The following is a 57,258-nucleotide window of genomic DNA, read 5'->3' on the forward strand; positions in this document are numbered from 1 at the left end:
TCGCTCAAACGCCCGTTTACATGCGCCTGCAGACAAACCGCGCACATTTTAACCAAAGCAAAAAATGCAGTTTTTTCAGCGAGTTAGCGAGAAGAAGCGGGATCAGAAAAACAGCGGAAAGTAAACAGCGGACGTTACCGAAGAATGTGCATAAAGGTAACACGGGAACACCCGGAGGCCTTGCACCGGGCATTCCAACGTGTTACCGCGCGCTTACTCGCCGCGCGGCTTGATCGACATCAGTTCCATGTCGAACACCAGAATGGAGTTCGGCGGGATGACCGGACTCGGGCTACGCGGACCATAGGCCAGCTCGGCAGGCACGGTAACAGTCCACTTGTCACCAACGTGCATCATCTGCAGCACTTCAACCCAACCCGGAATCACACCAGCCACCGGCAGCTCGGCCGGTTCACCACGCTGAACGGAGCTGTCGAACACGGTGCCATCCAGCAGGCGACCTTCGTAGTGAACGACAACCACGTCATCAGCCTGCGGCTGCGGACCGTCCGCATCACCGGATGTCACCACCTCGTACTGCAGGCCGGAGTCGGTTTCGGTCACGCCGTCTTTGGCGGCATTCTCTTCAAGATACTTCTTGTTGGCATCCAGCGCTTCCTGAGCCAGCGCCTCGGCGCGCTCCTGGGAGCGCTGCTGCAACTCGTTGAAAGCGTTAGTCAGCTCTTCATCACCAACACGCTGCTCCTGACTGCCCAGGGCATCCTGCAGGCCCAGCGCCAGCGCTTGCGGGTCGATATCACCCAAACCGTCCTGCAGCAGACTCTGACCCATGTTCAGGCCGATGCCGTAAGACGCTTGTTGAATGGGAGTAGTGAGTTCCGGTTCATCCTTGTTACAACCGGCCAGAGCCAGAGCCCCGACTGCAATGCTGACTGCCAGCAGATTACGCTTCATGCTTACCTCAGTAGACAAGCCCTTTACGGGCGAAAAGAAGCGCCAGCTTAGCAGGGCTTTAAACGTCCGGCTACCGGAAGAAACGGGAATGTGAACAGGTACGGAACGTACCGGATAAAACCTGAGGGAAGATACTGCAGGAGGGGGGAAATGGCGCAGCGGACGGGACTCGAACCCGCGACCCCCGGCGTGACAGGCCGGTATTCTAACCAACTGAACTACCGCTGCGCTATTCTTCTCGAGTGGTGGGTGATGACGGGATCGAACCGCCGACCCTCTGCTTGTAAGGCAGATGCTCTCCCAGCTGAGCTAATCACCCGTTTGCTCTCGAAGTGGTGCGCATTCTAGGGAGCTTTTTCGGTTCTGGCAACACCTTTTTTAAAAAAAATTCAGGTTATTTCAATATCTTATTTGGAGGCCGCGGAAACACTGGCTGCCGGCGGTCTGCTGGGGCAATATTGGCCGTTTTCTCGGGCAGCCCTGCCCACGGCAACAGAAGGACAGCACCCATGTGGTTTCGCAATCTGCTTATCTACCGTTTCAGCCAACCCGTCCCCTTCAGCGAATCCCAGCTGATTGAGGCCCTTGAGCAGAAGCCCTCGCGCCCCTGCGCCAGTCAGGAAACCCACACCCTCGGCTGGACCACGCCCTGGGGACGTCACTCGGAAAACCGTGTAGAAGTCAGCAACGGCTACTGGCTGATCGCAATGCGCAAGGAAGAACGCATTCTCCCGGGCAGCGTCGTCAAGGAGGCGCTGGCAGAGAAGGTCGAGGAAATCGAAAATCGTGATGCGCGCAAGGTGTACAAGAAAGAGCGCGACACACTGAAGGACGAGATCGTGATGTCCCTGCTGCCTCGGGCCTTCACCCGCACCCAGACCACCTTCGCCTGCATCTGTCCGGCTGAAGGCTGGATCGCGGTAGACAGCTCCAGTCACAAGCGCGCCGAAGACCTGCTCAGCCTGCTGCGCGAATGCACCGGTTCACTGCCGGTGCGGCCGCTAAACGTCAAGATCGCACCTGCCAGCTGCATGACCCAGTGGGTGAAAGACAACCAGGCGCCGGAACAACTGCAGATCGGCGACGAGTGTGAACTGCGCGACACCTCTGAGGACGGCGGCGTAGTTCGCTGCAAGCGTCAGGATCTGGCCAGCGACGAAATCCAGCTGCACCTGAGTACTGGCAAGCAGGTCAGCCAGCTGGCGCTGCAGTGGCAGGAAAAGCTCAGCTTTGTGCTTGATGACAAACTGACGCTCAAGCGCGTCAAGTTCGAAGACCTGCTGCGCGAGGAAGCGGACGACAACGCCGGCGATGACATGGCCAGTCAACTGGATGCCAGCTTCACCATCATGGCCAGCACCCTCAGCGAGCTGCTGCCGGCAATCACCAATGCGCTGGGTGGCGAGGACATCCCGCAGGGTATCTGAACCCTCTCCCTCCCTTTGTCGCCCCCCCCCTGTGCGGGGCGACACCCCCAGCCCTTGGGGCATACATCAATCTATCCACAAAACCTGTGGATAACAGTGTGGACAGCCTGCCGAAAAGTCGCCTCAGGGTATATGGAACGGGGCTACCACTTAAAATGGTTATTTTTTAACCTATTTTTTTACCTTTAAAATCAATAGGTTACGATATGACATGAGATTTCAGTGACTTACAGCGGCTTTTGACAAAGAGATGACAGGAGTCTCGCCGGCTGTGCACAATCAAAGGGCAGGAGGCCTCTTCCAGATCAGCTCCGATGCGCCATTTCAACGCATCGGCCCTGCCCCGAACCGCTGCAAATGATCGTCTGCCGACAGAGATGTCAGCCTTGATTGTCAAGCAGCCAGGCGGTTGCGTCGGCCGCTGCTGCGCTGCGCGGATAACCTCTCTGCACATAGCGCATCCGAGCCTTGGCGCGAGCCAGATCCCCCCGCTCCTGATCCAGTACGGCAAGATCGTATTCAGCCCGGGCCATACCCTCAAGGACAGCCTGTACCCGAGGCACCATCTCGGCCCGGTATCCCGACTGGGGATGGGCCCTGACAAACCCGGTCAGTGCGGCATGGGCCTCCCGACCAAGTTGCAGCTGCAGCTGGCTGTCACCGCGCGCGAGTTCGAAGCGGGCATAGGGAATCAACGCTGCCAGGTACGCGGCATAATCAGCCCCGCTAACGGCCTCGCCTTGCTGCCGGTAGCTGTCCACGAGAACCTGCGCCACATCGAGCCGGGCAAGGGTCAGGCACTGGTAGGCCGCCTCAAGCAGGACCGCCGGTTCCCCAAGAGACTGCACCTGCTGCGTGAGTGCGGTATCACATTGCCCCATCGCCAGTCGCGCCCGGACATCGGCCAGCGCCGCCTCCTGGCCCTGTGAGCGCACCTGATTGCCGGCGCAGCCCGTCAGGCTCAGTGCCAGAACAATCCAGCAGCCCATTCGAGTTGTCTTCATCGTTTTCATCTCTGTCATTGCAGTTGCACGCGCCAGCGCACCCAGCCGTCGGGATCAGCCCGGCCCAGCAGCTGCAGACCCGCAGCCAGATCCCGATCAGCATCGGCCCGGGCAAGCAGCCGGGTATCGAGTTTCAGTGGCTTGGCCGGTTGCCAGCGGGCGGTACCGGCCAGCCCCAGCGGGCCACCATTGTCTGCGAGATTCATCACCAGCCAGCCGTTTTCCGCCGCCAGATCGGCACCCAGATTCCCTAGCGCGAGGGGGCTTGGCAGCCCGCCACCGGCATCCTGCCAGGCAATCCGTCCACTGGCCTCGGTTACCTTGCGCAGATCCGCCAGGGTCAGCCTGGGAATATCCAGCAGCCAGTCTCCCTGCAACACAAACGGCGCCTTGTTCACCTGCGCCATACTGGCAGCGCTGAGGCGACCACGCACGCCTTCCAGCGACAGCCGGTCGACGGCCATACGCAATACCGCCTGTACCCTGCCGTCACGCGGCCGCCAATCCAGATCCAGTTCAAGCTCACCCGCCAACAGCCCCGCAGGCTGCCAACGCCACTCCAGGGCACCCTGATCAATGCCATCAACCTGCAGGCGCGCCAGGCTGCCGCGCCAGAGCGTACCGGACAGCCCGTCCAGCTCAACCTTAACCGGCAGGTGGGGTTGTACCTGCCGCCAGACCAGCTGCGCCGGGAGATTGCTGATCAGCGTCGCAAGCAGGACCAGGCTTGCCAACAACCAGAGCCGTCGTCCTTTCAGCCAGCCCATCAGCGACGCTCCAGCAACAGACGTGCAGACACCTGACCGGCAGCCTGCTGGCCCTCGATCATCAGTTCACTGACCCGCAGCCCCTGCCGCAGCTCCAGCTCCGCGAGCCACCCCATGAGCGCATCAAAACCGACCGCGTCCATGATCAGCCGGGCACCCTCGCCTTCGGGTTGTACCCGGGTGAGCGCGGAGCGCAGGCCCGCCGCATTGGCCGAGACCTCGATCAGTGTCAGCACCGAGCCACCTGCTCCGGGCAGCGCCGGGGCACGCTGCTCCAGACGTGCCCGTCGACGCACGTCATCCGCCACCTGCTCCATCCAGACCGCCTCTGCCGACAGTCTGGCGACGTCACTGCGCAGTGCACTGCGACCTTGCAGCAGCGGCTCCCAGACCGCGACCCAGGCTAGGATCAGGCCCAATGCCACTGCGCCCAACACGAGAATACGACGCTCCCTCGGCGCCAGCCCTGCCCACCATGCCTTCATGATCCGCTCCTGGTAATACGCAGCCGCGCGGTCACCGCGCCGCTGTCCGAATCGGCTCCGAGCAGGCTTTCGCTCATGCCTTCGGTGGCAGCCAGAGCCGCACGCAACTGTTCGAGATCGGCAAAGGTCGCGACCTGCAGGTCGACCTCCAGTTCATCGCTGCCCGCGCGCACCTGTTTCACCTCAACACCCTGCTGCTGCGCCACCGCATGGTAGAGCGCATACAGCAACTGCCCGGCGCCGGACTGATCGTCGCCGCCCGCAACATTCCCCAGCCGCTGACGGAACTGCATCACCGGGTCCAGCATGGGCTCGCCCGGCAAGGCGTCGGAAAAACTGCGATCGATACGTGCCTGCAGCAGAGTGCGCTGCTGCTCCAGCGCGATACGCTCAGCTGCCAGCACACCGATACCAAGCACCAGCACTGCCGCCAGCGCCAGCAGGGCCGGGCGCATGGCCCGCCACGGGGGCGGAGCCATGCTGACCGCATAGGGCCCGCACAGCAGATTGAAGTCGGCGGTCATCAGCACCGACGGCAGCGGCAAGGTAGTCTCGCTCCGGGTAACAATCACGCCCGTTGGCAACACCGATGCCAGCTCCGCCGCCTGAGCACCCGCGAGCTCGACACTGCGATCGGCCTCGGGCAGTTCAAGCAGGCGCTTGCGCAGCCACAGGGCAAGCATGCCCGTCTCCAGCAACACAGCCTCTGCGGCACTGTCGCTGACCAGCCAGCGCGTGTCCTGCGGCAATGGGGAGGCCTGCACCCGCAACCCGGAGGCTGGCACCGCAGCAGGCGGCACAGCGGTTACCGGCGAAATGGCCTCCAGACGCAGGCCGGTGTCGGCAAAGCGCACCAGCCAGTCATCGAGCAGTTGCCGTTCAACCACCGCCGCACTGATACGCCCGTCGCTGCGGCGGGGCCCCATGACAATGTGCAGTTCATCCAGATCCTGGCTTAGCTGGTCTTCCAGGGCATAGGGCAACGCCGCCCTGAGTGCGGCCGCCCGTTGCGCAGGCAGGCTGGCGCGCACCAGATTGACGCCGTCAGCCAGCAGCGCCCTGACCCGCTCTCCCGGGTAGCGTCCCTGCAGCACGGCGAGCGTATCGCAGCCCTGATCCCGAATCTGCCCATCCCGTTCCAGACGCCACCAGTGCAGCGGCTGGTCGGGGTTGCTCAACAGCACTATCAGCATGCCTCGCTTCCTGTGGTCATTACGGCTCGCAAGCCGACTGTTCGCGCAACACGACTTTGCCATTGGGCGCGTCGAGCAGCGTACATTGATAGAAATTGCGCTCACCGAAGTGCGCAACAATCTGCAACCGCATGAACCACGGTGCATCATCGCCGGGCTGCGCACGGTCGCTGAACACCGCCTTGATCAGGTCACTGCTGCGCTCCACGTCAATCGGGCTCTGATCGGACGGGTAAGCGGTAACGTAGGGTGCCAGCGCCTGCCAGGCCTCGGCGCTCATACCATTGACCGAGGCCAGCTCGGAGGCGACCAGCATGGTGCGGTTGGCCGACAGGCGCGGCGGGTCCTGCAATTGATAAATCGGATCATCGGTTTCGGGATTCATCCAGTCCGTGACGGCCAGCGCCAGCTGGCTGCCGGCGGGCATGGCAACGCCTGAATCCTGAGCAACCCGGTCAACCAGCCGGGCAAACTCGGCCTGCATATCCTCATTACCAGACGCCAGCGCGTTGAGATTGAAACGGCAGCGCATGTTGTCCAGCGTTGCCTGCAGGCGTACCTGATCGACCTCAAACGGCAACACGGGTGACAGGCAGGTATCCCACATCAGCTCATCCGCATCTTCCACCTGCTCCAGCACCTGCAACACCATTTTCTCGGCACCCAGCGCAATCTCCCGCGACAGGTCACGCTCGAACACCGCGCTGCTGCGCCGAATATCCGCCTGACCGCGCATTGCCATGCCGACGGCCGCGGTGACCGCCAGGGCGACAATCAGCAACGCGGTAATCAACGCCACACCCTGCTCTCTGCGTTTCATTGGCCCACCGCAATCAGGCGACGAATCACTCCCAGGCGCGGGATGTCCAGCTGGACCTCGACCGCCAGCGGCAACTGGGTGGACTCGGGGTCGAGATCCGCTGGCGGCCAGCTGTCGAGCCGCTCCAATCCGCTGGCTCCCCGCACGATGAAACGGAAGCCGGTTTCCACCCCGAGACGCTCGTCTTCAGCCACCAGATCGGCAAAGGGCTGCAGACGCACACTGTCGGCATCGGCTACGTCCACACCGGGCCACAACTCCCGCTCCAGCCCGCGTTCGGTCAACCGCCAGGCGGTGCGACGCAGGCGTTGCTCGCCGCCGGCGCCCGCCCGCACGAGCTCCAGCAGCGGCTGCTCATTACCGGCCAGCAGGCGCAGCGGCGGCAGGCGATCGCCGAACTCGTCACGCACACGCACGTCTACCAGCTGGGCCAGATCCCGCTCCAGCACACTCAGACTGACCTGCAGATCCGCCAGCTGACCGGCATGCCCGCGACTGACCTCATTGGCCTCCAGCACGGCACGCAGGCCCTGATAGGCCACCACGCTCATGACCGCAAACAGCAGCATCGCCACCAGCAGCTCAAGCAGGGTAAAACCGCGCTGTGCGCTGACCGGCTTCATGGCAGTACAAACCCGCTGACCAGCGCACGCTGATCGCTTTCATCGCCGGGCAACAGCCATAGACGAATATCAATTCGCTTGACCGCCGGCAGCGGAAACGGCGAGATCGCGGTGTAATCGCTGATCCTGGCACGGTAGCCAAAACGGTAAGGCCCCATCCCGGTTTCCCCGTTCAACTCACCGTCGGTCGCCGGACGCATGCCTGATTCGTACTCGGCCAGCAGGTTGCTGCCGGCCCAATGGGCCAGGGTACGTTCCTGAAGATACGCCGTATTGCGGGCATGATCGCTGCCCGCCTTGACCAGCGCCCCGAGCGCGACCGCCAGCACGGTCAACGCGACCAGAACTTCCAGCAGGGTAAAACCGCGACTGCTATGGACGTTCACTGAGCACCTCGATATGGCCGGTCAACTCAACCTGAATAAAGCGCTCCAGGCTATGCTCGCGTGCCCGCAGGACAATCAGGCCCGGCGTCATCTCGCCGGTGTTGCTCAGCCGCAGCTGAGGGGTCCAGACCCGGCTGGACGACAGGCTGCGGGGCTGATCGGCGGCTTCAAAATCCAGCTCGATCAGGCCCTCGGTCACTCGATGCGGGCCCAGCTGCGCGTCATTTACCGGCTGCCACTCGCGGGTGGCGTCATCAAGCAGGACCAGATCAAGCATGCTGTAGCTGTCGCGCCGAATCCCCAGCGCCCGCTCGCTGCCGCCACTGATCAGCAACTCGTCACGGGCCAGCTGCAGCACGGTTGCCAGGCGATCAGCCTCGCGGCGCAGTTCGCGCTCCGCCCCGTCACCCAGCGACAGCGTCGCCAGCCCCGCCATCACCCCGATCAGCACCAGAACAATCAGTACCTCAAACAGGGTGAAGCCGGTCTGGCGCGAAGGCGCAGATGGGTGACCAACTCGCATGACTGTCAGCGCTCGTCTTCTTGATCCAGATTCCAGTTGCCGATATCGGCAGCGCTGTCAGTGCCACCGCTGCGGCCGTCGGAGCCGAAGCTGTAGAGATCAAACAGGCGACCGTCGCGACCCGGGTTATGGTACTGGTAGGCGTTGCCCCACGGATCCTGCTGCAGGCGATCCAGGTAGCCGCCCTTGCGCCAGTTGCGCGGCGCATTCTGGCCGGTGGGCTCCTGCACCAGGGCGCGCAGACCCTGTTCGGTGGTCGGATAGCTGAAGTTATCCAGTCGATACAGATTCAGCGCACTTTCGATGGCACGAATGTCACTCTGCACCTTGGTGATACGTGCCTGGTCCGGCCGGTCCATGACCCGCGGCACCACCACCGCCGCCAAAATCCCGAGGATGACTACCACAACCATCACTTCAATCAGGGTAAAACCGCGCTGCGCAGCACGGCGTACGTGGTTATTGCTCATCATCAATTCACCAGTTGGTTGAGTTCAAAGATTGGCAGCAGAATCGCCAGTACGATCACCAGCACTACCGCGCCCATGGTCAGAATAAGTAGCGGCTCGAAAACACCCATCACCATCGCGATACGCGCCTCGAGCTCGCGCTCCTGGGTTTCCGCCGCCCGCTCCAGCATGTCGTCGAGGGTGCCGCTGCTTTCACCGCTCTTGATCAGGCTCAGTGTCATCGCCGGGAAATAGCCACTGCGCTCCAGCGCCAGCCCGACTCCGGCCCCCTCGCGCACACGCTGGGCCGCCTCGCTGACCGCCTCGCGCATCGGCAAGTTGGTGATCACACTGGCACTCATGTTCAACGCATCAAGCAGCGGCACACCGCTGGCGGCCAAAATGTTCAGGGTGCGGGCAAAGCGCGCGGTGTTGAGACCGCGGGTCAGGCGGCCAATCAGCGGCAGCCGCAGCAGCAGATCATGCCAGCGCCGCTGATAGGCAGGCCGCTGCAACAGGGTGCGCAGGCCATAGCCCAACCCTCCAAGTATCAGCAGCATCAGCAGGCCCCAGTCGCGCAGGGTATCGCTGACCGCGATCAGCATGCGGGTCAGCAGCGGTAACTGCTGATTCATGCCGTCAAACACCTTGACCACCTCCGGCACTACATAGGTCAGCAACGCCACCGTTACCAGCAGCGCGACGCAGGTCAGGATGGCCGGATAGAACATCGCCAGCTGGATTTTCTGGCGCATGGCGTTCTGCGCTTCAACGTTATCAGCCAGTCGCTCCAGCACCAGATCCAGCCGCCCCGCCTGTTCACCGGCGGCGATCGTGGTGCGATAGATGACCGGGAACACCGAGGGAAATTCGCCGAGCGCGTGGGCCAGTGGCAAACCTTCCATCACCCGCGTACGCACCGCTGTCAGCGCCGAGCGCACCTTGGGTGATTCACTCTGGCGCGCCACCGTTGCCAGCACTTCCTCAATCGGCAGACCGGCGCGCGCCAGGGTTGCCATCTGCCGGGTTGCCAGGGCGAGCTCCAGCGGCTTGATGCGCTGCTGCAGCACCGGCATGCGCAGGACCGCTGCACGCTCGGCCACCTGGCTGACACTCATCGGCGTCAGCCCCTGCTCACGCAGCCGCCCACGGACCTGGCGGGGCGAATCCCCCTCCTCTACGCCCTTGCGAGTGCGGCCGCTGGCGTCCAGCGCGGTATATTCGAAGGCCGGCACGGTCAGTCCTCCCGGGTAACGCGCAGAACTTCTTCCAGCGTGGTATCACCCGCCAGTATTCGCCGCATTCCGTCCTGTCGGATACCCGGTTGCGACAGCCGCGCATGGCGTACCATCGCCTGCTCACTGGCACCGTCGTGGATCATGCCACGCAGGGTGTCGTCGACCTCGATCAATTCGTATATCCCGGTGCGGCCGCGATAACCGCTGCCGTTACAGGCAGGGCAACCGGTGGCGCGATACAAAGTCGGAGGCTGCTGCTCATCCACGCCCATCAGACGGCACTCGCTGCTGCTCGCCAGATGCGGCTCGCGGCAGTCCGGGCACAGGGTGCGCACCAGCCGCTGGGCGAGCACACCATTGAGCGTGGACGACAGCAGAAACGGCTCGATTCCCATGTCACGCAAACGGGTAATGGCACCAATCGCCGTATTGGTGTGCAGGGTGGAAAACACCAGGTGACCGGTCAGACTGGCCTGAATGGCGATCTGAACGGTATCCACATCGCGAATCTCACCGACCATCACCACGTCAGGGTCCTGACGCAGGATTGCGCGCAAACCACGGGCAAAGGTCATGTCGACCTTGTTGTTGATCTGGGTCTGGCCGATACCGTCGAGGTAATACTCGATGGGATCTTCGACGGTAAGAATGTTGCGGCTGCGATCATTGAGCCGCATCAGCGCCGAATACAGCGTGGTGGTCTTGCCCGAGCCGGTCGGCCCGGTCACCAGCACAATGCCATGCGGGCGGCTGATCACCCGCTCCATGGCCGCATAATGCTCCGGGCACATGCCCAGCTGACGCAGCTCAAGGCGCCCGGCCTGCTTGTCGAGCAGACGCAGCACCACCCGCTCGCCGTGGCCGGACGGCAAGGTCGAAACCCGCACGTCCACCGCCCGCCCGACCAGCCGCAGGCCGATCCGACCGTCCTGGGGCAGGCGTTTTTCAGCGATATCCAGCTTGGCCATGACCTTGATTCGCGAGACGATCACTGGCGCCAGTGCGCGCGGCGGCTCCAGCACCTCGCGCAATACACCGTCCACCCGCAGACGGATGGACAGGCGATTTTCAAAGGGTTCGATGTGAATATCCGACGCGTTTTCCTTGACCGCCTCGGACAGCAGCGCGTTGATCAACCGGATGATCGGCGCTTCATCCTGTGATTCGAGCAGATCCTCAGGCTCGGCCAGCGACTGAGCCACCGACAGCAGGTCGGCATCCTCACCCAGCCCTTCGACAAACTGCATGGCATCATTGGCCGAGCGTTCGTACCGGTCACGCAACCGGGCTGCAAAAGCGTCGTCGTCCAGCTCGATGGGCAACAACGGGCAACCGTGGCGGCGGCGCAACTCAAGCAGACCCTGCGGATCGCAATCGGCGCGTACAAAGACTTCCAGCTGGCCGTCCTCCCGCATGGCCCCTGTCAGTATCCCTACCCGCCGGGCGTAGCGATAACCGGTCTCGGCGGTTGGCGCGGCGACACTGCTTTGCTGCTCACTCATCGCCTACTCCCGGCCAGCGCTGGGCGGTGCACTGATGGCCGCCGGCGCCGGGGTACCCTGCATGGCGTTCTCGAACGGTGGCGGCAACGTCAGCAGGTAGTTCCAGTCCGGCAACACCGGAACACCCTCGCCGACATCCATCCGCCCATGGCGGTTCTGCTCGGCCACCTGGCGGTCACGAATATAGCTGTACTTGGCATGGGTCAGGCTTTCGGCAACCGCCGAGTCACGCACGATCACCGGGCGCAGGAAGACCATCAGATTGCGCTTCTGCAGCGAGGCGGTGTCGTAACGGAACAGCCGACCAAGCCCCGGAATATCGCCCAGCCCCGGCACCTTGTCGGCGGTCTCGACCATTTGATCGTCGATCAGGCCGCCGAGCACGATCATCTGGTTATCATCGACCATGACATGGGTAGTCAGGCTGCGCTTGTTGGTAATGATGTCTGCCGCACCGCTGGTGCCCGGTGCAATCTGCGAGACCTCCTGGGCAATTTCCAGACGCACCGCGTTGCCTTCGTTGATCTGCGGGCGGATCTTCAGTTTGATACCCACATCTTCACGCTGGATGGTATCGAACGCCTGCCCCGAATCCTCAACCGAGCGACCGACGATAAAAGGCACGTTCTGACCGACCACGATTTCGGCTTCCTCGTTGTCGAGGGTCAGCAGGCTTGGCGTCGAGAGAATATTGCTGGCCGTATCGCCCTGCAGTGCATTGACCAGCAGCGCAATCTGGGTGCTGCCGATGCTGCCGATGCCGCCCAGACTGAGGCCGCTACCCAGCGACGGCGGGCTGCTGACGTCCCCTTCGAGGAAGGCATTCACACCGGCCGCCAGATCCACAATGCTGTTGCCATTGCGATTGAAATTGATGATGCCGACTCCGGAGTCTTCACTGCCGAAGCCCCACTGCACGCCCAGCTCCTTGGCGCGGTCATAGGACACCTCGGCGATCACTGCCTCCACCAGAACCTGGGCCCGACGGATGTCGAGCTGACGAATGATGGACGACAACTCGCGGGACAGCTCCGCCGGCCCGTAGATGACGACCGCATTGGTACTCTCATGGGCCTCGATGCGAACACGGTTCTGCTCGGCCGTGTTGCTCGCAGTGGTATTGCCCGAGCTGGTTGAGGTGGTGCCGCTCTGGTTGCGCTCGCGCCCCTCGGCGATGCCGCGCAGCACCTCGGCCACTTCTTCGGCCTTGGCGTAACGCAGGTAATGCACCTGGGTGTTGCCCTGATCTCCTTCCACGTCAAGCCTGCGCACGACCGATCGCAGCGTCGCCCGTGCTTCGGGATCACCACGCAGAATCACCGAGTTGGTACGCTCATCCGCAATCAGCTTGGGACCGCGGGTAAACTCTTCCGCCGGTGCGTTGCTGTCGAGCCCCTGAACGATGCGCACCACGTCCAGTGCCGAGGCGTACTCCAGCGGCAGCACTTCGAAGTCTTCGGTCGACTCACGGTCCATGCGCGCAATCAACGCCTGAATACGGCGGACATTGGCTGCCGTATCGGCAATCACCAGACTGTTGGAGGCAGCCGCGGCAGCCAGATGCCCGCCCTTGGGCACCAGCGGCCGGAGGATACGCACCAGTTGGCCGGCATCCATATTGTTCACCGTAATCACTTCGGTGATGTATTCGTCGCCGGGCGTGTCCCCGGTCAGGCCTGCGACCTCATTCTCCTTGGCCTGCACCTCCGGCACGATGCGCACCATGCCGTCACTGCCGCGCACCGCCGCAAAGCCCTGCGACTTGAGCACCCCCAGAAACAGGTCGTACAGCTCCTCGCGCCGGATCGGCTGGCCGGAAACGACATTGACCTGCCCACGGACCCGCGGATCGACAATAAAGTTGATGCCGGTTTCCTGGCTGACAATCTCGATCAGGCCATTGATGTCCGCGTCGCGCAGATTCAGCACCAGGTCCTGGTCCCGTTCCGCCGTCTCCGTCGCTGACTGTGCCAACACCGGACTACCCACTACTCCCAGACTCAACGCCAGCGCCAGCGCCAGCCGTTGTTTGCGAAACTGCATCGGCATCAGTATCAATCCATCGTTATCGTAATGTTCATGGGCTGCCCATCGCGCTCAAGCGAGACCGACACCGAGCTGGCGCCGGACATCTGGCTGAGAATCTCGCGGTAGTCCTCGATCTGCGAAACCGGTGTGCCATCGACGTCGGTAATCACATCACCCGCCTGCAGACCCGCCGCCTCAAACTCGCGGGCGTTGCGTGCAGGGGACACTTCTATTCCGTACAGGGAACCATCCACCATCACCGGATTGGCGCTGATGACATCGGCAAACCGCTGGGGATCATTGAGCCACGCCTCGCGGTCGATACGGGCCAGACCGCCATCGGGGGCCAGGGTCTGGCTGGAATCAACCTCGGGCAGCGCCGCGGCACGACCGGCACTGCGGGAAGGACGCCCGTTACCAGCCAGCTCATTGCGCTTGAGTCGCAGGGTCTCCAGCTGACCATCTCGCATCAGCATCACCCGGTCGCCCAGCACCTGCTCCAGACGGACCTGCCCGGGCAGCGTCGCTCCGACGCGATAGAGTTTCTCGGGTTGGCCCTGCGTGACCAGAATGGCGGCACTGCGCGCCGGATCGGGGTCGGCCAGCACGCCCTTGAGCGTCCAGCTGAGCTTGGTGTCGGGCGCGTCTACCACAACAGGCGCACGGTCGGCCTGACCGTAGGGGGACAGCATGGCCAGCTCGCGGAAGCCGGGCCGGGTGGCAGCGAGTTCGGAAGCAGAGACGGAGTAAGGGACAAGGTCGACGGTCGGCAACACGCTTTGCGGCTCGATCAGAACCCAGACAAGACGCCCGAGAAGCCACGCCGCAACCAGTACGAACACGCCGCAAACCAGCGTAACAAGGTTTTCCAGCGATAAACGGGCAACCTGGGGCATGCTCTCTCCATGGCAAAGAAACCCGATTCTGATCGGGCACGGGGCAGTTGGGGATAAGGTACTGACCTTTCTTTGCAAAATTATTGTTATACGCCTGCAATGTGTCTGCGAGGCCGTTTCGATTGTCACGATAATGCAATCTCCCGGCAACCCCCCTGAACAGGTTAATCCAGACGGATCGCACCGGAGCGACGACGCTAGCGAGTCCCCCGACCCAGCCAAATCACCCATTTGGGTTAATCCACGAAAAAGCATGGGATAAAGATCACCCCAATGGGTGATCTCCCTGTTACAGCAATCCAATCCGCTGATAGCTGCGTATCCACACGCGCGAGAACGTCTCAAAAAGAGACACCCGATACTTGCCCTTTGCCAGCAGTCACCCTTTACTCAAAACCGCAAGAACCAATAAACAACAATCAACTTGCGCGTGGAGAACAACAAGAATGACAAGGCTGAAAAAGACGGCGTTGCTGACCATGATGATCAGCAGCCTGACGCTGACAGGTTGTCTGAGTGGCGGTGGCGGTGGCGACGAGCAGGTACGTGAGCAGCAGAAACGTATCAATAATGACTTCTTCGTGGTCGACGAAGCGCAGCTGCCCTTTACCGCACTTGCTGACATCGCCCCCTACAACACGACCAGTCGCTGGAGTGGAGTCCTTGATGGCGCCGGCTATCGCATTGAAGTACCGGAGAACTGGAACGGTATGCTGGTTATGTGGGCCCACGGCTATCGAGGCACCGGCAGCTCGCTTACGGTAGACAGCCCACCGATGCGACAGTATCTGATTGACAACGGCTACGCTTGGGCAGCATCCAGCTACAGCACCAACTACTACGATGTGCGGGCAGGCGTGGAAGACACCAACGCCCTGGCCTTGGCCTTTACCGACATTGCTGCTGACAATGGCCGCACCTTGGCAACGCCTGTGAAGTACTACATCGCAGGTGCGTCAATGGGAGGCCACATCACCGCTGCAGCTGTTGAGCGGGAAACCAAAGAGACCGCCAATAACGTAGTCGACTACGCAGCAGCAGCACCGTTCTGCGGCGTATTAGGGGACACCGAACTGTTCAACTATTTTGCCGGCTACAGTCTCTCGCTGTTTGAACTGGCTGGCGTCGGTGCAGAAAAATTCCCAATTCCGGAAGCGGACGCTGCCACCAAGCTCGCGGCTGCCCGCGCGCTGTTCTGGAATGACTACGACGCCGACAAAAGCGCAGCTGGCCTGACCGCTGAGGGCCTTGCGGTCTATCAAACGCTCAAGAACCTGAGTGGCGGCGAGCGGCCAACCTACCAATTCAGCTTTGGCCTGTTCCAGGACTTGCTGCAAAGCTTTGCCGGCTCGGACGGCACCGTTGACGGTATCTTCCTCAAGAGCGTAATCAACACCACCGGTTTGACGTATCGCTTTGAGAGTGAGTTGGGTGAGCCGCTGACAACCAACGAAATCAACTTCAACGCCGCTATCCTGCAAGCAGATGCAAATGTTGATGCTGTGAACGCCCTTCGTAAGGATGGCCTGCGCTGGGTGCCCAAGGTCAATGGCGAGTTCGACGTTCCGGTACTGACGGCACACACCATCGGTGACCTGTTTGTACCGGTTTCAATGGAGCAAATTTACCGCGAGCGCGCAGAGGATAACGGCAACGGCGAGCTGTTGGTTCAACGCGCCATGCGCGCTCCAGGCCACTGCGACTTCACATTGACCGAATGGACCGAGACGCTTGACGCGCTGCTGACTTGGGAACAAACCAGCGTTAAGCCGGGCGGGGACGACTGGTTAACCCCCGAAACGGTAGCTGACCCCTTGTTCGGATGCACATATACCAACAACACCGGCGAGATTCCGGGCAACTTCCCTCGCTCGTTCCTGCCATCCTGCACACCTGACTGACCGGATCGACACAGTCCTGTCGCCGCCGGGGCTCAGCCCTGGCGGCGTTCTTCATCTACCGCCAGACGCCGAACAAACTGTTTGACGTTGGTTTGAGCGCGCAGCTCACGAACGTTTTCGGCCAACTCCCTGACCTCATCGGCTGGCAGGCTACCGTCCAGCTCCCGCTGTACGTCAGCCCACAGCCCGCGTACCTTGCCGGTCGCCCGCCCCGCCATACGCACCAGCGAAGGCAGACGTTCGGGGCCGAGTACGATCAGCGCGACTACCCCGACCACCAGCCATTCCGTCATGCCGTTACCGAACATGCGGCACCGGCCTCAGGCGCGCGAGCGCGTTTCGCTGCGCTCGGCAACCTGCTCCTGGACATCCATGGTCAGTGCATCGCGAGCTTCGTCGGTATCGCGCACCGCCTTGCGAAAGCCGCTCAAGGCGCCCCCCAGGTCGCTGCCGATATTACGCAGGCGCTTGGTACCAAACAGCAGCATGACAATTACCAGCACGATCAGCAGAGAGCCGATACTGATTCCACCTACACCCATGATAATTTCTCCATAAAAACCGGGGTCAGCAGCTGCCGACCCCGCAATGATCCAGCATTTTTTCTATCCGGGCAGCGCCGGCAGCGCTGCCTGAATAACGTATCAGCTACCGACAACACCGCCATCGTTCTTCCACACCACGACCGTGGCCGAGCGCGGCGGACGGGTTGCCGGCATGAAGTCCGGCCAGCTGCTGGTGTAGTTGCCGGCAGCAAAGTCGGTGGCGCTGGTGCCCTCACCCGGATGCTGAACATTGATGAACAGCGTCCGCTGGTCCGGGGTCATGGTGATACCGGTGATCTCCTGATCAATCGGTCCGACCAGGAAGCGCTTGAGATCGCCGGTAGTCGGATCGGCAACCAGCATGGCGCAGTTGCCGAAGGGGTCCGTGTAACCGCTGTCCATCTGAATCCAGACGCGGCTGTCGGGGTCAATCCACAGACCATCCGGCGAGCTGAGGATATTGTCTGCGGTCAGCACGTCGCCGTTCGGGTCATAACCGATATTGGTGTCGACGCCGCTCTCGCCGCTGTCGCCGCCAAACAGGAAAATGTCCCAGCTGAAGGTCGTCGCTGCCTGCTCACCACCGTCTTCCTTCCAGCGGATGATATGACCGTGGCGGTTGGTAACCCGCGGGTTGGCTTCGTTGACGTTGCCGGCGTTGCGGCTGGTGTTGTTGGTCAGGGTGAAATAAACATCGCCATTGGCCGGGTCAACCGCGCCCCACTCCGGGCGATCCATCGGGGTAGCGCCCATGAAGTCGGCAGCCAGGCGGGTGTTGACCAGCACGTCGGCCTGACTGGTGAAGCCGTTGGCTTCGTCCAGACCGTTCTGGCCGTAGACCAGCGGCAACCATTCGCCGGTGCCGTCATCATTGAACCTGGCGACATACAGAGTGCCTTCATCCAGCAGGCTGCCATTGGCGGTCGCCGCGTTGTAGTTCGCCGCAGTCACAAACTTGTAGATGTACTCGAAGCGGGAATCGTCGCCCGAGTAGCAGACGACCGGCTTGCCCTCTTCAGCCGGGGCAAAAACCACACCCTCGTGGCCGAAACGGCCCATGGCGGTGCGCTTCTTCGGGTTGCTGGTCGGGTCGAACGGATCGATCTCGACCATCCAGCCGAAGCAGACCGGCTCGTTGCGATAGTCATCCGCGGCGGTTGCACCCTTGATGCTGGCATCGAAGCGGACAAACTCGTCCGCACCGTTGTCAGCCAGTTCCCAGGCATAACGGCTGGTCGCGCCGGTCTGCACACCGTAACGGGAATGCTCGCGCGGGTTATCACCCTTGTTGGTGAAATAGCCGGCCCAGTTCTCCTCGGCGGCCATGTAGGTGCCCCAGGGCGTATAGCCATTACCGCAGTTGTTCAGGGTGCCGCGGGTCATGGTGCCGTTCGGGCTGTAAAGCGTCTTGACGAAATCACTGCCGCGAACCGGACCATGGATCTCCATCGGCGTCAGCGCGGTGATACGGCGGTTCAGCGCATCCGGCTGAACGCTCCACTCGTTGTTGGCACCCTTGACGATGCGGACCACCGATACGCCGTGGGCGTTGGCTTCCTTGCGTACCTGGTCAGCCGGGCGCTCGCCATCAACCAGCGGCGGCAAGGCACTGCTGGTGAGCGCAAGCCCTTGGGCTGCGGCGTGCATCAGGCGGGGTTCGACATACTCGTGATTGAGCACCAGCAGGCCGTCATCGGAACTGCCATCAATCGGGTAAAAATGCATGCCGTCGTGGTGTGAGCCAACCTGCTCGGCCTGATCGGCACCGGTGCTGTTGACCGAAAATGACGGGAAGCTGCCCAGAATCGGCGTACCCCAGGGGATGATCACCTGGTAGCTGTAGCCCTCCGGAACGACAATCTCGTCGGCACTGCTGACAGCAACGGCGGAAAAGCCCAGCAACGGAGCGGGTGATGGCGAGCCGCCATTGTCGTCGCTGCTGGAACTGCTCTTGCAGCCAGCCAGTCCCAGACCGAAAAAGCCCAGGGCAGCCGCACCGGCGCTACCCTTGAGCAGCTGGCGGCGGGCAAGACGGGCCTCCAGCACGCTGGAGAACAGACGGTTCATCTGTCGGTTGCTGAGGGGTTCATCACCCTCACCGTGATCGATGATAACCAACTGGTCACGTTGTTCGATGGACATCGGTTCCTTCCTCTCAGGTTTGGTTTGCTTGGAAACCCGAACAGGATGGCGAGCGAACGTGACAGATCAGGCAATGAACGATGAACTTTCAGCGGCGTTCCGAAGACATGTCCAAGTCTCTTTTATGACAATGCAACACTGCAGAAACAACCATTACAGTTCCATTGCCGGCAGCATGCGGCGACTGTATGCAAGTACGCACGACCGGCTGGTGCCGGCTCCCTCTGGCAGGGTGATACCTGCCAGGCGGCAACAACCTGCCCAACTGCCGGACCTGCGCATAGCCTAGTCATCCTTGCTTAGCAGCTTGCCGAGAGTAGCCCTGAGTTTGCCGGCCTTCAGCGGCTTGTTGAGCACGATGATGTCCATCTCTCGGGCAATCTGCCGACAGGCTTCGCTGCGATCTGCGGTAATCATGATGGCCGGCAGTTCACGGGCATAGCGCGCTCTGAGCGCCGCTACCGCTTCACCGCCGGTGCGGTTGTCATCCAGATGAAAGTCCACCAGCAGCGCATCTGGCGGGTGCGCCCCCAACCGAGCCTGCGCCTGCTCCAGATCGACGGCAGTCAGCACCTCGGCACCCCACTGCTCCAGCAGGCTGCGCATGCTCTGCAGAATGATCTGCTCGTTATCCAATACCAGCAACCGGCGCCCCTGCAGCGGCACCTCGATTGAACTGAGCAGTTGGCTGGCCTGAGCATTGCTTCGCTGAGGGGCAGCGACCGCCAGCGGAATACTGACCGAGAACATCGAGCCCCGGCCCAGGCGTGACTGCACCTCGATGCGGGCATTCAGCAGCCTTGCAATACGATCGACAATCGCCAGTCCCAGCCCGACACCGCGACGCTGGCCGGACCGCTCCACGTCCAGTTGATTGAACTCCTGAAAAATGCGCTTGAAGTCGCTGCGTGCGATACCACGACCAGTGTCCCAAACCTGAATACACAGCTCACTGCCGCGTGTCCGGCAGCCAACCAGCACGCCACCGCGTTCGGTGTAGCGAATGGCGTTGCTGATAAAGTTGCGCAGGATCCGGCTGAGCAGGCGGTAATCGGTACGCACCACCTGATCACCAAAGCGCCCGCGCAGGCCCACTCCGGCGGCCTCAGCTACGCTGCCGAACTCACACAACAGCGGCTCCAGAATGTCGGCTACCGCGCAGTCACCGCAATCGGGCTGCAGATTCGGCTGGTCCAGCCGCGAGATATCCAGCAAGTCGCTGAGCATGTCTTCGGCACTTTCCAGCGCCGTGTGCGAACGCTCGACCAGCAGACCCGCAGCTTCATCCAAGGGGGTCTCACGCAGGGTAGAGATCAGCAACCGCGCGGCATTGAGCGGCTGCAGCAGATCGTGACTGGCCGCTGCCAGATAGCGGTCCTTGCTGCGATTGGCCTGCTCGGCAGCATCTCGCGCCTCGCGCAACTCACCCTGGGTACGCTCGTGCTCGATAATCTCGAAACGCAGGCTTTCGTTCAGCGCCTCCAGCTCCCGGGTGCGCTGCAGGACACGCTGTTCCAGTTCATCGTTCAGTTGCTGCATTGCCTGCTGCGCCTGCTTGCGCTCGGTCACGTCGGCAACAAAGGCTTCAATCACATGGTCGGAAGCGTCAGGGCGCAGCAGAATGTTCATGCGTACGTCCATCAGGCTGCCGTCGGCACGACGCAGCCGGGTTTCATAGCCGGTCAGTTCGCCCTTGCGCAGCAGGTGATTGCGAATGCGCTGGAATTCCTCTGCCCCCTCGATGAAAAACTGCTCGGCCAGCGAGCGCCGGGCATGCACCAGCGCACCGACCGAGTCATAGCCAAGCATCCGCGCCAGCGACTGGTTGGCTGCCCGCAGGCCATCCGTCAGGCTGGCCTGAAAAATCCCGTGCACCGCATTCTCGAACAGCCACTTGTAGCGGTTGCGCTCGTCCTCCAGCTCCTCAAGCCGCGCCAGCAATTCCGGGTAGTAGCTCTTGCGCGAGGACTGCGACCCCAGCCCCAGCAGCCCCGTCAGCACCTCACGGCGCGGATCAGAGGGCTTCGGCATAGACCACCTCGACATCCTGCAGACTGGATTCACGCGGATTGGTCAGGATGCAGGGGTCATCCATCGCGTGCAGCGACAGGGTGCGCAGGTCGCTGGTATCAACGCCATGCATGCGCAGACTCTGGTGAAAGCCCATTGCCTGTTTCAGCTCGATCAGATGTTGAACCAGCCGCTGGCGCACCTGCGGAGTAGTCATTCCGCGGGTATCAATGCCCAGGGTATTGGCGATCACCTTGAAGCGCTCCGGCGCGGCGTCAAAATTGAACGCCACCACATGTTCGACCAGGATCGCGTTGCATAGCCCGTGCGGCAGATCAAGGAAGCCGCCGAGGCTGTGTGACATGGCGTGTACAGCGCCGAGAATGGCGTTGGAAAACGCCAGCCCCGCCTGCAGGCTGCCGAGCATGATCTGCTCGCGCAGGGCAATATCCTGCGGGTTCTGGATCATCTGTACCAGATTACCGTTAAGCAGGCGCATCGCCTCCAGGGCATGAGCGTCGGTCATCGGCCCGCTGCCGGTCGAGACGAAGGCCTCAATGGCGTGCACCATGGCATCGATTCCGGTACAGGCAGACAGGAAGGTGTCCATGGTTGACGTGGTTTCCGGGTCGATCAGCGACACATCCGGCACCACCGCCTTGCTGATGATGGAGAACTTCACCTTCTCCTGCTGATCGGAAATGATCACGAACTGCGACACATCAGCCGAGGTACCGGCGGTGGTCGGAATGCAGATCAGCGGCGGAATCGGCGCACGAATGGTATCGACGCCTTCAAATTCGAGAATATGTCGATCATGCGCCACGGCAATGCCGATGGCCTTGGCGCAGTCGATCGGGCTGCCGCCACCAATGGCGACAATGACGTTGCAGCCTGCAGCCCGGTACACCTCGGCACCATGCATGACCTCTTCGGTGCGCGGATTGGCAGAGACCTGGGTGAACAGGACATAGTCTAGACCCTGCTCCATCAGGCTTTGCTCGACATCGACTACCCAACCGGCGGCCTGCACTCCCGGGTCAGATACCAGCAGCACCTTGCGGGCACCGAAAGTAGAGGCGTAATTGGCGACGGTCTTGCGCGATCCTGCGCCAAAAATAATCTCGGGCGTGACAAACTTGCGCAATTGGCTGACATCGTAGGACATGCTCTGGCATCCGCGTTGTTGTTGTAATGCTGCGTGCTCCAGGGGGCCCCGCAGGCGGTCCCGGCAGACTACCCCAACGAGGCGTTTTTTATAAGCGCCAAGGCGGCGAACTAAGACTGAAGTAGCAACGGCTCGCCCCCTAAGTTGGATGGCTCGCCTGCCCTTGTGCTCGCCAGCATGGGAGCACAACAACAAGGATGAGCCTCCATGTCTGCGCGTCACCCAACGCTCCGTCAGCTTCTGCTGGGCTGTCTGCTTTGCCTGTTGAGCTCAAATCTGCGAGCCGAGAGCCCACCGGCGCCCGGCTGGCAGCAGGCCGTGCAGCACCTGTTTCCCAGTGCCACCCGGTTGATCGAAAAGCAGGGCAGCCCGCCCGTGTATCAGGCATTCCAGCTGGATCAGCTGCTCGGCTACGCCTTTGAGTCAACCGACTACTCCAGCCTGCAGGGCTTTTCCGGTAAGCCGATTCGGCTGCTGATCGGCATGACTCCAGAAGGCAAGCTGACCGGGGTGACCGTGCTGGAGCACCATGAGCCGGTGTTCCTGCATGGTCTGGGAGAACAGGCCCTGTTCGACTTCGCCGGCCAGTACACCGGCCGCAATATCGCCACGCCCATCGTCGTCGGCAGTACCCACGGCGGCAGTGTCGATGGCGATGCGGTGGGTTACATCGACGGCGTCAGCAAGGCCACCGTGTCAGTCGTCATCCTCAACGAAACGGTACTGCAATCGGCGATGACGGTTGCTCGCGCGCTGCTGCCGGAGTTTGCCCAGGGACCACAGGCCGTCGCCCGTCCCGAGCGGTTCGAGCCAATGGACTGGCAGCAGTTGCTGACTCGAGGATTGTTGCAGCAGTGGCAGCTGGATACGCCCGCAGTGGAAGCAGCACTGGGCAACAGCCTCAATCTGTACCCGGGCTTTTCAGACGATAGCGACCTGCCGTTCAGCGAGCTGTACTTTGCCTACCTGAACACCCCGATGACCGGCCGCAACCTGCTCGGCGAGGCAGCCTTCAGTCGTTTGCAAGACGAACTGCTGCCGGGCGAGCAGGCGTTGCTGGTGCTCTCACGCGGCCAGTACCCGCACGTGCCGGAAGACTTTATTCCCGCCACCGCGCCCAGTCGTATCAACCTGCTGCAGCATGGCAAGGCGATCGAGCTGCACGACATGAACTTCAACAACGGCATCCTGCTTCCGTTGCTCGCAGCACCGCCAGGCGACTGGCAGGCCAATATCTTCCGCATCAAAACCCACGCGGCATTCAATCCGGTAGAGCCTGCCGCGCTGCAACTCAACGTTACCCTGCGCCGTAACCCGCTGAGCGAGCAGCAAAGTCACTTCGAAAGGGCGTTGACGCTGGAGCCTGGACTGTTCGAGCTGCAAGAGGCCAGCGCAACCGCAGCGCCCACGCCGATCTGGCTGCAGATGTGGCAGCAACGTGCCTGGCAAATCGGCGCTCTGATGCTGTCGCTGGCGCTGGTCACCGCGCTATTCATCTATCAGCAGCGGGTCAGCCGGCACGCCCGCGGCTTTCATTTGCTGCGCGCCGGTTTCCTGCTGTTCACCCTGCTGTTCATCGGGTTCTACGCCCAGGGCCAGCTCTCGGTGGTCAATATTTTCACCCTGCTGCTCGCGCTCTGGCATGGCTTCGACATCACGGTGTTTCTGATGGACCCGGTGATTTTCATCCTCTGGACCTTTACCTTCATCAGCCTGTTCCTTTGGGGGCGCGGCCTGTTCTGCGGCTGGCTCTGCCCCTTTGGTGCACTGCAGGAGATGGTCAGCTGGCTGGCGAAGAAACTGCACATTCGCCAGTGGAAGATCAGCGAGCACTGGCACCTGCGTCTGCAGTGGCTGAAATACCTCATTCTGGTTGCGCTGATCCCGACCGCTTTCTACTCGCTGACGCTGGCCGAGCGCCTGGCCGAAGTCGAGCCGTTCAAGACCTCGATTACCCTGTTCTTCGTGCGCAGCTGGCCATTTGTGCTCTACGCGGGACTGCTGCTCGGCCTCGGCCTGTTCGTGCACAAGTTCTACTGCCGCTACGCCTGCCCGCTGGGCGCGGGGTTGGCGATCCTCGGACGGCTGCGGCTGTTCTCCTGGCTCACCCGCATCGACGCCTGCGGCAAGCCTTGCCAGCACTGCCACAACAAGTGCGAGATCGGGGCGATCAAACGCAGCGGCGCGATTGATTACGATGAGTGCATCCAGTGCCTTGAATGCATCGTGATACTCAACAACGAAGATCAATGCGTCGCGCAGATCAGCGCGCGCAAGCAGGCGGCACGTTCGCAGCGCGCCGACAACAACATCATCGTCAGCGACTGGGCACCCCAACGCTGAGCTATTGCTCTACCACAACAACAAAAGGACGTAACCATGCACGCTCTTGATCTGAACCACATCCGCTGGAATCAGCTGCCGGGCTTCGAGAACTTCGACTACTGCATTCTCAGTGTCGACCGCCCCAACCAACTGGTCGACGTAGTGTTTCACTTTCACGCCCACGATCCCATCGTGCTGCACCGCCACTGCGCGGTGAACCACACCTTCGTTATTCGCGGCGAGCATCAGCTGTTCCACGCCAACGGCAAACTGAAAGAAAGCCGCCCAACCGGCAGCTACACCATCAGCCAGCCAGACACCACGCCCCACCGCGAGTGCGGCGGCGATGGCGGCACCCTGGTGCTGTTCAGCATCCGCGGTACCGAAGGTGTGATGTACGAAATTCTCGATGACCAACAGAACATCATCGCCGCGCTCGACATGGACACCTTTGAAGCCTTGTTCGCAGCCAACAACGACGCAGCATAACGCCGGTGCCGGATGGCCATGAGCATCCGGCCTGATCTCGCGAACCGGGCACAGATGATGGCACCGGCACCCAGAGACTGGAAACATCCTGAATCAGGCAGACAATTGAGCCGCAAGCAACCGATCGTATACTAGGCACATCATTGGCCACTCAAGATCCCCATGTCCCTGCTGATAGCGTTTGCTGTCCTCTCCATTCTGGTTTCCTTCATCTGTTCCATCCTTGAAGCTGCACTGCTGTCCATGACACCCAGCTTCATTGCCCGGCAAAAGGTCGAACGCCCCAGACTTTATCCCAGACTGAAACAGCTGAAAGAAAACGTCGACCAGCCGCTGGCGGCCATTCTGACCCTCAACACGGTCGCTCACACCGTTGGCGCCACCGGCGTTGGCGCACAGGTGACAATCGTGTTCGGTGATGGCTACCTTGGCGTCGCGTCCGCGATCATGACCCTGCTGATTCTGCTGGGCTCGGAAATCCTGCCCAAGACGCTGGGTGCCCGCTACTGGCCGGCACTGGCACCGCTGATGCCCGGCGTGCTGAACAGCATGATCCTGTTGCTGAAACCGTTCATTCTGCTATCCGATCTGGTCACTCGCAGTCTCGGTGGCAAGACGCCGGAGCATGACTTGCGTGCCGAGATCAAGGCCCTGGCTAGCCTTGGCCAGGAGCTTGAGTCGCTGGACGAGGAAGAACAGCGAATGATCCATAACGTGCTGGATCTGCATACCATCCGCGCCCGCGACGTCATGACCCCGCGTACGGTCAGCGAAACTCTGAGTCCGGAGCTGACGGTTGCGCAGGCGCGCCAGCGCGTCCAGCACGGCCAGTTCTCGCGTTATCCGGTGCTCGACGAGAACGAAACCCCGCTGGGTGTGCTGTTTCGCGTAGACCTGCTGGCAACCGATGACCGCGAGGCTCTGGTATCCAGCCTGATGAAGCCGGTCAAGGTCGTTCAGGACAGCCAGAATATCGAGGCCCTGATGACCCAGATGCTCAAGGAGCAACAGCACCTGTGTCTGGTCTATGACGAGTTCGGCAGCTGGTGCGGACTGGTGACCATGGAAGACATCATCGAGACGCTGATCGGTCGTCCGATCCTCGATGAAACCGACGAGATTCCCAACATGCGTCGTCTGGCACGCAGGTTGTGGGAGCACCGACTGAAGGCAGCTGGGTAAACGGTTCATCTCGGGTGAGCATGGGAGCTGCCCCAAGGCTGGCAGCGTTAAAACGCCGACTTGGCCAGGCGCAGGTGGCAGAACCATTTCCTGCGCTGATGTTGAGTCAGTATTTCGCCTTCACGGCGAGCCAAAGGGGGCCGCTTGCCCGGCCCCCCAAGGGCACCCGGCTACGCGGCCCTGCGGGTTCGCTGCGTTGCTCGGCTTGGCAGGGGCCGGCAGAACTCGGCTCTGTGAGCCTCAAACAGGCTGCCGTTCTGTTTCCTGCCAATCCTGTGCTACTCGCCCGCGTAAACGGGACGAACCCGAGTGCACACTCAATCACTGGAGCATTCGGCCGACCGCATTGGCGGAATATTCTGTAGCGTTGCCCGATTTTATGGGCAGAACAAAAAAAACCGGTACCCACCAACGCGGGTACCGGTTCAGGCCATCTGGCCAGAAGGGCTGCTCTCGCAGCCCACGCACGATACAAGAAGCTGTCGATCAGGGCGCCTCGGCTACCCCCGTTGTCATCGCCGCGACACCGTTGTTGCCATGCTCCATCAGGGCATCGTTTTCCAGACTGTAGGGCGTCCACGCGAGCGACTCGGTGCTAGGATCGCCTGTGCGGGCGAAGTTGCTCCACTGGGTCATCAGCAAGTCGGCCATTGCCGAGTCCTGCATACCCCAGCGCATGGAGGCATAGATATCCGCTGTGTCGCCCTGGGTCCCGGTCACACCGTTGTTGTTCAGGTCACCAATCTGCGGCCGGGTATAGGCGTCGGTCAGTACCAGCCCGAGCAGATAGTTCTGCACCATACCGGCCGGATAATTGAACAGGTACGGCAGCTCGCAGCCATGGCAACTGCTCAGCCCCAGATCATCCCAACCCGGCGGCACCCGACTGAAGCGATAGATGTACTGATTGGACTGATACTCGGCGCTGCGCTGCTGCAACCAGATCGGCAAGGCGGCACGAATCGTGGTGTAGTCGCCGTTGGTCACCCCGGCCATCAGCGGCACATCGCTGGGCATGCCCTGCTGCACATTCCCGTAATAGGTGTTGGGCAGGTAGTAATTGTCCGAGTTGGGCCGATAGGTCTCTCGACGGATGTTGTTGTCCAGGTCTGCCTGGGCAAAGGCCGTCCAGGGCAGCGCCCGCGCCTGTTCCAGAGTGGTGACCCCGGCCCGCTCGAACAGTGCCTCACCAATGGCCTCCGACACCCCCAGCGAATCGGCCGGCGAGCTTTCCGTTTCCAGCGGCGCAACGCCACTCTGCACAATCGCCTTATGGAACAGCCCGACCGCCTGCGGCGAGTTCATCAGCGAGTAGACCTTACCGCCACCACCGGACTGGCCGAAGATGGTGACATTGCCTGGGTCTCCGCCAAACGCAGCGATATTGTCGCGAATCCATTCCAGCGCCATGACCAGATCCATCTGGCCATAATTGCCGGAGCCACCGTACCCACTCTCTGCGCTCAGCAGCGGATGGGCGATGTAGCCGAATGGCCCGAGGCGGTGGTTGACGCTGACCTGCACCACGCCCTTGGTTACCAGCCCGTTGGGGTTGTTGTACTGCGGCGAGTTGGCCGACAGGATGGCGAACGAGCCACCATGGAACCAGACCATGACCGGCAGCCCCTCGGCATCCTTGGGTGCGGTGATATTGAGGTAGAGCGAGTCTTCGCTCATGCCGCCCTCATTGACTCGCTCCAGGTTGAAATCCTGGGCCGACTGATCCGCCCAGGACGTCGCTTCACGCACACCCTCCCAGGGCTCGGCCGGCTGTGGCGGGCGCCAGCGCAACTCGCCCAGCGGCGGTTTGGCGTAGGGCACGCCGAGGAACTGCCAGGTCGAGGCATTGGCCTCAAAGCCGCGCAGCATGCCGCCGGTTATCTCGATTTCAACCCGAGGGCCCGTCGAACGCTGAAAATGCGCCAACGCATCGGCGGTATCGACAACCTTGCGGGCACGGGGATCGGTATCGGTAAAGGCACCGACGTCATCCAGTCGCTCCAGCATGGCCGTCAGGCTATTGCGGAAGTCGGCGCTGGGCTGATCAAAGTTGATATTGCCGGCGTTGAACGAGACTTCCTGGCGGATCTCGTGGGTGATCTGGATGCCATTGTTCAGATTGCCGTCGGCGTCCAGTGTCTGCAGCAGAATCAGCATATTGTTGACCCGAGGGTCAGATGCGTCGGTTGCCCCCTGAATAATACTCAGCGGTGTCATCACTTCTGCACCGACAGCTGCCCCCAGCACCAGGTCACCAATGGAGAAGGTAACCGTTTCGCCCGGGCGATAGCGGAAGGTTCCGGTGTCACTGGTTGTACCAGTGTTGCCGCCTGCACTGTAGTCAAGACCTGCCACGTGGCTGTCCACAAAGGTGCCGGTGCGACGTTCATCGTCACTCCCGCCGCCGCCACCAAGACAGCCGGCCAGCGGCAAGGTAATTGCCATCAGGGATATGCTCAGATAGCTGAGACGCTTGGGAGGTGTTGCAATACCGGGGTTCATGCTGCTCTCCGTTTTATTGTTGTAAGAAGCCAAGCAAGAGAAATGACTTGCTGGTCACCCTCCGCTCCGGCTGAGCATAGGCAGACTTGCAAGGCACAACAACGGAAAAATGAATGATCATTCGCAGCGATACGGCGACTCATTTTCGAGACATCAATCCTCTCCGTCTCGGCCAGTGCTTCCCCTCTCATGTCACGGCAGATAAGCCTATTAAATGGAGCGAACATTCATTCTTAATGAAAAACAGTCATCTATGAACGCTCGACCCCACGTCCCCATCACCACCGGCGCTTCCCGGAAGAGGCCTTTAGCGAGACAGAACACCATGACCAAACAACTGCACAGCAACCCTGTTGAGCAATATTCACCGCGCTGATGGCAGCAAACGCGAGCGCAGAAACGCCACGGGCGCCATGCGGCGCCCGTGGGTTGGAGGGGTAAAACGGGTGAATCAGGTCAGGTCGAAACGATCTGCGTTCATCACCTTGTTCCACGCTGCAACGAAGTCGGTCACGAACTTCGCCTTGGCGTCATCCTGGGCATAGGCCTCCGCCAGCGCCCGCAGCTGCGAGTTGGAGCCGAACACCAGATCCACTCGGGTACCGGTCCACTTCACCGCGCCGGTGTTGCGGCAACGGCCTTCAAACACATCGGCATCGTCCGAGGTCGGGAACCAGGCAGTGCTCATGTCGACCAGATTGACGAAGAAGTCATTGGTCAACGCACCCGGGGTGCTGGTAAACACGCCGTGCTTGCTGCCACCGTGGTTGGCGCCAAGAACCCGCAGGCCACCGACCAGTACAGTCATCTCCGGCGCACTCAAGCCGAGCAACTGCGCCTTGTCGACCAGCATCTCCTCGTCCGAGACAGTGAACTTGGTCCGGCGGTAATTACGGAAACCATCAGCCTCGGGTTTGAGCGGCTCGAACGACTCGGCATCGGTCTGCTCGTCGGTAGCGTCGGTACGACCCGGCGCGAAGGGTACGGTCACACTGTGCCCTGCATCCTGCGCCGCTTTCTCGATAGCCGCCGCACCGCCCAGCACAATCAGATCTGCCAGCGAGACCTTCTTGGCACCAGCCGCGTTGAAATCGGCCTGGATACCTTCGAGGACCTTGAGCACCTTGGCCAGTTGCTGAGGCTGGTTGGCTTCCCAGTCTTTCTGCGGCGCCAGACGAATACGTGCACCGTTGGCCCCACCACGCTTGTCGGAGTCACGGTAGGTTGAGGCTGACGCCCAGGCAGTCGACACCAGTTCGGCAACGCTCAGACCCGAACCCAGCAACTTGGCTTTCAGGGCGGTGATGTCCTGCGCATCGATCAGCGGGTGATCTACTGCCGGCACCGGGTCCTGCCAGATCAGGTCTTCAGCCGGGACTTCGCTGCCCAGGTAACGTACTTTCGGGCCCATGTCGCGGTGGGTGAGCTTGAACCAGGCACGGGCGAAGGCATCGGCAAACTCGTCCGGATTCTTGTGGAAGTGTTCAGCGATCTTGCGGTACTCGGGATCCTCGCGCATCGCCATGTCGGCGGTAGTCATCATGATACCGACCTTCTTGCTGGGATCCTCGACATCCGGCGCGTGGTCTTCGGGCGCCAGATTCTTTGGCACCCACTGCCAGGCACCCGCTGGGCTCTTGGTCAGCTCCCAGTCGTAACCCAACAGCACATCCAGGTAGCCCATATCCCATTTGATCGGATTGGGTGTCCAGGACCCTTCCAGACCACTGGTGATGGTATCGCGGCCCTTGCCGCTGCCGAAGCTGCTCTTCCAGCCGAAGCCCTGCTCTTCAATGCCTGCTGCTTCCGGCTCTGCGCCGACGTGGGCAGCATCACCTGCACCATGGACCTTACCGAAGGTGTGGCCGCCGGCGGTCAGTGCCACGGTTTCGTAATCGTTCATTGCCATGCGAGCAAAGGTTTCGCGAATGTCGCGAGCCGACGCCAGCGGATCAGGATTGCCATCCGGGCCTTCCGGGTTCACATAGATCAGCCCCATCTGAACCGCAGCCAGCGGGTTTTCCAGATTACGGTCACCGGAATAACGGCTATTGGGCTTATCGCTGGTGGCCAACCACTCGTCCTCTGCACCCCAGTAGATATCCTCCTCGGGAGCCCAGATATCGGCGCGACCGCCACCAAAGCCGAAGGTCTTGAAGCCCATGGTCTCCAGTGCCACGTTACCGGCGAGAATGTACAGATCAGCCCAGGACAACTTGCTGCCATACTTCTTCTTCACCGGCCACAACAGGCGGCGAGCCTTATCCAGGTTGGCGTTATCCGGCCAGCTGTTGATGGGAGCAAAGCGCTGGTTGCCAGTAGAAGCACCGCCACGGCCATCAGCAGTACGGTAAGTACCAGCAGAGTGCCAAGCCATGCGGATCATAAACGGACCATAGTGACCGTAGTCTGCCGGCCACCAGTCTTGGGAGTCAGTCATTACCGCTGCCAGATCTTTCTTGACCTCAGCCAAATCGAGCTTTTTGAATTCGGTGGCATAATCGAACTCACCGCCCATCGGGTCCGATTTCGGGTTGTGCTGGTGCAAGATGGCAAGGTTGAGCTGGTTAGGCCACCACTCTTTGTTCATCTTGAGCCGAGTATTGGACCCATGCATTACCGGGCATCCGCCAGTCTTCTTGTCAGTCATGTCAGTCTCCGCTCTTGTTTGGGTGTCATATCGCAGGATCGGAGGGAGTCAGTCTGCTGAGCGCCTGGGAACCTGCAACCTGCAAGTAAGTTAAGCACGGAGCCGGAATAGCGCCATTAACTTAAATCAAAGCATTCAATAGGCTTTGACTATAAAAACACCCCAAGCGATGTTTTAACGCCATCGCGCTGGCGCATCAGCATCGGGTTGTGCCGAATAATGGCGGAAGGACATGGGAGTCGAACCCACCAGACGCGCGTTGCGCATCTCACCGGAGTTGAAGTCCGGGCGCCCCACCGGGGACGATGTCCATCCATTGCAGCGGCAGGCTCAGCCTGCCGCCAGGAAACGTTGCTCACGCACGAAGCGCGTCACGCCCGCGCGATCCAGATACTCCAGCACCTGAATGGTCAGGTTGCGGCCAATACCCGAGGCATCGCGGTACTCGGCGGCGTTAAAACTGCCGGACGGCGAGTCTGCCACCAACTGCCGTGCGACCGCTACCAAGCCTTCCACCTGTGATGGCAGGTAATAACGGTTGGGTGCTACGGCCACCAGTTCACCCGCTCGCTGCATGCGCTGCAAGAACGCTTTAAGCACATCAAGCTCGATACCCAGCGCGGTGGCCAGCTCGCCAACAATCGGCGGCCGCAGCCCGCCCGGTACCAGCTCGGCAGCCACCCGCGCCAGCAGGTCGGCATCGCCCGCCTGCAGCTGCGGCCGGTGATCTGGCAAATGCAGCGACCAGGCGGTGCGCTGCAACCGCCCCTCGGCCTGCCAGCGTTGCAGCAATTGACGCGCCACCGGCAACGGCAGTTGCAGGCAGCCGACCAGCCCGAGCTGCCCCTCCCCCGGGCCGAGCAATTCGGGATGCTGCTGATGCCAGTCGGCCAGACGCTCGGCCAGACGCTGCCAGCGTGCTTCGATGGCCTCGGCAGTCAGCGCGACCCGCTGACCGGCCGCCGCCAGCACGATCAGGCCCTCAGCCGGCAGCAGCTGCTCGAGCTGGTCAGCGGACAGATTCAGTTTCAGCGCCAGTTCCGGCAACGCTACCGCGCCCTGTCGCAGCGCTGCGGCCAGCACCTCACCCGCTGTGCTGGCGGCCGCCCAGGCTGACAGCCAAGCCAGCCGCTGCGGATGACTGCGGCCACGGCGCATACCCTGCGGGTCCAGCACCCGGCCGCCGCCCAGCGTGGTGTTCGCCGCCGGATCGCGAATGATAAAACGATCGCCCCAAACCGCCGCCACCGGCTGCTCCAGCATCAGCTGCGCCAGACCGGCCGCTTCATCCAGCAGCACCACCCGCACCGAATGGATCGCCGTACCCAGATGCAGTTGCAGCACGCCCCGGTGCCAATGGCTGTCCGGCAATTGTGCAAGAGACACGTCCAGCCGATCACTCAGCGGCAGGACCTGCTCGCTCAGCCAATCACCACGCTGGGGCTGGTCAGCCGAGACTGCACCAGCCAAATTGAGGGCGCAGCGTTGCCCGGCTTTAACCTCAACGACCTCACTGGACGCCCGCTGCAGGCTGCGCACCCGCACCTCCTGCCCATGCAGCCAGAGCGTCTGGCCCAGCTGCAGCCGCCCGCTGACCAGCGTGCCGGTCACCACACAGCCCGCCCCGGCGATACTGAAGCGCCGGTCGATCATAAAGCGCGCCGGGCTGTCGCTTGGCCACACCTCACGCTGTTCCGCCTGTTGCTGCAGCGCCTGACGCAGCGCGTCAATGCCCTGCCCGCTGGTGCTGGAAACCCGCCATACCTCCGCATTGGACCAACCCGCATCGGCGGCCAGCGCCTGCACCTGCTCAGCGACCCGCTGCTGTTGAGCAGCATCCACCAGATCACAACGGCTGATCACCAACCCCAACTCACGCACACCCAGTAGCTGCAAAATCGCCAGATGCTCGCGGGTTTGCGGCATCACGCCGTCATCGGCCGCCACTACCAGCAGTGCCATATCCACCCCGGCAACCCCCGTCAGCATGGTGCCGATAAAGCGCTCATGGCCGGGCACATCGATAAAGCCCAGCGGCTCGCCGCTTTCGCTCGGCAGCCAGGCAAACCCCAGCTCGATGGTCAGCCCGCGGCGCTTTTCTTCGGCCAGCCGGTCGGTATCTACCCCGGTCAGGGCGCGAATCAATGAGGTCTTGCCGTGGTCAACGTGCCCGGCGGTGGCAATGATCACCCGGCCGCTCCCAGCGCGACACGCAGCTCTTGCGGGTCTTCCAGACAGCGGCAATCGAGCAACAGACTGTCGTCGGCAATCCGGCCAATCACCGGCTGAGGCAGCCCACGCAGGCGCTCGGCCAATTCACGCAGCGCACGACTGCGCTCACGCCGATTGGCGCTGGTGCCGCACACACGCAGCGCGGCGCTGGGCAGCACGTCGAGCGGCAGCGAACCGGAGCCGATCTGACTGCTTACCGCGCAGACATCCACCGTAAAACCATCCCCCGCCCACTGCTGCAGATCAGGCAACACAGCGTCGCAGGTCTGGCGTATCGACTCGGCGCTGCGGGTCAGCAGCCGCAGGGTCGGCACCCGCTGCACCAGGGTGTCCGGGTCGGCATACAAGCGCAGCACCGCTTCCAGTGCGGCGAGGGTCAGCTTGTCGCAGCGCAGCGCACGCTTCAGCGGGCTCTTGCGGATGCGCGCGATCAGGTCCGCACGGCCAGCGATGATGCCGGCCTGCGGCCCGCCGAGCAGTTTGTCGCCACTGAAGGTGACCACATCGACGCCTTCGGCCAGCACCTGCGCGACCACCGGTTCGGCGGGCAGACCCAGCGCCTGCAGATCGATCAGCGAGCCGCTGCCCAGATCCACCGCCAGCGGCACCTGATGCTCACGGGCAATCGCTGCCAGCTGCGCCTCGTTGAGCGCGGTGCTGAAGCCTTCGATGCGGTAGTTGCTGGTGTGCGCCTTGAGCAGCAGCGCGGTACGCGGGCCAACGGCTTCGCTGTAGTCGCGCGGGTGGGTGCGGTTGGTGGCGCCAACCTCGCGCAGCTTGCAGCCGGCGCGGGCCATGATGTCCGGCAGACGGAAGGAGCCGCCGATTTCGATCAGCTCACCGCGCGAGACCACCACCTCGCGGCGGTTCGCCAGCGCGTTGAGCACCAGCAGCACGGCAGCGGCGTTGTTGTTGACCACCGTCGCGGCTTCCGCGCCGGTCAGGCGGCAGATCCACTGCTCGACATGATCATCACGGTCGCCACGCTGACCGCTGGCCAGATCGAACTCCAGATTGCTCGCGCCGAGGGCGACCGCATTCATCGCCGCCACCGCTTCCGGCGGCAAGGGCGCGCGGCCCAGATTGGTATGCAGCACCGTCCCGGTCAGGTTCAGCACCGGTCGCATGGACGGCGCCAGCGTCGCCAGCAGGTGCTGACGCAGCCAGTGCACCAGTGCCTCGTCGTCGCTGATCTCGCCGCCGCGCCACAGCTGCAGCGCGGCACGCACACCATCAACCACCAGTGCGCGGCCGTGATCGGCAATCAGTTGCTGCACCAGCGGCCAGGTCAGTACCCGGTCGACCGCGGGTGGTCGGTTAAAGGTGGCCGTCATGCGACCACCCTTGGCTCAGTCTGCGTCGCCGCTTTGCAGCAGGCGCAGAATCTCTGCCAGCGCGCCATCGGCAAGCGCGCGCATTTCATCGTCGGTGCGGTCCTGAATCGGATGCGGAACAAAGACCATGGCCGGATCAAAGCCAAGAGCCTTCGACTGCAACGCCGCGGCCTGTACAAATTCACTGGAGGCAACCCCTACTCCCGGGATCTGACGTGACTCCAGGTCTGCGATGTCATGCATACAGCACGACGTGCAAGACCCTCAGTCGGCCAGACCTTCCACCAGCAGATCCACCTCGGCGGCCATCTGCTGTTTGAGTTCGGTTGGGGCAATGCGGGTGAAGGTCGGCTTGTTATAGCGCTTCACTGCAATACCCATGGCTGCCAGCTGCTCCTCGATACGGTCGAGGAAGACATTGCCGCGTGGCTTGGAAATGTCGAGCAGACCGACCACCTTGCCTTCAAGGCTGGCGGGACGGGCCAGACGCGCACGCTGCGCCGGCGCCCGTTCCGCGGTCGGATCGAGCACAATGCTGTGGTTCATGACGTTACCTCACGTGTTACCGGAGACGAACCGACCGGACCTGAAGCGGCCCAGCCGGCAATAATGGCGGAGAACAGGCCGGCGGTGCCGCCAGCCCTGACGATCAACAGCCCGCCCGGACGAAACTTGGGCACCTGCTGATCCTTGAAACGCGCCGGAATACCTTCAGCGATGCCCCCGGCACCGGCTACCAGTTCTGCTCCGGGCGCCAGCAGCAGCCGTTCGAGCTCTTCGCGCAGCCGCTGCTTCGACCAGCCGGCCTCGATAAAGACCCGCGCATGCTCGGGCGACACCACCAGCACCGCGTCACCGGCCATCGCCAGCTTGGCGTGGTCCACCGTGCGCAGCGACAGGGCAAAGGAGCGCGCCAGCGATTCGGGGTCGCGCGACTTCTGATCGACGATGCCCTGCACGCCCTCACCGGGGAACAGGGTCACCGCCGAGCGCCCGGCCTCAACGCCGCGCTCCTGCGCCAGCGGCAGCCAGTCGGCGTCTTCGGCCTCGGCGAAACAGAAACTGTACTTGCCGGGATTGCCCAGGGTTGCGCGGTCAATCTCGCCCGGCCGACCACCGCCGACATTGCGAATGAGCAGTTGCAGCGCGCGGCCAATGGTGGCGTTGGCGCGGTTGCCCTGCCCCAGCGCGTTGACGCCGGAATTCATGCCGATGGCGCGGGCGGCGGGGCCGTTGACCACGATCATCGGGCTGCCGAACATGGTGGTGCAGACCAGGCCGTGTAGGCCGAATTCATCGGTCAGTGCCGCTTCCAGCGCGGCCAGCAGCACCGGCATGTATTCCGGCTTGCAGCCGGCCAGCACCGCGTTGATCGCGACCTTCTCGACGGTCACCGGCACCAGATCCGGCGGCATCAGCCCGACCACCTCGTCGGGCTTGCGGCTGGTGCCCTTGAGCATGCGCAGCACCCGCACCGGTGTCGGCGGCACCACCGGCAAGCCATCGCTCCAACCACGCTCGAAGCAGGCTTCCATCGGGTCTTCGGCGCTGCCCATGTCGATCTCGCGCGACTGCAGGCGAATATCACCAAAGGCCAGTTCCAGCTCTTCGCTGATACCCGGCTCCAGCGTCTTCGAGCCACAGCCAGGGCGCATCACCGGCAGCGCCTCGCCCAGCTCGGCCAGGCCGGTCAGCTGTCGCCAGTCTTCCTTGTGCCAGCCGTAGGTGCGCTCGACTTCCACGCCGTTCTCGACCCGAATCAGCGTCGGCACAAACTCGATGCCAAGGTGGAAGGAGTGTTCGAGCGTCTTGTCGTACAGGGAGGATGGCAGGTCGGCGGCATACTCGGCCGAATCCTGCGCGTAGACAGTCAGCGGCCCGGCCTGGGCAATCTCGGCCAGCAGCGGCTCGACCAGTCGACAGGTCGGGCAGTCAGCCTTGGCGACGACGATCAAGCCGTCGGGAAGTGCAGGTTTCATGGGCAGCCCTTTGAGGGTCTTGTGTCTCGATTAGCAGACAGAATAGGCAGGCTGCCGTCCAATTCCAACCACCGACCGCCGTCATGGATGCGCTGATTGAAGGGGTATCAATACAAGCGAAGCAGCTCACCAACGCGCGTAATGATCCTCTACCAGCCCCCAGGCACCATCCAGCGTCAGCGTCTCCCCGGTAATCCGCAACTCGCCGCTGAATTGGCCGAAGTGCTGCTTAAAATTGGACGCCAGCAACAGTGCATTGAGCTTTTCCTGACGGGTGCCAGCCGGCTCGAACTGCAGGTCAACCTGCCCGTCCGCCGAGCGCAGCTGCCAGGGCGCCAGCGGCTTGGCGCGGTCAAATTGAAAGTCGACCATGTCGACCTTGATCAGTTGATCGTCAAGCCAGATGCCGTTCTCGGTAAAGCCGGTTTCGTTGACCCCGGCCGCCAGGTTAAAGCCGAGGCGCCTACCGTCAGGCAAGCGGCAGGACAGACTGCCCCAGTTCCAGAATGTTTCCCGGCGCATAAAGCCCGTGGTCCAGTCGACTGCCGCCAGCGCGCCGAGCTGGCGCAGATCAAACTGCTGCCCGCGCCAGCTGACGCTGCCGGTGCAGACCCGCGCGGCGGTCTTGCGGGTGAATACCCAGCCCGTATATCCGGCCCGGGTGCAAATCGACAAAGGCTGCTGACTCGCCCCCTCGTCAATCCGCGCATCGATGCGGGTGCCGTCGGCCAGCTCGACCAGCAACTGACGCACGCCGGCTTCGCCAGCAGCATCCACAGTGATTCGGTTACGCCCTTTCTCGAATACCGCCCGACCGCTGCCAGGCCGTGAGTCGAACGTCGTGCCGCGGGCCAGCGGCTGGAGAAAGCTGAACTCGTCGAAGCGCCGGGTGTGTGGATCAAACAGGTAGACGAAGGCACTGCTGACCAGCTTCAGATCGACAATCGCCACGCCAACAATCAGTTCCGAGCTAAGCAGGCTGATGAACTGAAACTGGTTCGCGCCAAACCGCCGCGCCAGCTGCGAACGCGGCTTGTCCATCACCGTGCGCAGGTCAAAGTCCTGGTAGTTGATCTCCTCCACCCCGTCGGGGAAGAGGCCATAGCAGGGCTGACCGGATGCGTCGATCAGGCGGGGTAATGCGGGCATTGGTGTGCTCTCTTGTTATTGGCAGAACCGAGCTCGACGAGCTGCACTCAGTAAAGCAGATGCTGCGTGCCAACCCTATCGCATTGACGGAAAAGTGCCAGAGCCATTGGTGATTGGGCAATGGATACTGCGCTAACGCGAACCCGCAACTGGATCCCTGCCTGCGCAGGGATGACGAGGTTTATGTATCGGCATTTCCAAAGCCACGCTCCGGAGTTGGCCAGACGAAAGCGGCATTTAGAGTGGAGCCTCCCACGGCAATCCAAACCTCCACGTCATCCCTGCGCAGGCAGGGATCCAGTCACGCAAAGGCATCAGACATCATAGACCCACTGCCATACCAAGAGGCGCACCCAAGGGATGACGAGGTTTATGTATCGGCATTTCCAAAGCCACGCTCCGGAGTTGGCCAGACGAAAGCGGCATGTAGAGTGGAGCCTCCCACGGCAATCCAAACCTCCACGTCATCCCTGCGCAGGCAGGGATCCAGTCACGCAAAGGCATCAGACAACATAGACCCACTGCCATACCAAGAGGCGCACCCAAATGACCAAACAACCCTGCGTCTACATCCTCGCCAGCCAACGCAATGGCACCCTGTACGTCGGCGTCACCAGCAACCTGCTCAAGCGTATCTGGGAACACAGGAACGGCGTGATCAGTGGTTTCACCCAGCGTTACCGAATCCACCAGCTGGTGTACTTCGAGCAAGCCGCCGACATGCTCAGCGCCATCAGCCGCGAGAAGCAGCTGAAGCGCTGGAAACGACAGTGGAAAATCAACCTGATCGAGCAGAGCAATCCTGCTTGGGATGATCTCTACACCAGACTCGCAGCCCCCGGGCAGGAGCGCTGCTGAGCGAACGGGTTTATTCGACCACCACTACCCGATTGCGGCCGCTGTGCTTGGCCTGATAAAGACCATCGTCGGCACGGCGCATCAACTGCTGATAGTCCGGGTGACCATTGAAACAGGCAACGCCGATACTCAGCGTGATGTTGAGCGTCCGATCCTGCGGCAGACGGAAGACTTCCTGCTCGACACCGCGGCGCAACTTCTCGGCCACGCGACGCGCGCCATCCAGTCCGGTATCGACCAGCAGCATGAGAAACTCCTCGCCACCCAGACGGAACAGGTAATCCCCGGCACGACTGCTGTTGATCAACAGCGAGGCCAACTGCTGCAGCACCCGATCCCCGGCCTCGTGGCCGTAACTGTCGTTGATCTGCTTGAAGTAATCGATATCCAGCGCCAGCACGGAAAATGGCGTACCGTGACTGCGGGCATGACTGACCTGACGGGTCAGCACTACCGGCAAGAACTTGCGATTGAGCAGGCGGGTCAGCACGTCACGCCCGGCCTCCAGCTCATTGTTCTGCTCGAACAGGTGATCCAGGCTGAACCGGATTGCCTTCACCGTTTCCCGCAATTCACGCAGGCGCGCGATGCGCTCGGCCGGGTCCTGGTCGAACAGCGGCAGGATCACATCGTCAATCCGCTCCATCGCATCAAGAATCTGCTGAGCCTCGGGCGCGCCCTCAAACGCATGGGCGCCCTTATGCCGGAACCACAGGCCAAACTCGGAGGCGAGAATACGCGGCAGATGTTCACCGCTCTGGCCAACGGCCTGATCGAACATCAACTGATTCTCCCAGTCGAACAGCGCTGCGCGTTGACGTTCCTTTTCAGTAGCAATGTTCTGGGTGACCGAAAACAGGCGATAGGCTTCTTCATTACGCGAGTTACGATCGTGCGAGGCGGAATAGGCGTGGCTCATGATCTCCATCGCCAGATCCACGGTGTCCGACATCAGTCGCGCCGCATCCAGGTGCTCGCGCTCCGACAACTCGCAATCCTCCTGCAACAGGCTGATAAAGCGGTCCTTGAGACAACGCGCACCACGCAGCACCAGGTGCACGGGGATATCAATGCGGGCATGAACCTCACCTACTTTCTTCTGCTCGGCAATGATTCGTGCCAGCGCGACCTCATCCTCACTGTCAAACAACCCTTCCAGCCAACGACGCATGGACAGACTCAGGCGGCCCTGAACCTGATCATGCGAGAGAAAAAGCGACGCAGCCGGATCGGCCATCATCTCCGAGTAGAAGGTTTCGGTCAGATCAACAGCATGACGAATGCAGAACTCCAGTACAAAGCGACGACTCTGCTGACTGAACTTCTGGTTTAACAGCCCCCATTCCTGTGAAAGCTGCTCAACGGACAAGCGCGGCATTGACAAACACCTCAAAATGACTAGCCGGCGATTGTTTCACGCCCGCGCGCTGCTGTCATCCTGCCACTAGAGCCGCTCAAGGGCTTTCAGTAACTGCGCTCGTTCCCAGACACTGAGCAGCTCGAGCGGATCGGTACCAGCACCGCGCCAACTATCCTGCCCCGCAACACGACCGTCCTGCAGTTCGCAGCTCAGGCAGTGGTGCAGCTATCCGGCGTCCTTGAACAGAGCAACACGCTGGCCATCAATGCAGACATGCACCACGCCAGTGTCGATCTCGGCCCAGCGCGGCCCGTCACCACGCATCAGCGAGCTCTGCTGCAGGGCAACATCGCGGAACAGTTGATACACCTCACGGGCAGAGACAGTAGCAGTAGCAGTAGCAGAACGACCGGGCATGAGGATGGCTATCTCCGATAATCAGCAAAAATCAGCAAAACGGCGCTGCAGCTTGTGGAGCCGGCAATCACACACTACGCTGGCTGGCAGCTGAATGGCCGACAATCATAACAACGAGAACCCCATGAGCAACTCGATACACTCGCACCTGAGAACCGAAGTGATTGCCACCTTTGTCGTCAATGCGCTGCTCAACGGCGCAGTCGCCTGGGTACTGCTCCGTGAGCAGGCGACGCTCAGTCTGCGTGGCGAGGGCGGAATCGCCGCCGATCTGGTGATCACCGCCCTTGTCCTTTGCATGTTGCTGAGCTGGATCACCATAGCCCTGCAGCGCCGCAAGGTCAGCAGCGGCCAGTTTCCCGCAGTCGCCGCGGACCGATTCAGCGTGCTGCGACAGATCATTCGCTACCTGCCGGACCGCCCTCTCGGCGCTGCCCTGTGCATCGGTCTGATGGCAACACTGATCTACGCTGCACCCACCATCGCGCTGCTCGGCCTGTTCGGCATTGAGCAGCTGAGCGTCAGTCACTACCTGATTTTCAAAACCCTTTGGACCGGGCTGATTGCCGCTCTGACCTGTCCGCTGGCGGTGCTCTTCCCACTGTTCAAACACCAGGCAGCCGGCACTCCGGCGCTACTGGTCAGCGACGCCGGAGCCTGATCACTCGCTCGGGCTTAGCGCCTGCCAGGCCCGATCACCCCGTCTGGCACCGGCGGCAGCCCACATGCGCTGCACTGTCTGGTCACGAGCCCAGCGCTGTCCGCCGGCGTCCTCCGGCTGGTCGGCCCACTGCGCAGTTGCTCGCGTCATCAATGTGCGCACCCATTCGGTCGCGCCGGCCAGCAATACCAGGCCTTGATCGGATCCTGCCTCGGTGGCAATCCGCTCCAGCAAGGTGATGGCCGCCAGCAGCTGCCGCAGCATTGCCTGCGGCCAATCACGGGCCCGCCCTTCGCGCAGCAGATAACCCATGAGTGCCACACTGACATACAGCTCCTCCAGGGCACCAAAGGGGCGGGCATAATCGGTCCAGCCATCACCGGGCAGCATCGCCGAGGCATCCAGCACCACGCCCTGCAACTGCATGCGCGCGGCCGGCAGCTCCGGCATAAAGGCCGCCGGATTGCGTGGGCTCATCGACACACCGTCCGCCGTGGCAGGCATGTGCACCACACTCAATGCGCCATCCTGCCCGCTGGCGCGGCACACCACAAAGTACGCCTCGCAATGCTCAGGCAGCGGCACCCAGCCCTTGTTGCCACTCAGGCGAATACCACCTGCGTCATCGGCTTGCCAAAGGGTCTGCAAATCACGCGGGCTGCGAATGCCCTCCTCGCTCAGACTGAAGCCGTGCAGCCCGCCGCCGCTGATCTGCGGGAACATCGCCCGCAGCGCTGCCTCGTACCCGGCGCTGAACGCCCAGGCAGCACGATCAGCCTGGAAGCCGCCCATCACCGCCAGTGCGAAGGGCGACAGTTCATCCAGCGGCAGCTGCCGCCAGTTGGCCAGCCAGTCATCAGCGGACTCCATCGCAGGCACATCAACAGATGCTTTAAGGCACCACTGCACAGGGGAAAACGCGCTCACAGAGCTCTCCTCTTGTTCGCTTTGTTGGCTACCCAGCGAGACTAGCACAGGGCCGTCCGAAACAGCCGAGCCTGCACACTGCCTGCAGGCCGCTGGTCGAGCGGGAGCTCGACCTCCCCGAGACTGCGCTACAACCACGACTGATAGAACGCCAACTCCTCTTCCAGCACCTGCGCCAGATGCGCGGCCTTGCGAAAGCCGTGGCGTTCGTCGGCGAAGGTGACGCAGTGCACCGGCACGCCGTTGTCGTCCAGCGCGGCAACCATCTGTTCGGTCTGGCTGGGCAGTACGACGGCGTCGCGCAGGCCCTGGAAGAAGATCACTGGGGTGCGGATGCGTTCGGCCTGCGCCAGGGGTGAGCGCTCGACGTAGCGCACTGGCTGGGTATCGGGGTCGCCGATCAGCCAGTCGATGTAGTCGGCCTCGAACTTGTGGGTCACCGCGCGCAGCTGCAGCGGGTCACTCACGCCATACAGGCTGCCAGCCGCGCGGAAGCGCCCTGCCCCGGCCACCAGCGAACAGAGGGTGGTGTAGCCACCGGCGCTGGAGCCGCGGATGAATACCTGCGCCGGATTAACCTTGCCCTGCTGGCTCAGATAGTCGACGGCCGCCAGCACGTCTTCCACATCGGTCACGCCCCAGTTGCCCTGCAGTCGCTGGCGATACGGCCTGCCGTACCCAGTGCTGCCGCGGTAGTTCAGATCGGCGACGGCAAAGCCGCGCTGGGTCCAGAATTGGATGCGGTTATCCAGCACCGGATAGCAGGCCGAGGTTGGCCCGCCGTGGGTGAAGATCAGCAGCGGCGGCGGTTGATTGAGCGTTTGGGCGTGATTGCGCGGCGGGTAGAAAAAGCCGTGGGCGCTCTCGCCGCCCGCGCTCAGATACAGCAACCGTTCGGGGCGCGACAAATCGGCGGCGTCCAGCGCGGTGTCTTCGCCCAGCAAACGGGTCAGCTCGCCGGTGGCCAGTTCGACACGCAGGATGGCGGCGGTGCAACTGGGCGAGGCGCCAATGCAATACAACGCCTCGCCGTCGCTGCACAGGTGCCGAAAGCGGCTGTAGGCGTGTGCCAGCCGCCGCTCTTCGGCGCTGACCGAATGGCGCAGCGCCAGATGGCCGTAGCCGGCCTCGCTCCAGCTCAGTGCCATCCAGCCGTCAGTCAACGGCAGCCAGGTGTTGCTGCCCTGTTGCCACGGCGCGGGCGCATGATCGGCGGCAATCGCCGGCAACTTGCGCGGGCCGTCAGCTGCAAACAGCCACGGCACCCAATAACCGCTGCGATCAGACAGGCAGCACAGCTGGCCGCTGGCATCAAAGCGCGGCTGTTGCAGCGCTTCATCCGCCCCGCCCTGCGACTGCACCTGCGCGACGCTGCCGTCGGCCGCCAGGGTTGCCAGCATCAGCCGGGTACGAGTCCAGCTCAGGTCGGGGCGATCCCACTCGATCCAGGCCAGCTGGGTCCCGCAGTCGCTAACCTGCGGGGTGTGGTAGAAATCGGCGCCGCTGGCGAGCAACTGGCGCGAGCCGTCCAGCCCGATGGCGACCAGCCGGTGCTCCACCCGCCCCGGCAGATGCACCTCTTCCACCGCCAGCACGCGGCGGCGGGTTAGGTCAGCGCAGAGCCCACCGTAGCGGCATTCCGGGTGTTGGGTCAGGGGTTCAAGGCGTTGGCCTTCCGGGCATTGCAGATACAGCTGCTGGTCGGCTTCGTTGACGAACACCAGCAGGCAGTCGGGTTCAAACTCACCGGGCAGCACGCAGAAGCTGCCGCCGCCGTATTCATACACGCGGCTGCGCACGGAATGGCCTTGGGGGGTGACGGTGCGGGTGACGCCGTCCTGCCAACGCTGCAGCACGCTGTCACCCTGCTCCGGGCGAAAGGTCAGCCACCAGAGTGCGCCATCGGCGCAGCACAGATCGCTGTAGTCAGCGCTGGCGGCAACCGCCTGCGCTGCACTGAAGTCGCTCGGCCAACGGCCGGGCAGGGTTACATCAGACCTTGCAGATGATCCTCGAGGTACGTTCATTACGGAAGGTCAACTCCTCTATCCCCGGCTGGGGCTGCTCTGCTTCGGCTCGGGCCTGCAGAATCTTGTGATGGTGTGGCGATTTACTGCACACCGGGTCAGCCTGGGTGGCATCGCCGGTCAGCAGGTACGCCTGACAGCGACAGCCGCCAAAATCCTTCTCCTTTTCGTCGCAGGACCGGCACGGCTCGCTCATCCAATCATAGCCGCGGAAACGGTTGAAACCGAACGAGTCATACCAAATGTGTGAAAGGCTGTGCTCGGTCACGCTGGGGAAGCTGACCGGCAGCTGCCGCGCGCTGTGGCACGGCAGCGCGGTGCCATCCGGCGTGATGGTCAGGAAGATATTGCCCCAGCCATTCATGCAGCCCTTGGGGCGTTCTTCGTAGTAATCGGGGGTGACCAGAATCAGCTTGCACGGGTTGCCCTGCTCGGCCAGTTTCTCGCGCCACGCATTGGTGACCTGCTCGGCGTGGTCCAGCTGCGCCTTGGTCGGCAGCAGCCCGGCGCGGTTCAGGTGCGCCCAGCCGTAGTACTGACAGGTCGCCAGCTCGACAAAATCCGCCTCCAGCGCCACGCACAGCTCGATGATGCGGTCGATCTGGTCGATGTTGTGCCGGTGGGTCACGAAGTTGAGCACCATCGGGTAACCCGCCGCCTTGACCGCCCGCGCCATCGCCAGCTTCTGCTCGAACGCCTTGCGTGAGCCGGCCAGCATGTTGTTGATCTCGGCATCGGAAGCCTGAAAGCTGATCTGGATGTGATCCAGCCCCGCCTCGCGGAACGCCTCGATCTTGGCCTCGGTCAGCCCCATGCCGGAGGTGATCAGGTTGGTGTAAAAACCCAGTTCGCGCGCCGCGCCGATCAGCTCGGGCAGGTCTTCGCGCACCAGCGGCTCGCCACCGGAAAAGCCCAGCTGCGCCGCGCCCAGCGCCCGCGCCTGGGTGAATACGTCGGTCCACTGGGCGGTGCTCAACTCACTCTTGTGGTTGGCAAACTCCAGCGGGTTCGAGCAGTACGGGCACTGCAGCGGGCAGCGGTAGGTCAGCTCGGCCAGCAGCCACAGTGGTGGCCCCTGTTCAGCGGATGTGGAGCCAGTGTTGAGCATGGGCCACCTCGATGAAGGCCAGAACGTCTTCGTCCAGACCAGGCACATTGGGGAAACGTTCGGACAGGGTGTCGATGATGTCAGCGACCGGCCGTTTGCCGTCGACCAGCAACAGCACTTCGGCGGCGCTTTCGTTCAGTTTGACCATGCCCTCCGGGTAGAGCAGCACGTGGCTGTTCTGCACCGGTTCCCATTGCAGACGAAAGCCGGGGCGCAGCACCGGCGTGTTATCACGCACCACCGGGTTCATAGCGCGATCCCCCGGTGCCAGGCCTTGTCGGCCGTGACCGTGTGATACGGCGGGCGCTCCAGCTCGTAGGCCATGGTCATGGCGTCGAGCATGCTCCAGAGCACATCCAATTTGAACTGCAGAATCTCCAGCATGCGCTGCTGCGCCTCCCAGGTGGTGTAGTGATGCAGGGTAATGCGCAGGCCGTGCTCAACGTCGCGGCGGGCCTCTTTCAGACGCTTGCGGAAATAGTCGTACCCGGTCGGATCAATCCACGGGTAATGCTGCGGCCAGCTGTCCAGCCGCGACTGATGAATGTGCGGGGCAAACAGCTCGGTCAGCGACGAACTGGCGGCCTCCTGCCAGCTGGCCCGGCGGGCGAAGTTGACGTAGGCATCCACCGCAAAGCGCACGCCCGGCAGCACCAGTTCCTGCGACAGCAGCACCTCGCGGTCCAGCCCCACGGCCTCGCCCAAGCGCAGCCAGGCTTCGATACCGCCCTCGCTGCCCGGCTCGCCATCGTGGTCGACGATGCGCTGAATCCACTCGCGGCGGGTGTCGCGGTCCGGGCAGTTGGCCAGAATCGCCGCGTCCTTCACCGGAATGCAGACCTGATAGTAAAAGCGGTTCGCCACCCAACCCTGAATTTGCTCGCGGGTTGCGCTGCCGTCGTACATGGCAACGTGGAACGGGTGATGAATGTGGTAGTAGCGGCCCTTGTCGCGCAGGGCCTGCTCGAATTCGGCAATACTCATCGGCTCGCGCTGCATGGCGGCCTCCTTACAGAACGATCTGCATACCGTCATGGGCGACCTCGATGCCATGCGCCACCAGTTCGGCGCGCTCGGCAGAGTCCTCGTCCAGGATCGGATTGGTGTTGTTGATATGAATGAGCACCTTGCGGCTGGCCGGCTGCGCATCCAGCAGCTCGATCATCCCGCCCGGCCCACTCTGCTGCAGGTGGCCCATCTCGCTGCCGAGCTTGTCGCCCACGCCAGCAAAGGCCATCTCGTCATCGCGCCACAGGGTGCCGTCCACCAGCAGGCAATCGGCATCACGCATGGTCGCCAGCAAGCCGTCATCCGGCTGGCCCAGGCCCGGCGCATAAAACAGCACACCGCCGGTATTGGTGTCGCGCACCAGCAGGCCGATGTTGTCGCCGGGGTGCGGGTCATTGCGGTGCGGCGAATACGGCGGTGCCGCGCTGCGCAGCGGAATCGGCAAAAACTCCAGCGCCGGGCAGGCGGGAATACGGAACGGCTCGCCCAGCCCGATCCGGCGGCGCTGCAAACCACCGTTCCAATGGCTCAGCATCGGGAACAGCGGAAAGCCGGTCTGCAGGTCCTCATGGACCATATCGGTACACCAGGCCTCGTGCGGGCACCCCTCACGCAGGGTCAGCAGCCCGGTCACGTGATCGATCTGGCTGTCCATCAACACAATCGCCCGGATCGCCGTATCACGCACCGCCCGCGCCGGTTGCAGCACAGGCGTCTGCTCCAGCTGGGTACGAATGTCGGGGGAAGCGTTGCAGAGAATCCAGTTCACCCCGTCATCCGACAAGGCAATGGAAGATTGGGTACGCGCTTTCGCGTTCAACGTGCCACGGCGCAGGCCGTCGCAGTTGCGGCAGTTACAGTTCCACTGCGGAAAACCACCGCCAGCAGCCGAACCAAGTATCTGTACATGCATGGGATCTGTCCTCGGCCAGCGTGCCTAAACGCCCCGGAAACCGGGGCGCCCGGTACTCAGCGGTTGGCAAAGTACATGGTGACTTCAAAGCCAATGCGCAGGTCGGTGTAGCTGGGTTTAGTCCACATGGGTCGATCCTCTTGTTATTGCGTGGGTTTACAGCGTCGGCAGGAACCGACGGACTCAGTTAAACACCGGGATCGGGGGGTACGAATGATACTTTGGGAGTAGATTTGGTCGTGATTTGGTTGGTGTGGGGGTTTGTTTTACGCTGCACCAGAGCTATCTTGGTTCCCAAGAATCCAATAGGTGACCCCAGTGAAAGCCGTTAGCCTCCGCACGCTTGAAGACCACCTTAACAAGCAAGGCTGTGCCGGGGTGGGGATTTCCCGAAATAACAAAGGCCAACAGTGGAGAGGTTGCTAGTGATTTTGGCGATGAAGGCTGACTGGAAGCTCAAGGCTTCTCTCCAATACTAGCGAGATCGAAACAATGATTGCAGGCACTGAAAAACCACCATTTGTTAATCCGGGCCACCTTGCGGCCTCCTATGTTCTACCAATCGCTGCACCTTGGTTTGTTGTATTATTTCTTCTCAAAGAAGACCCGCTTCTTACGCTTATATCGATTCTAATATTCCTCTCGACGCTGTTCAACAAAACCGGGCGTCACCTTCTGCAGGGAAAATACATCTTCAAGTACGCAGTCATTGCATCCTCTATACTTCATATATTTCTTGGGGTCGCTGCTTTTTTCCGGCGCAAGGTATGCTCTTTTGCTTGGGGCTTTACTGGTCTCATTGCTTATGATGATAACGGCGCAGGATCGATACGATATCTCCATAAAGTGCGGATTTGGTGAATAGCGCTACTTGCTTTCTTGTGTTTTGCTGATACGGAATTCGATCAATCGCTGCCACTCAGAGAACTCGGCTCTTTATAGCGCGCAAGCATGTCAGGTTGCTCTTGGGCAACTTTATAGAAAAACCCTGCCATTTGGCTGAAGATGACAGTCTTTGCAGAAGGTGCCGTCTTCGTTTCTCGTGCACGGATACCCTAACGCAAAGTTCAGCGGCAGTTTGTATAGTGGCGTTTTGTGCTAGCGTAGCGATCAGCACAAAAGAAGCCACGAAACAAACTGTCCGACTGACACGTATTGTTAGGAACTTTCTGCTTTATATAATTTAGACCAGAAAAGCAGCGTTTTAAAGTTTTGCTTAACAGCACCACCATCTTCTAAGTCAAGAATAACTTCAGTTAAGGATTTTACAACATTCAGCTTTCCGAAATTCTTGCATAGGTACCATGGCACCTCTTCAATACTATAATCCCAAAATGTTGGTATAGCGTAAATTGCGCCATCCAATTCAAGCGGACAAATGGGTGAAAACTCTAATAGCAGGCGACCAGCCAACTGCTGCCTTTCAATTTTATTTTCTTGAAGTGATGGGCCATAAAAGAATGAGAATAACCCAAAAAACAGTTCGCTATCTGAAGCCTGCTCGCAGCCAATGATAAGCTGTTTCTGCTGTTGAACATTGAACGCCCCATAGCGATCAGCAACACTTTTGACCTTTTCTATAATCGTTTCGCGGTTCCACATGACTGTATGTACCTAACAGTAATTAGAGAGCACACATCACTAATACATAACTAGTGCGCTCGGTATAACACCAAAAGTAAATCTAGAGCACGTTTTAATAGAATCATGCAGTTTCCCTCTGGTGTTTGTGACGTATTCGTGCTGCGGCAAAATTTGTGAAGTGCTTCCCACTTTAGCGAAAGGAGAACTCACGGCAAGCTGATTTTTGGTTAAGGCACAAGCCGTATTGCTTGCACGGCCCCCGGGTCCCCGTTTACGCGGGCGAGTAGCGCAGATTTAGCGGGAAAAAGAGCCACAGGATGTCTGAGGGGCGCAGCCCCGAGTTTTACGGCTCCCCGTCAGACCGAGCAACGCAGCGAACCCGCAGGGCCGCGTAGTCGGGGTGGCCTAGGGGGTGCAGGGGGAAATGGCCATGCATTTCCCCCTGCTCGCCGTGAAGGCGAAAAGGTGACTTGAAGAATCATCGTGCAGATAGATCCCCGCCTTCGCGGGGATGACAGTTAGTCGGGATGCCGTGAAGGCGAAAGCCAAAGGTGAACGACATTCAGGTCGCTGAACTAAACCTTTCGCTTTTGTGCAGGTGTCACCACGGGCACGGCATGCCGTGCCCCTACGCCAAAAACTGTAGTGGTCTACTAATCCCGGACACCAAGTTAGGCGGTAGAATCGCCATCAGCGAGGTGTTCAATGAGCAAACAACGTCGATCCTTTTCGGTCGAGTTCAAACATGATGCAGCGGCCTTGGTCGTCGACCAAGGCTATAGCGTGGCAGAAGCCTGCAAGTCGATGGGTGTCGGAGAAACCGCTCTCCGGCGTTGGGTCGATCAACTGCGCGAGGAGCGTGGTGGAGTGACGCCAAACAGCAAGGCGCTCACGGCTGAACAGCAGGAAATTCAAGCCCTGAAGGCGCGTATCAATCGCCTTGAGCTGGAGAAGAAAATCTTAAAGGAGGCCACTGCGCTCTTGATGGCCGAGGAGCACGGGCGCAGACGTTGAGGTCGATTCGGCAACTGGCCAAGCGCTATCCCGTCCAACTGTTGTGTGCTGTTTTCGACGTGTCGCGCTCTAGCTATTACGCCTACCTGGCCAGATGCAGGCGCGTTAATGTTCAGCGGCTACTGCTGCGTCGTCGAGTGAACGAGCTGTTTACTCAAAGCCGCAGTGCCGCGGGTAGTCGCAGCATAGCCGCCATGCTCCAAGCAGAAGGTACAGTGATCGGTCGCTTTAAGGTAAGAGCGCTGATGAAAGAGCAGGGCCTGATTAGTAAGCAACCGGGGACACACGCCTACAAGAAGTCGACAGTGGAACGGCCTGACATACCGAACATTTTGGATCGGCAGTTCACTGTCGAGGCCCCCAATACGGTTTGGTGTGGCGACATTACCTATATCTGGGCGCAGGGCAAATGGCATTACCTCGCCGCAGTATTGGACTTGTTCAGTCGCAGAGTGGTGGGCTGGGCGATGTCTGCCAAGCCGGATGCTGATCTGGTCGTAAAGGCGCTCGACAGAGCCTACGAGATGCGTGGGCGCCCAAGTGGTGTCTTGTTCCACAGCGATCAAGGTAGCCAATACAGCAGTCGCCATTTCCGCCAGAGGCTATGGCGATACCGGATGACCCAGAGCATGAGTCGGCGAGGAAACTGTTGGGATAATGCACCGATGGAGCGCCTGTTCCGTAGCCTGAAAACGGAGTGGGTTCCGACGGTAGGCTACATGACCGCTGCACTGGCTGAGCAGGATATAGGTCGCTACCTAATGCAATGCTACAACTGGACAAGACCACATCAGCACAACGGCCTCGTGCCGCCGGCTGTTGTAGAAGAAAAACTTAAATCACTGTCCGGGAATTGTTGACCACTACAGAGCGTCCAGCAGGCGTTCCCACGCAGAGCATGGGAACGATCAGATTGGGGTTTACGGGAAGGCCGAGTTCCAACTCGGCCATGGGTGCTGCAGGCAAGAGAGCTGGTCGAGCGGGAGCTCGACCTTCCCAGGATCTGCGCCACCCGAGGAGCGAGTCCTGCCAAGCACCAACGCTCCCCCACCAAATCCCAGACAAAAAAAGGGCGTGACCGAAGTCACGCCAAACGTTTCACGAACAGACTTGCAGAACGAGGGGCATGTTCCCTCAGGGGTACTACTCAGGGCCGACAACTCACCACCAGCCCCTAGCGCCCCGGCAGGTGGAGCAACCTGCGCGGGGTTTGCCTGGGTTGGGCTTAGAAGAAGCCCAGCGGGTTGACGTCGTAGCTGATCAGCAGGTTCTTGGTCTGCTGGTAGTGGTCGAGCATCATCTTGTGGGTCTCGCGACCGACACCGGACTTCTTGTAACCACCGAACGCGGCGTGGGCCGGGTACATGTGGTAGCAGTTGGTCCAGACGCGACCGGCCTGGATGCCACGACCCATGCGGTAGGCACGGTTGATGTCGCGGGTCCAGAGGCCGGCGCCCAGGCCGAACTCGGTGTCGTTGGCGATCGCCAGGGCTTCGGCTTCGGTCTTGAAGGTGGTGACGCTGACCACCGGGCCGAAGATTTCTTCCTGGAAGATGCGCATCTTGTTGTGGCCTTTGAGCAGGGTCGGCTGGATGTAGTAGCCGTTGCCGAACTCGGCGTTCAGACGCTCTGCGCCGCCACCGATGAGGAACTCGGCACCCTCTTCGCGGGCGATTTCCATGTAGGACAGGATCTTGTCGAACTGCTGCTCGGAAGCCTGTGCGCCGACCTGGGTTTCAGTATCCAGCGGGTTGCCGCGCTTGATGCTGCGGGTACGCTCCAGAACCATGCCGATAAAGTCGTCGTACATGTCTTCCTGAATCAGCGCGCGGGACGGGCAAGTGCACACTTCGCCCTGGTTGAAGAACGCCAGCACCATGCCTTCAACGGCCTTGCTGATGAAGGACTCTTCCGCCTGCATGATGTCGGAGAAGTAGATGTTCGGCGACTTGCCGCCCAGCTCGACGGTAGACGGGATGATGTTTTCCGCAGCGCACTTGAGGATGTGACGGCCAACCGGGGTAGAACCGGTGAACGCCAGCTTGGCGATGCGGGTGCTGGTGGCCAGCGCTTCACCGGCTTCGCGGCCGTAGCCGTTAACCACGTTCAGTACGCCCGGCGGCAGCAGGTCGCCGATGACTTCCATCAGCACCAGAATGCTCAGCGGGGTCTGCTCGGCAGGCTTGAGCACGATGCAGTTACCGGCCGCCAGCGCGGGGGCCAGTTTCCACGCGGCCATCAGCAGCGGGAAGTTCCACGGAATGATCTGACCAACGACGCCCAGCGGCTCGTGGAAGTGGTAGGCCGCGGTGTGCTCGTCCAGCTCGGCAGCGGTGCCTTCCTGCGAGCGCAGGCAGCCGGCGAAGTAGCGGAAGTGATCAGCCGCCAGCGGGATGTCGGCGTTCAGGGTTTCGCGTACGGCTTTGCCGTTGTCCCAGGTTTCGGTGACGGCCAGCATTTCGAGGTTTTGCTCGATGCGGTCGGCGATTTTCAGCAGGATGTTGCTGCGCGCCTGCACGGAGGTCTTGCCCCAGGCATCCTTGGCAGCGTGAGCGGCGTCCAGCGCCTTGTCGATATCTTCTGCGGTGGAGCGCGGGATTTCACACACAGCGTTGCCGGTGACCGGCGTCAGGTTGGTGAAGTACTGGCCTTTGACCGGTGCGACAAACTCGCCGTTGATGTAGTTGCCATAGCGAGACTTGAAGGAAACGACTGAGCCTTCGGCTCCGGGTTGTGCATAGATCATTGTTGTTTTCCTCTGAGCGAAGCCTGACCCCGCACGGGTCAAGTCATGGTTCGATCTTAGTAACGGCTCCGGGGTGTCTGGTATGCGCCGTTGGCAGGGTTGACGTCGTTATTTAGTAGTAGATTGCCCGACCAACAACGTTCTCTCAGGCTAGCTGGCAGGCGCCTCGGCGGTGTTGCAGCCGACCAGCGGTCAGGCGCTCTGCACCCGCAGCACGCCGGTATCAATCGCCAGATGTACCAGCTCGGTCAGCGAGCTGACGTTGAGCTTTTGTTTCAGCACGGTGAGGTTGTTGGAGACGGTCTTGCTGCTGATGCACAGGTTCTCGGCGATCTGCCGGGGCGGCACGCCGCGGGCGAGCATGACGAAGATCTCGAACTCGCGCTGGGTGACGTCGCGCAGACGCGGGTCAAGACGTTCGTCGCTGCCGGCGCAGGCCAGCTGGGTGGCGAGTTCCTGCTCTATATAACGGTGGCCCTTGAGGCAACGGCCGACTGCATCGAGCAGCACCTCGGGCGAGGCGTTCTTGGTGATATAGCCGAGCGCGCCGGTGGCGAGCGCCTGCCGTACCAACGGCAGTTCATCGTGCATGCTGAAGAACAGGATGCGCAGCAGCGGCCAGCGCTGCATCAGCCGCCGGGCGGTTTCGATACCGCTTATACCGGGCAGGCCAATGTCCATCACCACCAGATCGGGCACGCGCTGCTGGGCGGCGGCGATGGCCTCCTCCCCGCTCTCGACGCCGCGTACCTCGGCCTGGCCGAGCATCATCGCCAGCAGGCTGGTGTAGCCCTGGCGCACTACCGCGTGATCGTCTACCAGCAAGATGTTCATGCCGCCTGCCTCCATGGAATGCTCAACTCCAGTATCAGCCCGCTCTGCTCAGCGCTGCGCAGGTGCAGCGCGGCGCCTAGGCAGCGGGCCCGTTCGTGCATCGAGTGCATGCCGATACCCCAAACGCTGCCCTGCCCCAGCCCGCAGCCGTCGTCTTCGATACGCACCACCAGTTGATCGCCCACGCAGCCGAGCCAGATCTGCACCTGCGTGGCGCGGGCGTGGCGGGCGACGTTGTTCAACGCTTCCTGCACCAGCCGGTAGAGATGCGCGCGTGCATCAGGTGCCAGCTCGGGCAAGTCAGTTGTCAGCAGCAGGCGGCAGTCGATGCCGTGCTGTACCTGCCATTGTTCGGTCAGTTGGGCCAAGGCCTGTTCCAGCCCAAGGCGTTGCAGGACCACCGGGTGCAGGTCGCGCACCAGGGCGCGAAAGCCCTGCTGCAAGCCATCGCAGCTGGCGAGCAGTTGCTGACTCAGTTGCTCGATCTGCTCGGGTGAGGCGCCGCGGCTGTGCTGCAGCATGAAGGTTTGGGCGCGGATGCCGGTGAGGTACTGGCCCAGATCGTCGTGCAGCGCGTGGGCCAGTTGCGTGCGCTCATCTTCCTGCACACTGAGCAGGCGCTCGGTGAGGTTCTGATTGCGCTGCTCGGCCTGCTGCAAGGCGCCGGTCATGGCGTTAAAGCGTTCGGCCAGATGATTGAGTTCCGGTTGCTGACTGGCGGCCAGCCGGGTGCTGAAGCGCCCTGCGGCGACCTCATGCAGGCCGCCGAGCAGCTGCTGATAGGCGCGCTGGCCGCGGCCCAGCGCCCAGTGAATCGCCAGCAGCGAGACCGCCAGCGCGGCGGCAAACACCAGCAGCAGCAGTTGTACCGATTCCCAGATTTCGCCCAGTTCGTCGTGCGGGTCGGGGGTGATGTGCCACTGGGAGCCGTCATTGAATGACAGCGTCAGTGGCGGAAAGCGTTCATCTACCGCCGGTTGCAGCCAGTTGACCAGCCAGCGCGGCACGTCTTCCGCCGTGGTTGCGGGCAGCGCTTCGCCCACGCGGCTGATGCGCAGGTGGCGCAGGCCGTCGAACTGCTGCGGGTCGGGTGAGCTGGCGCTGCGCGACAGGCCGTCAAACAGCTGCAACGCCAGCGCGCGGCTGGCGTGCAGCTCGCGCACCAGATCCTTTTCGGCCTGTTGCAGCAGCACCAGCAGCAGGCTGAGCAACATCGCGGCGAAAGCCAGCAGCACACCCGAGTACAGGCGCGCCGCCAGCGGCAGGGTTTTCATCGGCAGCAATCAGCGCACGACGAAGGTGCCCTGCATACCCTTGCTCTCGTAGCCCTTCAGATAGAAGGCGTAACGACCGGGGATCAGCGGGGTAAAGAACACTTCGGCCTCACCGGCCTCTTCAAATTCCAGCTCGTGCAGCACGGCGGGTTTGATTTCCACATCACCGGCCTCGACCTTGCGCAGGTGCACGGTCTTGAAGAAGTCGGGCGCCTGGAAGGCGTATTCCTTCTGGCCGGAGGAAACGATCATCAACTGATAGGCCTTGCCGGTTTCCAGCTCGTATTCGCTTTGACTCATGGCGAAGTCGCTTTCTTCGTTACCAAGAATCAGGTCGGGCAAGGGCGTGGTACGGCGGGTCAGGTCACCGGCGGCGAACAGGCGGTCGGTGCCAATCAGACAGATCAGCATGAGGCTGACGTGCAGCATGGTGCGGGTGTGCGACATGGGGGCAATCCTTTTCTTATTGTCTTGCCGCAATGCTAAAGACCCTGCCGCGAGCCGAAATACTACCTTGGTACCGGGCTATTGGTACTTTCTTCATATTTCCCCGCCGGCGGGCGGTTCCTATGCTGGGGCCACAACAAAAAGGAGGCCCCGATGCGCCCGCTGCTCACCCAAACCGCATTCTTCATGCTCGCCCTGTGCGCGGCCACACTGGTCGCCGAACGCAGCCATGCCGAGCCGCTGGCGGTGCGCATTGGCTACGTGACCTGGACGCCCGACCCCGGCCCGGTGCTGTCGAACGTGATTCCCGAACCGACCGACGCCGGCCTGCGCGGAGCGGAACTCGCCATCGTCGACAACAACACCACCGGACGCTTCCTCAAGCACGACTACCAGCTGCTGACCGCCAGCGAGCCCGAGCTGGATTCCACCCTCGACGCCGCCCGCGCCCTGCATGCCGACGGCGTGCGGCTGTTCATCGGCAACCTGCCGGCCAGCGCGCTGAGCACCCTGTCGGCCGAGTTTGGCGACAGCCTGCTGTTCAACGCCGGCAGCTACGACGACGCCCTGCGCACCACCCAGTGCCTGCCTAACGTGCTGCACACACTGCCCAGCCGCGCCATGCTGGCCGATGCACTGGGCCAGTTTCTGCTCAGCCGCAAACTCAAGCGCTGGCTGCTGATCAGCGGCCCGACCGCCGAGGATCAGGCCTACGCCAACGCGCTCAAGCGCGCCGCCCAGCGCTACGGCATGCGCATCGTGGCAGAGAAGGAATGGAGCTTTGATACCGACCTGCGCCGCGCTGCTCAGGCCGAGGTGCCGCTGTTCACCCAGACCGACGAGTACGACGTGGTGCTGGTGGCCGACGAGCGCGGCGACTTTGGCGAATACATCCCCTACAACACCTGGTATCCGCGCCCGGTAGCCGGCACCCAAGGCCTGACCCCGGTCGGCTGGCACAAGACCATCGAAACCTATGGCGCGGCGCAATTGCAGAAGCGCTTTGAGCAGCACGCCGGGCGCTGGATGAACAGCCTGGACTTTGCCTCCTGGCTGGCCGTGCGCTCGATTGGCGCGGCGGTCACCACCCTCAACAGCACCGACGCCGACGCCATTGGCGCGCTCAGCGTCAGTGACCGGCTGCCGATGGACGGTTTCAAGGGCCGCAAGCTGAGCTACCGCACCTGGAGCGGCCAGTTGCGCCAGCCAATTGCGCTGGTTCAACCACGCGCACTGGTGACCACCTCACCGCAGGACGGCTTCCTGCACCCCGGCACCGACCTGGACACCCTCGGCTACGACGAGCCCGAGAGCCAGTGCCGCATCGCCGAACACCTGAACAATAGCTGATGGAGCTGCCCATGACTACCCTGCCCTTTCGCCACGCACTGCTGGCGGCGCTGATCACCACCGTGAGCACCACCGCTCTGGCCGAGACTGCCTACGTATCGAACGAGAAGGACAACACCATCTCGGTGATCGACATGAACACGCTGGAGGTCACCGACACGCTGGACGTTGGCATGCGCCCACGCGGCATTTTGCTGTCGAGCGACAACAGCAAGCTGTTCATCTGCGCCAGCGACTCCGACACGGTACAGATCATGGATCTGGCGACCCGCCGCATCGTGCAGGAGCTGCCGTCCGGCGCTGACCCGGAGCAGTTTGCCCTGCACCCGAACGACCGCACCCTGTACATCTCCAACGAAGACGACGCGCTGGTAACCGTGGTCGATGTGCCGACCGCCGAGGTACTGGCGCAGATCGACGTGGGCGTGGAGCCCGAAGGCATGGCGGTCAGCCCAGACGGCAAGTGGGCGGTGAACACCAGCGAAACCACCAACATGCTGCACTGGATCGACACCACCACCAACGAGCTGGTCGACAACACCCTGGTTGACCAGCGCCCGCGTCACGTCGAGTTCAGCCACGACAGCAAAACCATCTGGGCCTCGGCCGAGATTGGCGGCACCGTTACCGTGTTGGACGTGGATTCGCGCGAAGTGAAAAAGGTGCTGACCTTCGAGATCAAGGGCATCCACCCGGACCGCATTCAGCCGGTTGGCGTGCGCCTGACCCGCGACGGCAAATACGCCTTTATCGCCCTTGGCCCGGCCAACCACGTGGCGGTAGTCGACGCCAACACCTTCGAGGTGCTGGATTATCTGCTAGTTGGCCGCCGCGTCTGGCACATGGCGTTCAACGGCGACGAAAGT

The 57,258-nt window shown here is 61.8% G+C and carries 50 protein-coding genes, 3 tRNA genes and 1 pseudogene (1 of these 54 cut by a window edge); 11 read left to right on the top strand and 43 right to left on the bottom strand.

The genetic code is table 11. The features are described from left to right. Positions 1 to 213 precede the first annotated feature (213 nt). From O5O48_RS17420 to O5O48_RS17430, 3 genes are all read right to left on the bottom strand, one after another. Entirely contained in the window at positions 214 to 915 is a 702-nt protein-coding gene (locus O5O48_RS17420; RefSeq protein ID WP_088276772.1) for an FKBP-type peptidyl-prolyl cis-trans isomerase, read from the bottom strand. A gap of 151 nt (positions 916 to 1,066) precedes the next feature. Next, positions 1,067 to 1,143 (bottom strand) — tRNA-Asp (locus O5O48_RS17425). Between the two features lie 15 nt (positions 1,144 to 1,158). After that, positions 1,159 to 1,234 (bottom strand) — tRNA-Val (locus O5O48_RS17430). 190 nt (positions 1,235 to 1,424) lie between these two features. On the opposite strand from O5O48_RS17430, the gene rdgC reads away from it, so the two are divergent. Next, a complete protein-coding gene (gene rdgC / locus O5O48_RS17435; RefSeq protein WP_269687726.1) occupies positions 1,425 to 2,342 on the top strand; it encodes a recombination-associated protein RdgC in 918 nt (305 codons plus the stop codon). 380 nt (positions 2,343 to 2,722) lie between these two features. On the opposite strand, the gene bamD is transcribed toward rdgC, so the two are convergent. Genes bamD through gspC form a run of 13 tightly spaced genes read right to left on the bottom strand, consistent with a single transcriptional unit; the run spans position 2,723 to position 14,256 of the window. Beyond that, complete coding sequence (gene bamD, locus O5O48_RS17440; RefSeq protein WP_269687727.1) at positions 2,723 to 3,346, bottom strand: outer membrane protein assembly factor BamD; 624 nt, start codon at positions 3,344 to 3,346, stop codon at positions 2,723 to 2,725. A 14-nt stretch (positions 3,347 to 3,360) separates the two neighbouring features. Beyond that, complete coding sequence (locus tag O5O48_RS17445; RefSeq protein WP_269687728.1) at positions 3,361 to 4,113, bottom strand: type II secretion system protein N; 753 nt, start codon at positions 4,111 to 4,113, stop codon at positions 3,361 to 3,363. Further along, a complete protein-coding gene (locus O5O48_RS17450) occupies positions 4,113 to 4,598 on the bottom strand; it encodes a type II secretion system protein M (protein ID WP_269687729.1) in 486 nt (161 codons plus the stop codon). The genes O5O48_RS17445 and O5O48_RS17450 overlap by 1 nt, the downstream gene beginning before the upstream one ends. Beyond that, positions 4,595 to 5,791 carry a type II secretion system protein GspL gene (gene gspL / locus O5O48_RS17455; RefSeq protein WP_269687730.1) on the bottom strand — a complete coding sequence of 399 codons (1,197 nt, stop codon included), beginning with the start codon at positions 5,789 to 5,791 and terminating at the stop codon, positions 4,595 to 4,597. Before gspL ends, O5O48_RS17450 begins: the two co-directional genes overlap by 4 nt. A gap of 19 nt (positions 5,792 to 5,810) precedes the next feature. Continuing rightward, entirely contained in the window at positions 5,811 to 6,611 is an 801-nt protein-coding gene (locus O5O48_RS17460) for a general secretion pathway protein GspK (RefSeq protein WP_269687731.1), read from the bottom strand. Further along, a complete protein-coding gene (gene gspJ / locus O5O48_RS17465; protein WP_088276786.1) occupies positions 6,608 to 7,234 on the bottom strand; it encodes a type II secretion system minor pseudopilin GspJ in 627 nt (208 codons plus the stop codon). The genes O5O48_RS17460 and gspJ overlap by 4 nt, the downstream gene beginning before the upstream one ends. After that, a complete protein-coding gene (gene gspI, locus O5O48_RS17470) occupies positions 7,231 to 7,620 on the bottom strand; it encodes a type II secretion system minor pseudopilin GspI (RefSeq protein ID WP_088276788.1) in 390 nt (129 codons plus the stop codon). Before gspI ends, gspJ begins: the two co-directional genes overlap by 4 nt. Beyond that, positions 7,607 to 8,143, bottom strand: a complete 537-nt coding sequence (gspH, locus tag O5O48_RS17475; RefSeq protein WP_228246290.1) for a type II secretion system minor pseudopilin GspH — start codon at positions 8,141 to 8,143, stop codon at positions 7,607 to 7,609. The genes gspI and gspH overlap by 14 nt, the downstream gene beginning before the upstream one ends. Positions 8,144 to 8,148: 5 nt before the next feature. Continuing rightward, a complete protein-coding gene (gene gspG / locus O5O48_RS17480; RefSeq protein WP_269687732.1) occupies positions 8,149 to 8,613 on the bottom strand; it encodes a type II secretion system major pseudopilin GspG in 465 nt (154 codons plus the stop codon). Between the two features lie 2 nt (positions 8,614 to 8,615). After that, positions 8,616 to 9,827, bottom strand: a complete 1,212-nt coding sequence (gene gspF / locus O5O48_RS17485) for a type II secretion system inner membrane protein GspF (protein ID WP_088276794.1) — start codon at positions 9,825 to 9,827, stop codon at positions 8,616 to 8,618. A gap of 2 nt (positions 9,828 to 9,829) precedes the next feature. After that, a complete protein-coding gene (gspE, locus tag O5O48_RS17490) occupies positions 9,830 to 11,332 on the bottom strand; it encodes a type II secretion system ATPase GspE (protein WP_269687733.1) in 1,503 nt (500 codons plus the stop codon). A gap of 3 nt (positions 11,333 to 11,335) precedes the next feature. Further along, positions 11,336 to 13,381 (bottom strand): type II secretion system secretin GspD, encoded by a 2,046-nt coding sequence (gspD, locus tag O5O48_RS17495; RefSeq protein WP_269687734.1) that lies wholly within the window; start codon positions 13,379 to 13,381, stop codon positions 11,336 to 11,338. Positions 13,382 to 13,386: 5 nt separating this feature from the next. Next, positions 13,387 to 14,256, bottom strand: coding sequence for a type II secretion system protein GspC (gene gspC / locus O5O48_RS17500; RefSeq protein WP_269687735.1), 870 nt, complete (start codon positions 14,254 to 14,256; stop codon positions 13,387 to 13,389). A gap of 446 nt (positions 14,257 to 14,702) precedes the next feature. Here gspC and O5O48_RS17505 point away from each other — a divergent pair, with 446 nt between their 5' ends. Next, positions 14,703 to 16,157: an alpha/beta hydrolase gene (locus tag O5O48_RS17505; RefSeq protein ID WP_269687736.1), complete on the top strand. Its 1,455-nt coding sequence runs from the start codon at positions 14,703 to 14,705 to the stop codon at positions 16,155 to 16,157. Positions 16,158 to 16,189: 32 nt separating this feature from the next. Here O5O48_RS17505 and tatB read toward each other — a convergent pair whose 3' ends face one another. From tatB to ercA, 5 genes are all read right to left on the bottom strand, one after another. Then, positions 16,190 to 16,450, bottom strand: a complete 261-nt coding sequence (gene tatB / locus O5O48_RS17510; RefSeq protein ID WP_266101809.1) for a Sec-independent protein translocase protein TatB — start codon at positions 16,448 to 16,450, stop codon at positions 16,190 to 16,192. Between the two features lie 27 nt (positions 16,451 to 16,477). Next, positions 16,478 to 16,699, bottom strand: coding sequence for a Sec-independent protein translocase subunit TatA (locus O5O48_RS17515; RefSeq protein ID WP_228246294.1), 222 nt, complete (start codon positions 16,697 to 16,699; stop codon positions 16,478 to 16,480). A gap of 102 nt (positions 16,700 to 16,801) precedes the next feature. Further along, positions 16,802 to 18,844, bottom strand: coding sequence for a PhoX family protein (locus O5O48_RS17520; protein ID WP_269687737.1), 2,043 nt, complete (start codon positions 18,842 to 18,844; stop codon positions 16,802 to 16,804). A 285-nt stretch (positions 18,845 to 19,129) separates the two neighbouring features. Continuing rightward, positions 19,130 to 20,875 (bottom strand): PAS domain-containing hybrid sensor histidine kinase/response regulator, encoded by a 1,746-nt coding sequence (locus O5O48_RS17525; RefSeq protein ID WP_269687738.1) that lies wholly within the window; start codon positions 20,873 to 20,875, stop codon positions 19,130 to 19,132. Next, positions 20,859 to 22,022 (bottom strand): alcohol dehydrogenase-like regulatory protein ErcA, encoded by a 1,164-nt coding sequence (ercA, locus tag O5O48_RS17530; RefSeq protein WP_088276808.1) that lies wholly within the window; start codon positions 22,020 to 22,022, stop codon positions 20,859 to 20,861. Before ercA ends, O5O48_RS17525 begins: the two co-directional genes overlap by 17 nt. 207 nt (positions 22,023 to 22,229) lie before the next feature. On the opposite strand from ercA, the gene O5O48_RS17535 reads away from it, so the two are divergent. The 3 genes from O5O48_RS17535 (at position 22,230) to O5O48_RS17545 (ending at position 26,018) form a co-directional block, all read left to right on the top strand. Continuing rightward, complete coding sequence (locus tag O5O48_RS17535; RefSeq protein ID WP_269687739.1) at positions 22,230 to 24,365, top strand: 4Fe-4S binding protein; 2,136 nt, start codon at positions 22,230 to 22,232, stop codon at positions 24,363 to 24,365. Between the two features lie 36 nt (positions 24,366 to 24,401). Beyond that, positions 24,402 to 24,836, top strand: coding sequence for a hypothetical protein (locus tag O5O48_RS17540; protein WP_269687740.1), 435 nt, complete (start codon positions 24,402 to 24,404; stop codon positions 24,834 to 24,836). 162 nt (positions 24,837 to 24,998) lie between these two features. Further along, positions 24,999 to 26,018, top strand: a complete 1,020-nt coding sequence (locus O5O48_RS17545; protein ID WP_269687741.1) for a CNNM domain-containing protein — start codon at positions 24,999 to 25,001, stop codon at positions 26,016 to 26,018. A gap of 486 nt (positions 26,019 to 26,504) precedes the next feature. On the opposite strand, the gene O5O48_RS17550 is transcribed toward O5O48_RS17545, so the two are convergent. The 8 genes from O5O48_RS17550 to O5O48_RS17590 all read right to left on the bottom strand — a co-directional run bounded on the left by O5O48_RS17550 (position 26,505) and on the right by O5O48_RS17590 (position 37,864). Beyond that, positions 26,505 to 28,520, bottom strand: coding sequence for a carboxylesterase/lipase family protein (locus O5O48_RS17550; RefSeq protein WP_269687742.1), 2,016 nt, complete (start codon positions 28,518 to 28,520; stop codon positions 26,505 to 26,507). A gap of 451 nt (positions 28,521 to 28,971) precedes the next feature. Then, on the bottom strand, positions 28,972 to 31,170 hold the full coding sequence (gene katG, locus O5O48_RS17555; protein ID WP_434006948.1) for a catalase/peroxidase HPI: 2,199 nt from the start codon (positions 31,168 to 31,170) through the stop codon (positions 28,972 to 28,974). 220 nt (positions 31,171 to 31,390) lie between these two features. Beyond that, a tRNA-Sec gene (locus tag O5O48_RS17560) sits at positions 31,391 to 31,485 on the bottom strand. Positions 31,486 to 31,500: 15 nt separating this feature from the next. Continuing rightward, positions 31,501 to 33,360 (bottom strand): selenocysteine-specific translation elongation factor, encoded by a 1,860-nt coding sequence (gene selB, locus O5O48_RS17565; protein WP_269687743.1) that lies wholly within the window; start codon positions 33,358 to 33,360, stop codon positions 31,501 to 31,503. Next, a complete protein-coding gene (gene selA / locus O5O48_RS17570; RefSeq protein WP_269687744.1) occupies positions 33,357 to 34,736 on the bottom strand; it encodes an L-seryl-tRNA(Sec) selenium transferase in 1,380 nt (459 codons plus the stop codon). The genes selB and selA overlap by 4 nt, the downstream gene beginning before the upstream one ends. Before the next feature lie 15 nt (positions 34,737 to 34,751). After that, positions 34,752 to 35,282, bottom strand: a complete 531-nt coding sequence (locus tag O5O48_RS17735; RefSeq protein ID WP_276527218.1) for a UGSC family (seleno)protein — start codon at positions 35,280 to 35,282, stop codon at positions 34,752 to 34,754. Continuing rightward, positions 35,279 to 36,715 carry a thioredoxin family protein gene (locus O5O48_RS17585; RefSeq protein WP_269687745.1) on the bottom strand — a complete coding sequence of 479 codons (1,437 nt, stop codon included), beginning with the start codon at positions 36,713 to 36,715 and terminating at the stop codon, positions 35,279 to 35,281. Before O5O48_RS17585 ends, O5O48_RS17735 begins: the two co-directional genes overlap by 4 nt. A 126-nt stretch (positions 36,716 to 36,841) precedes the next feature. Further along, complete coding sequence (locus O5O48_RS17590) at positions 36,842 to 37,864, bottom strand: DUF2804 domain-containing protein (RefSeq protein WP_269687746.1); 1,023 nt, start codon at positions 37,862 to 37,864, stop codon at positions 36,842 to 36,844. Positions 37,865 to 38,410: 546 nt separating this feature from the next. Between O5O48_RS17590 and O5O48_RS17595 the strand changes: the two genes are divergently transcribed. Next, positions 38,411 to 38,722 carry a GIY-YIG nuclease family protein gene (locus O5O48_RS17595; RefSeq protein WP_269687747.1) on the top strand — a complete coding sequence of 104 codons (312 nt, stop codon included), beginning with the start codon at positions 38,411 to 38,413 and terminating at the stop codon, positions 38,720 to 38,722. Between the two features lie 10 nt (positions 38,723 to 38,732). On the opposite strand, the gene O5O48_RS17600 is transcribed toward O5O48_RS17595, so the two are convergent. Both O5O48_RS17600 and O5O48_RS17780 read right to left on the bottom strand, forming a co-directional pair. Beyond that, complete coding sequence (locus tag O5O48_RS17600; RefSeq protein WP_269687748.1) at positions 38,733 to 40,100, bottom strand: diguanylate cyclase; 1,368 nt, start codon at positions 40,098 to 40,100, stop codon at positions 38,733 to 38,735. Between the two features lie 66 nt (positions 40,101 to 40,166). Then, positions 40,167 to 40,499, bottom strand: a pseudogene (locus O5O48_RS17780) (DUF7693 family protein). 124 nt (positions 40,500 to 40,623) lie between these two features. Between O5O48_RS17780 and O5O48_RS17610 the strand changes: the two are divergent. Further along, positions 40,624 to 41,160 (top strand): hypothetical protein, encoded by a 537-nt coding sequence (locus tag O5O48_RS17610; RefSeq protein WP_269687750.1) that lies wholly within the window; start codon positions 40,624 to 40,626, stop codon positions 41,158 to 41,160. Here O5O48_RS17610 and O5O48_RS17615 read toward each other — a convergent pair whose 3' ends face one another. The 7 genes from O5O48_RS17615 to pqqA form a co-directional block, all read right to left on the bottom strand. Continuing rightward, the gene (locus tag O5O48_RS17615) at positions 41,161 to 42,087 is read right to left on the bottom strand and encodes an acyl-CoA dehydrogenase family protein (RefSeq protein ID WP_269687751.1); all 927 of its coding nucleotides are present in this window, start codon (positions 42,085 to 42,087) and stop codon (positions 41,161 to 41,163) included. It lies immediately after the preceding gene. 128 nt (positions 42,088 to 42,215) lie between these two features. Further along, a complete protein-coding gene (locus O5O48_RS17620) occupies positions 42,216 to 44,114 on the bottom strand; it encodes an alpha/beta hydrolase family protein (RefSeq protein WP_269687752.1) in 1,899 nt (632 codons plus the stop codon). Then, on the bottom strand, positions 44,080 to 45,222 hold the full coding sequence (gene pqqE, locus O5O48_RS17625; RefSeq protein ID WP_269687753.1) for a pyrroloquinoline quinone biosynthesis protein PqqE: 1,143 nt from the start codon (positions 45,220 to 45,222) through the stop codon (positions 44,080 to 44,082). The genes O5O48_RS17620 and pqqE overlap by 35 nt, the downstream gene beginning before the upstream one ends. After that, positions 45,194 to 45,472, bottom strand: a complete 279-nt coding sequence (gene pqqD / locus O5O48_RS17630) for a pyrroloquinoline quinone biosynthesis peptide chaperone PqqD (RefSeq protein ID WP_083724658.1) — start codon at positions 45,470 to 45,472, stop codon at positions 45,194 to 45,196. Before pqqD ends, pqqE begins: the two co-directional genes overlap by 29 nt. Then, positions 45,469 to 46,221, bottom strand: coding sequence for a pyrroloquinoline-quinone synthase PqqC (gene pqqC, locus O5O48_RS17635; RefSeq protein WP_269687754.1), 753 nt, complete (start codon positions 46,219 to 46,221; stop codon positions 45,469 to 45,471). The genes pqqD and pqqC overlap by 4 nt, the downstream gene beginning before the upstream one ends. Before the next feature lie 10 nt (positions 46,222 to 46,231). Continuing rightward, entirely contained in the window at positions 46,232 to 47,143 is a 912-nt protein-coding gene (gene pqqB, locus O5O48_RS17640) for a pyrroloquinoline quinone biosynthesis protein PqqB (protein ID WP_269687755.1), read from the bottom strand. A gap of 56 nt (positions 47,144 to 47,199) precedes the next feature. Beyond that, a complete protein-coding gene (pqqA, locus tag O5O48_RS17645) occupies positions 47,200 to 47,271 on the bottom strand; it encodes a pyrroloquinoline quinone precursor peptide PqqA (RefSeq protein ID WP_063607997.1) in 72 nt (23 codons plus the stop codon). A gap of 364 nt (positions 47,272 to 47,635) precedes the next feature. Between pqqA and O5O48_RS17650 the strand changes: the two genes are divergently transcribed. After that, positions 47,636 to 48,004, top strand: a complete 369-nt coding sequence (locus O5O48_RS17650; protein ID WP_269687756.1) for a hypothetical protein — start codon at positions 47,636 to 47,638, stop codon at positions 48,002 to 48,004. Positions 48,005 to 48,301: 297 nt separating this feature from the next. Here O5O48_RS17650 and O5O48_RS17655 read toward each other — a convergent pair whose 3' ends face one another. After that, on the bottom strand, positions 48,302 to 48,745 hold the full coding sequence (locus tag O5O48_RS17655) for a hypothetical protein (protein WP_269687757.1): 444 nt from the start codon (positions 48,743 to 48,745) through the stop codon (positions 48,302 to 48,304). 687 nt (positions 48,746 to 49,432) lie between these two features. Here O5O48_RS17655 and O5O48_RS17660 point away from each other — a divergent pair. Further along, a protein-coding gene (locus O5O48_RS17660; protein WP_228247539.1) for an IS3 family transposase occupies positions 49,433 to 50,601 on the top strand; the annotation gives its coding sequence in 2 pieces (ribosomal slippage) (positions 49,433 to 49,694 and positions 49,694 to 50,601; 1,170 coding nt in all). Positions 50,602 to 50,966: 365 nt separating this feature from the next. Here O5O48_RS17660 and exaC read toward each other — a convergent pair. From exaC to O5O48_RS17680, 4 genes are all read right to left on the bottom strand, one after another. Next, a complete protein-coding gene (gene exaC, locus O5O48_RS17665; RefSeq protein WP_269687758.1) occupies positions 50,967 to 52,487 on the bottom strand; it encodes an acetaldehyde dehydrogenase ExaC in 1,521 nt (506 codons plus the stop codon). A gap of 192 nt (positions 52,488 to 52,679) precedes the next feature. Next, a complete protein-coding gene (locus O5O48_RS17670) occupies positions 52,680 to 53,321 on the bottom strand; it encodes a response regulator (protein WP_269687759.1) in 642 nt (213 codons plus the stop codon). Next, positions 53,318 to 54,595: a sensor histidine kinase gene (locus tag O5O48_RS17675; protein ID WP_269687760.1), complete on the bottom strand. Its 1,278-nt coding sequence runs from the start codon at positions 54,593 to 54,595 to the stop codon at positions 53,318 to 53,320. Before O5O48_RS17675 ends, O5O48_RS17670 begins: the two co-directional genes overlap by 4 nt. A gap of 9 nt (positions 54,596 to 54,604) precedes the next feature. Continuing rightward, positions 54,605 to 55,042, bottom strand: a complete 438-nt coding sequence (locus O5O48_RS17680; protein ID WP_269687761.1) for a copper-binding protein — start codon at positions 55,040 to 55,042, stop codon at positions 54,605 to 54,607. 153 nt (positions 55,043 to 55,195) lie between these two features. Between O5O48_RS17680 and O5O48_RS17685 the strand changes: the two genes are divergently transcribed. Further along, positions 55,196 to 56,392: an ABC transporter substrate-binding protein gene (locus tag O5O48_RS17685; RefSeq protein ID WP_269687762.1), complete on the top strand. Its 1,197-nt coding sequence runs from the start codon at positions 55,196 to 55,198 to the stop codon at positions 56,390 to 56,392. Between the two features lie 11 nt (positions 56,393 to 56,403). Next, a protein-coding gene (locus tag O5O48_RS17690; RefSeq protein WP_269687763.1) for a YVTN family beta-propeller repeat protein crosses the window boundary here: on the top strand, positions 56,404 to 57,258 show its 5' portion. Its footprint extends 120 nt past the window's final position; the window shows 855 of its 975 coding nt (coding positions 1–855); its start codon is at positions 56,404 to 56,406; the stop codon falls past the right edge of the window.

It is taken from the genome of Halopseudomonas sp. MFKK-1, assembly GCF_027474385.1.
Taxonomy (GTDB): domain Bacteria; phylum Pseudomonadota; class Gammaproteobacteria; order Pseudomonadales; family Pseudomonadaceae; genus Halopseudomonas; species Halopseudomonas aestusnigri.

Excerpts from the sequence above, each read along its gene's own strand:
- O5O48_RS17670 (WP_269687759.1), bottom strand. The coding sequence starts at position 53,321 with ATGAACATCTTGCTGGTAGACGATCACGCGGTAGTGCGCCAGGGCTAC.
- O5O48_RS17420 (WP_088276772.1), bottom strand. The coding sequence starts at position 915 with ATGAAGCGTAATCTGCTGGCAGTCAGCATTGCAGTCGGGGCTCTGGCT.
- O5O48_RS17535 (WP_269687739.1), top strand. The coding sequence starts at position 22,230 with ATGTCTGCGCGTCACCCAACGCTCCGTCAGCTTCTGCTGGGCTGTCTG.
- O5O48_RS17505 (WP_269687736.1), top strand. The coding sequence starts at position 14,703 with ATGACAAGGCTGAAAAAGACGGCGTTGCTGACCATGATGATCAGCAGC.
- O5O48_RS17525 (WP_269687738.1), bottom strand. The coding sequence starts at position 20,875 with ATGCCGAAGCCCTCTGATCCGCGCCGTGAGGTGCTGACGGGGCTGCTG.
- O5O48_RS17520 (WP_269687737.1), bottom strand. The coding sequence starts at position 18,844 with ATGTCCATCGAACAACGTGACCAGTTGGTTATCATCGATCACGGTGAG.
- pqqB (WP_269687755.1), bottom strand. The coding sequence starts at position 47,143 with ATGCATGTACAGATACTTGGTTCGGCTGCTGGCGGTGGTTTTCCGCAG.
- O5O48_RS17585 (WP_269687745.1), bottom strand. The coding sequence starts at position 36,715 with ATGAAACCTGCACTTCCCGACGGCTTGATCGTCGTCGCCAAGGCTGAC.
- O5O48_RS17610 (WP_269687750.1), top strand. The coding sequence starts at position 40,624 with ATGAGCAACTCGATACACTCGCACCTGAGAACCGAAGTGATTGCCACC.
- O5O48_RS17655 (WP_269687757.1), bottom strand. The coding sequence starts at position 48,745 with ATGTGGAACCGCGAAACGATTATAGAAAAGGTCAAAAGTGTTGCTGAT.
- O5O48_RS17450 (WP_269687729.1), bottom strand. The coding sequence starts at position 4,598 with ATGAAGGCATGGTGGGCAGGGCTGGCGCCGAGGGAGCGTCGTATTCTC.
- O5O48_RS17600 (WP_269687748.1), bottom strand. The coding sequence starts at position 40,100 with ATGCCGCGCTTGTCCGTTGAGCAGCTTTCACAGGAATGGGGGCTGTTA.
- katG (WP_434006948.1), bottom strand. The coding sequence starts at position 31,170 with ATGACTGACAAGAAGACTGGCGGATGCCCGGTAATGCATGGGTCCAAT.
- gspD (WP_269687734.1), bottom strand. The coding sequence starts at position 13,381 with ATGCCGATGCAGTTTCGCAAACAACGGCTGGCGCTGGCGCTGGCGTTG.
- exaC (WP_269687758.1), bottom strand. The coding sequence starts at position 52,487 with ATGATCTATGCACAACCCGGAGCCGAAGGCTCAGTCGTTTCCTTCAAG.
- ercA (WP_088276808.1), bottom strand. The coding sequence starts at position 22,022 with ATGTCCTACGATGTCAGCCAATTGCGCAAGTTTGTCACGCCCGAGATT.
- O5O48_RS17445 (WP_269687728.1), bottom strand. The coding sequence starts at position 4,113 with ATGGGCTGGCTGAAAGGACGACGGCTCTGGTTGTTGGCAAGCCTGGTC.
- O5O48_RS17650 (WP_269687756.1), top strand. The coding sequence starts at position 47,636 with ATGATTGCAGGCACTGAAAAACCACCATTTGTTAATCCGGGCCACCTT.
- O5O48_RS17515 (WP_228246294.1), bottom strand. The coding sequence starts at position 16,699 with ATGGGTGTAGGTGGAATCAGTATCGGCTCTCTGCTGATCGTGCTGGTA.
- gspH (WP_228246290.1), bottom strand. The coding sequence starts at position 8,143 with ATGCGAGTTGGTCACCCATCTGCGCCTTCGCGCCAGACCGGCTTCACC.
- O5O48_RS17680 (WP_269687761.1), bottom strand. The coding sequence starts at position 55,042 with ATGTCGCACACCCGCACCATGCTGCACGTCAGCCTCATGCTGATCTGT.
- tatB (WP_266101809.1), bottom strand. The coding sequence starts at position 16,450 with ATGACGGAATGGCTGGTGGTCGGGGTAGTCGCGCTGATCGTACTCGGC.
- O5O48_RS17545 (WP_269687741.1), top strand. The coding sequence starts at position 24,999 with ATGTCCCTGCTGATAGCGTTTGCTGTCCTCTCCATTCTGGTTTCCTTC.
- O5O48_RS17620 (WP_269687752.1), bottom strand. The coding sequence starts at position 44,114 with ATGAACGTACCTCGAGGATCATCTGCAAGGTCTGATGTAACCCTGCCC.
- O5O48_RS17540 (WP_269687740.1), top strand. The coding sequence starts at position 24,402 with ATGCACGCTCTTGATCTGAACCACATCCGCTGGAATCAGCTGCCGGGC.
- O5O48_RS17550 (WP_269687742.1), bottom strand. The coding sequence starts at position 28,520 with ATGAACCCCGGTATTGCAACACCTCCCAAGCGTCTCAGCTATCTGAGC.
- O5O48_RS17460 (WP_269687731.1), bottom strand. The coding sequence starts at position 6,611 with ATGAAACGCAGAGAGCAGGGTGTGGCGTTGATTACCGCGTTGCTGATT.
- rdgC (WP_269687726.1), top strand. The coding sequence starts at position 1,425 with ATGTGGTTTCGCAATCTGCTTATCTACCGTTTCAGCCAACCCGTCCCC.
- gspG (WP_269687732.1), bottom strand. The coding sequence starts at position 8,613 with ATGAGCAATAACCACGTACGCCGTGCTGCGCAGCGCGGTTTTACCCTG.
- bamD (WP_269687727.1), bottom strand. The coding sequence starts at position 3,346 with ATGAAGACAACTCGAATGGGCTGCTGGATTGTTCTGGCACTGAGCCTG.
- gspL (WP_269687730.1), bottom strand. The coding sequence starts at position 5,791 with ATGCTGATAGTGCTGTTGAGCAACCCCGACCAGCCGCTGCACTGGTGG.
- pqqD (WP_083724658.1), bottom strand. The coding sequence starts at position 45,472 with ATGAACCCGGTGGTGCGTGATAACACGCCGGTGCTGCGCCCCGGCTTT.
- pqqC (WP_269687754.1), bottom strand. The coding sequence starts at position 46,221 with ATGCAGCGCGAGCCGATGAGTATTGCCGAATTCGAGCAGGCCCTGCGC.
- O5O48_RS17685 (WP_269687762.1), top strand. The coding sequence starts at position 55,196 with ATGCGCCCGCTGCTCACCCAAACCGCATTCTTCATGCTCGCCCTGTGC.
- O5O48_RS17590 (WP_269687746.1), bottom strand. The coding sequence starts at position 37,864 with ATGCCCGCATTACCCCGCCTGATCGACGCATCCGGTCAGCCCTGCTAT.
- O5O48_RS17595 (WP_269687747.1), top strand. The coding sequence starts at position 38,411 with ATGACCAAACAACCCTGCGTCTACATCCTCGCCAGCCAACGCAATGGC.
- selA (WP_269687744.1), bottom strand. The coding sequence starts at position 34,736 with ATGACGGCCACCTTTAACCGACCACCCGCGGTCGACCGGGTACTGACC.
- gspC (WP_269687735.1), bottom strand. The coding sequence starts at position 14,256 with ATGCCCCAGGTTGCCCGTTTATCGCTGGAAAACCTTGTTACGCTGGTT.
- gspE (WP_269687733.1), bottom strand. The coding sequence starts at position 11,332 with ATGAGTGAGCAGCAAAGCAGTGTCGCCGCGCCAACCGCCGAGACCGGT.
- pqqE (WP_269687753.1), bottom strand. The coding sequence starts at position 45,222 with ATGCTCAACACTGGCTCCACATCCGCTGAACAGGGGCCACCACTGTGG.
- O5O48_RS17675 (WP_269687760.1), bottom strand. The coding sequence starts at position 54,595 with ATGAAAACCCTGCCGCTGGCGGCGCGCCTGTACTCGGGTGTGCTGCTG.
- gspJ (WP_088276786.1), bottom strand. The coding sequence starts at position 7,234 with ATGAAGCCGGTCAGCGCACAGCGCGGTTTTACCCTGCTTGAGCTGCTG.